Genomic DNA, 57,671 nt, shown 5'->3' on the forward strand with positions numbered 1-57,671 from the left:
AACTTCAATAAAAGACTACAAGTTCTAAATATCAATTATGCTAACCATTTATACGAGCTGGAAGGTTCTTTAAATGAAGATCAGGCCTATGAGTTAACAACGATGTTGCCCAATAATGAAATTAGATTCACTCTAGACGGCACTTTACCAGTGGCAACTTCTACAGTTTATGAAGGTCCCATCCCTTTTAAAGAAAACATGTCATTAAAAGCAGCGGTCTTTGAAAATGGTGAACAATTGAGCAGCTTATTCACTCAAGAGTTCCATTATCACAAAGGTGTAGGCGCAACCATTAGTATTAATAAAGAACCTCATAAATCCTATCCAGGTAGTGGCGCCGCAGGATTGATTAACGGAATTAAAGGAAGTGATTCTCGTTATGGTGATAGTGAGTGGTTAGGGTTTTGGGGTGATGATATTGAGATTGAAATCGAATTTGAAGAACCAATTGAGATCAATGAGATTGATTTACGATTTTATCATGCACCTAGTCAGTGGGTTTATGCGCCTGAGAAATATTATCTGCATTTAGAAACTGAAAAAGGCATAATATCCGACTTGATTACAATACCAAATCAAAACGAAAATCTAGTTATTTCAAATTATAATAGCGAACGGTTCAAGGGGTATGAAGACTTGAAGTTTTCTAAATTGCGACTTGTAATCCCTAACTACGGCACCATTCCAGACGGTAATCAAGGAGCAGGAAATAAAGCTTGGACTTTTATAGACGAAATCATAATTAACTGATACAGTGGTGTTAAAAGATTATTATTCTTAATAAAAACATAATTATTACTTATTTTTTTGTTAAAACAAATTGAATTATTGCAATTCTGAAATAAAATTTGCATGTCGTAATAACCTACGTTTGTTATTAAACAAAATAATTCAACATTAATATTTTTAAAAATGAAAAAATTAATTAAATCAAGTTTATTAGTTTTTGCCGTTGCAATTTTTATTGGGTGTTCTAATGATGAAAATGAATTAACAAATAATGATAATTCATTACTTACACAAAAATCAAGTGAAATAGCACCAGAAGTAGAGTATGAAGAAATTCTCTCTACAATTTATACTGAATATTCGGTAGGAGATTGGACCCAAATAGAGGATGAGGATGGGTATATCACTATGGTTAAAAAAGTGGAAAATAATTTAAATTCAATTGCATATCTAATAGCTGATCCAATAGATGGACATTATCTCTTCGCAGAACAAAATGAGGAACTTGAAACAATTTTTGTTCGTGATTATACAGCGGATATTCTCATCGATGGAGCTTATCTTGGGGAATCGCCTATTGCTATTGATATAAATCATCCTGATGCAGGAACGCAAACAAAAGGATGGATAAGAGGATTTACAAGGAGATTTTTCGGTGCAGGTAGAGAAACCGGTAATTGGGGTGGTTGTATCGGTGGAATACAATATAGAACTATTGTACATACCTTTTCGGTTCTTTTTATAGAATTTGAAAATGGTCAGACTGTTGAAAGTAGAGAATGTTAAAACCTATCAAATTGAATAGATTTTTTATTTTCCTATCAACTTTTTTAACATTCATACCAGCGTATGGACAGATTACTATAATGGCCGTTGATAATAATGGGAAGTCTATAAAAAATGAAAAAATTATTATCTCTCAAGATCAAATTGATCTTGAGAGATATAGTGATTCTACAGGCATGATAAGTTTTGATTCTGATATTTTTGATATCACAAAACCAATTAAAATAACGCCAAAAGGTTATAAAACTTTAGAGCAAATGCTAAATGGACGAATGTCAAATATAAGTTTTGCTGAAAATACTTACGAACTCGACCCTATCATTTTAAAAGGAAGAAAAACAAAAGAGATAACCTTTAAAAACTATAAAGAAAAAGAAAATCGATTTTCAAATTATTATATACGCACCGCAATTCGTTTAAATGCAGAGCATATAATCAACATAACAGAGTTTGCAAAAAATTCTGATTATGGAGCTATAAAATCAATCTCTTTTGACGTTAAAAATCGACAGCCTAACGATACAAGTTTTGTTTACTATCGTTTAAATTTATATAATAAAGAGAAAAATATCATTTACTCAAAAGATCAAAAGTTTCAAATAAATAAAATTGATAAAGACCTAGTATTTGAAATTTCCCCTGAAATCTTTTCAAGTCAGGTAGCTTACGTAGGAATCAGAAATGCTCAAGAAAACACGACAATACCCTATGAAAACTCGCCAATCTATCAGATACTATTTGAAAACAGGGAATTTCAAAGCGCTAAAGGTTATATTCAGTTTTATGATAAAGAAGAATCTGAGTGGCAATTAATTTCTTCTGATAATGATTCTTTAGAATATCACGTGAAACATACATTAACTGGTAATCCAAGTAAAAATCTTACTAATTACAATCTTAACATTGAAATAGTTTGTACTGAAAATAATTAATTGTTATCTATTCAAATAATTTAAATCCACCATTTTCTGTTTAGAATAAATGGTGGATTTTGTTTTATTAACTTGCAGATAGATAAATATCACTCAAATGCTCCTAGAAATCTGCGCATCAAACTACCAAAGTGCTCTCAATGCTCAAAAAGCTGGTGTACACCGTATAGAATTATGCAGCGAGCTGGGAACTGGCGGCATTACACCTAGTTATGGGATGCTTAAAAAAGTTATGGAAGAACTCACCATTCCGGTCATGGTTTTGATACGACCACGTTCTGGGAATTTTGTTTACAGCAACGCCGATATTGATATCATGAAACGTGACATTGAGTTGTGTAAAGAACTAGGTTGTGCTGGAATTGTTTCTGGTGTGTTGACTTCAGACTTTAAAATTGACATCAAACGAACGAGTGACTTGATCGAACTTTCTAGACCATTACCTTTTACTTTTCACAGGGCTTTTGATCATGTAGTGAATCCTGAACAAGCGGTTGTAGATTTGGTCAATCTAGGTGCAAAACGTATTCTTACTTCTGGTCAGCAACCTAAAGCGATAGACGGAATTAAAAACTTAAAACGTTATCAAGAAATTGCAGGTAATGAGTTGATCATTATGCCTGGTGGTGGTATAAACAGTGAGAATATTTCAAGCTTTTTAAATGCTAACAAACAGTTCGACAAGCTCACTGTGACATCTAAGCATGAAAATATTTTTCAAGAAATTCACGCCAGCGCCACAGAAATAATTGAGCAAACTAAAGAACAAAAAGTACCGATGAATTCGCCGAAATTTCTTCAAGAAAATATAGAAGTTATTTCCAGTAAAAACAACATCGCTGTCATCCTTAAAAATTTGAAAAATGAGAATTAGTTTATTTGTAATTTTAGCAATTCTCTTAAGCTCTTGTAAAGAAAAACGTCCTAATTTAGAGAACCAGTATTTAGAAAATAATTGGTTGCTTCACAAAGCCGTCGACTATAGTCTGATATCAGATTCGGTATCCATTCCTTCTACAGTTCATAATGAATTATTGCCATTTATCAAGCATCCATTTAAAGGAACTAATGAAGATAGTTTACAATGGATTACTGAAGAAAACTGGATATATGAAACAGTGTTTACGCTTGATGAAGAAACACTCGCCAAAGAACACATCACGCTCAACTTTGAAGGAATAGACACTTATGCTAGTATTGAACTCAACGGCAACGAAATTTTAGAAACCGATAATGCTTTTTTGACTTGGAAAAAAGATGTTAAGCCTTTTCTTGAAGAAGAGAACGAACTTGTTGTATCTATCAAATCGCCACTAGAAATTGAGGCACAAAAAGCAGCTGCAAATGCATATACCTTACCAGAAGGCAACCGAGTTTACACACGCAAAGCGCAATATCAATACGGTTGGGATTGGGGTCCTAAACTCAATACCATGGGAATCTGGAAACCGGTATATCTTGAGGCTTATGACGATTTTAAAATCGAGGATGTTTACATCAAACAGAATTTTGTAAAAGATGCTACCGCAAACCTTACGGCACAAATCAAGTTATCCCAACCTACTGAAGATCAACTTGACTATCAAATTAAAGTTAACGACAGCCTTTTCGCTTTCAAAATAACGGATTCTTTATCTGTCACAAAAGCTGGCGCTAGTCAAGAAATTCATTTTGAGATTCCGCAAGTGCAACTCTGGTGGCCGCACAACATAGGTGAACCTTATTTATATGACATTGAAGTTTTGGTTTCCAAAAATGATGAACTCATCGATTCTAAAAAACTCAAGACTGGAATTCGCACCATAGAATTAATCAACGAGCCAGACGAGCATGGAACCAGCTTTTTCTTCAAGGTAAACGACGTGCCTGTTTACATGAAAGGCGCTAACTATATCCCGCAAAATTCAATGCAGGATTTAGTTACTGATCAGCATTATGAAAACCTGCTCACCGATGTAAAAGAGGCAAACATGAACATGCTACGCGTTTGGGGTGGCGGGATTTATGAGAATGATATCTTCTATGAAAAATGTGATGAAAAAGGCATCCTTGTTTGGCAAGACTTTATGTTTGCTTGTGCTATGTATCCTGGTGATGCACGCTTTCGCGAAAGCGTAACTAAAGAAATTACTCAACAAATCACTAGATTGAGAAATCACAGTAGTATTGCGTTATGGTGTGGAAATAATGAAACCAGTGAGGCTTGGCATAATTGGGGCTGGCAAGAAGGACGATCCCAAGCGGAACGCGATAGTATTTGGGAAGATTATCGTGCCGTTTTTCAAATTGCGATGCCTAAATATGTGAGCGAACTCACCAAAGAGTCTTACTGGGAAAGCTCGCCAAAATACGGTCGTGGAAACCCAAAATATGAATTTGAAGGCGATGCGCATGACTGGCGTGTGTGGCACGATGCCTATCCGTTTGAACATTTTGAAGAACATGTTCCGAGATTTATGAGTGAGTTTGGTTTTCAATCCCATCCTTCTTATGAGGCGATACGATATATCAATGAAGATGGAACTATCAACATTAAGTCTGAAGATTATGCCTCGCATCAAAAACACGCTCGTGGGAATGAACTGATACGAGAATACATGGAACGCGATTTCCCAGTTCCTACTAGCGATGAAGATTATGTTTATGTAAGTCAGCTACTGCAAGCCTATGGAATGTCTAAAGGAATTCAAGCACATCGAAGAGCCAGACCGTATAACATGGGAACGCTATACTGGCAACTCAACGATTGCTGGCCTGTGGTGAGCTGGAGTAGTATCGATTATTTTGGCAACTGGAAAGCCTTACATTATCAAGTAAAACGTGATTTTGAAAATGTATTGATTAGTAATGTAGTGGAAAATGATACCTTGAAAACTTATGTGGTGAATGATGGAATGCAAGATATTACAAGTGGCTTCACCATGATTATAAGTGATTTTTATGGTAAAGAATTGTATCATGAATCATTTGTAGGAACTGCTGGAATGAATTCAAGTAATGAGTTTCATAAAGTCAATTTGAAAAAATTGGGCCTAAATCTTTCTAATGTCTATGTGTTAGTAGAATTTAATTCTAGCCAAATTACAGATGTTTTATTAAGACCCAAAGAATTGAATTTACCCAATGAAAACCTAGAATGGATTAGTGAAAAGACAGAACAAGGTTACCAGTTAACTATAACATCTGATGCGTTTACTAAAGATGTGTTTTTCTATTCCAATGTAGAAGGCCATTTTTCAGATAACTTCTTCAACCTAGAACCTCACGCTAAAAAGACTATCATTTTTGAAACCGATAGTGAAGAAGAACCTGAGTTTAAGTATAAGACGTTGAATGGATTATAAGAGAATTAAGCCAATGCTAAGTTCCTTCTTACGAAAGTGACATTACCAAAAACTTGTCATTCTGAACTTGTTTCAGAATCAGACGGTAATGAAAACCTAAGATTTGTATGAACTAATAGCCTTATACCGCTGTAATTAGGAGACGCTGAAATAAATTCAGCGTGACAGTTTTTAATTAAGGTACATTTTCAAATTCAATTTCTCACGCATTTCATCATCCTATAATTTCCATTCAAGTCCTTAAAAATTTCAGATTCAAAACCTAGCTCTGTTGCTAGCGCTTTCATCTCATCAGGTAAATATTGATTGATTTCAAAGTATAGTATTCCGTTAGGCTGTAAAGCGTTTTTAGACAGCTCCATTATTTTACGATAGAAAATTAATGCATTATCATCTTCTACAAAAAGCGCTAGATGTGGTTCATTTTCTAATACGTTATCATGTATCTCTTTCTTCTCTAAATTCCTCACATACGGCGGATTGCTCACGATGACATCATATTTCTCAGACAATTCATCTAAAGCCAAGACATCTTGCAGAATCGTTTTTACTGGAGTTTTTAAATGATTTGCATTTGATTGAGCAATGACTAAAGCATCATTTGATACATCCATAAGTGTAACGATGCTATCCGGCTTTGCTGCTTTAATAGACAATCCTATACAGCCAGTTCCTGTTCCTATGTCTAGAATATTCAAATAAGATTCTGCTTTATGATCTTTAATAATCATATCGACCAGTTCTTCTGTTTCCTGACGCGGAATCAACGTATGTTCATTGACAGTAAACTCGTGTCCGTAGAAATGAGCTTTTCCTGTAATGTATTGAACTGGTTTTGAAGTACGTAGTTCTCGTAAGGACTTTTGTAATATTTCTTCTTGAATATGACTCAGTTCTTCTCGATCTTTTATCATGAAATCAGAGCGCGACCAGTTCAATAAGTCTTCACAAACGATTTGTAGAATGCTGTGAATCTCATTTTCTGGATAAAGAGGTTTGAGCTGTTCTTGGTAAAGGGATTTTACTTGATTCAATGTCATTTTGTAAAGGTAATTATGATATCTGGTATTAAAACATGAATTCAATAATAAGAGCTTTGTTCATTTTTGTCATTACCGCAAAAACGAACCAAACCTGCCTGCCGGCAAGAAGGCTAGGCTTGAACTGACATCGAGGTTAATTAAGTCAGATTCCGCATCAGGTGCGGAATATCAAAATTTTAAAAGCATTTGAACAGGACATGAGAAATGACCTGTATCACCCAGTGGTCCATCGAGTAATTTAAAACCTACGTGCTTGTACAATCCTTGTGCATCGTACATATTATCCATAGTTTCTAGGTAAACGCTTTCAAATTTGAATTCTTTGGCACGTTCTAGGCAAGTCATCATCAATTTCTTACCATAACCTTTACCACGCACTTCTGGTTTAAAGTACATTTTTTGAAGTTCGCTCACATTACCGTTGTAATTATCAAGTGGTGCGATTCCTGCGCCACCGACCACTACTCCATCGACTTCAATTACATAGTAAGTTCTGCGAGGTTTTTGATATTGCTCATACATCGCTTGCGTTGCCGCATCGCTGTATGCAGTTCCTATTTTAGGAGCGCCATGTTCTAAAATTGAAGCTTGAATAATTTCCTTAACGGCTTTATTATCTTTAGGAAGTATTTTGCGAATTTTCATATAACAAATTTAGAAATATGAGACTAGAAATTACTATACGATAGAAATAATTGAGGTTAAAATCGACTTCGACAAGCTCAGTCCTACATCCATACTCTACGTCAGTTTATTTTTAATATTGGATTTACTTTTAGTTTTAATTAGGTCTTACCTTTGCTAGAGATGACTACTGAAGAAAAATACATGCAACGCTGCTTGCAACTGGCTCAAAATGGATTGGGAACAACGTATCCCAATCCTTTAGTGGGAAGTGTAATTGTGAGCGAGAATGACCAAATCATAGGTGAAGGATGGCATCTCAAATCTGGAGAACCGCATGCTGAGGTTAACGCTGTACGTGATGCAGAAAAAAAGGGTTATGATGGAGACGCTTTCGCGAAAGCGACATTATACGTCAATCTAGAACCATGTTCCCACACAGGTAAGACGCCACCTTGTGCAACCATGATTGTGCAAAAAGGCTTTAAAAAAGTAGTCGTAGGAACACTAGATCCACACGATAAAGTGGCAGGAAAAGGTGTTGCTTTATTAATAGAAGCTGGAATTGAAGTCATAGTAGGTGTCTTAGAAAATGAATGTAATGACCTCAACAAAAGATTCTTTACATTTCACAGTAAACAACGTCCTTATGTCATTTTAAAATGGGCCGAAACTTCTGATGGATTTATTGCACCAGAAACTAAGAACGAGCAGAAACCGGTATGGATTACTAATCCATATTCTAGACAAGTATCGCATCAACTGAGAGCGCAAGAAAATGCAATTCTAGTAGGTTCAAAAACAGTTATCGATGACAACCCATCACTTACTAGTCGCGACTGGTCTGGTGATCATCCTACACGTGTAGTACTGGATTCTAGAAACAGCATCACATCTAATTATAAAGTAATGGATGATGCTGCGGTAACTTTAAAACTTGAACTCAGTACTTCTAACATCTTAGAAATTGTAAACGAGCTTTATAAAAATAATATTCAGTCAGTAATTATTGAAGGAGGAACCACTACCATTCAATCTTTTATTGATGCAGGTTTATGGGATGAAGCGTTTCAATTTATGGGAACTGATGTTCTCTTTCATCAAGGTTTAAAAGCACCTGTTTTAAGTGGTGATTATACGTTGATTTCTAGAAAAATGATAGCAAACGATGTGCTTAAAATTTATAGAAAAAAATGATTTGGCTCGTTTTAAGCATTACCACATCTAGTTTTCTATATGTGATTTTTAAATACTTTGAACTATTTAAAATCAACACATTACACGCTATTATCATTAATTACATAGTAGCTTGTATTACTGGTTTTGTATCTTATGGCAGGATGCCTAATGTAGAGCAAATTACAACGGCAAATTGGTTGTACTATGCAATATTTCTGGGCGCGCTGTTTATATTTATTTTTAATATTATGGCGCTTACTAGTCAAAAAAATGGCCTTTCAGTCGCGGCTGTGGCTGGTAAAATGTCACTGGTAATTCCTGTTATTGCAGGTATATGGCTCTATAATGAGTCTATGGGCTGGATGAAAATAGTCGGGATTTTACTAGCACTAGTCTCTGTTTACTTGACATCTGTAAAAACAAAGGAAGGCATACAACTAGATAAACGATTGCTTATTTTTCCGATTGTTTTATTCTTAGGTAGTGGTATAATAGATACTACGTTGAAATATGCCGAAAAGATGCACGTGCCTGATGGTGAAGAACCACTTTTTAGTGCGATGTGTTTTGCAATGGCTTTTCTTATAGGAATAGTCGTTTTAATCTATGAGGCTACTCAAAAAAGGTTATTGACTTTGCGCAGTATAATGGGAGGAATTGCTTTAGGAATACCTAATTATTTTTCTATCTATTTTATTATTAAAACACTTAAAAACGGAATGGAAAGTAGCGTGGTTTACCCTATTAATCACGTAGGAACCGTTCTTTTAACCTGTCTATTAGGTATTATACTGTTTAAGGAACGATTAATTTCTAAAAACTACATAGGTATTGCAGTTGCCATTATGGCTATTGTGATGATCGCTTTCGCGAAAGCGTAAAAAAAAAACTTCTCATTTCTGAGAAGCTTTTAAAAGCAAAAAAATGATATTGCTTATTGTCTTTGAAAATCAGCAAATCCATCTATCAGAATTTCTATGGACGCTCCACCAGTGGTTTGCGTTGATAATCCATTAACATCGATTGATAAATCTGTAGCATTTAAAGTACTTATAGTTAGTGTAGTTGTGTCATCAAAAGGTGTAACATTATTAGGTGAAGCGCTATTAAATCTTAATATATCACCTGTTACAGTATAGGTACCTGCGTCGTTAAAGGTATTAGTCTGATTACCTTGAGAGACACCTTGATTGATTACTTCAAATTCTAGGTCACCTGTTATGGCATAGGTTCCATCTGCATTAAAGGTCATTATAGCATTTGAACTAACATATTCTACAGATGCCGTAATAGATACTGGTGTACCAGAAACCGTAGTTGTAGTTGTAGTATTAGTTTCTACATCTGTATATAACCAGTTACCTACTAGTAATGTTGCATCAACATTACCACCACCTGTTCCACCAGTAGTAGGATTTAATCCTGGATCTAGAGCTTCAGTTTCACAACTAGTTATAGCTAAAACAGTAATTAATATGATAAATAACTTTTTCATTTTTTGGTTTTTGGGTTACATTGCAAATGAAATAGATTATCACGATAAAACTTTCATTCACCAATTCTTTACCAAAACTTTAACATTGACAGATTCTTACAAAACCATTATCAAACCAACAGAAGAAATTCTTTATAAGGAAAAGGGTAGTAAGTTTTATGGATATGCTTTTCCCTTAAAAAACGATCAAGAGGTTAATGAATTAATAGCACCATTGCGCAATCGACATCCTAAGGCTGGACATCATTGTTATGCATGGAAACTGGGAGCTGATGAGCACAACTATAGGGCAAATGATGATGGAGAACCTAGTCATAGTGCAGGTGACCCTATATTAGGACAGATCAATTCTTATGAGCTGAGCGATATATTAGTGGTGGTCTCAAGGATTTTTGGTGGTACAAAGTTAGGTGTAGGTGGATTGATAAGTGCTTATAGGGAAACTGCAAAATTAACCTTGGATACTGCAGATATAAGATTAAGAACCATAACGGCTGCTATAGAAATTAGCTTTGAATATCCACAAATGAGTCAAGTTATGCGATTTATTGACGAAGGTAATTTCTCTATGATTTCTCAAAATTTAACTGCTAGTTGTATCATAACGATTGCAGTACCTCAATCACAACAAGAATCTATTACCGCATCAATTAACCAGATGTACCCGATTAAGGCCAAAGCACTAGACTAGGGAACCAGCCACTGTCCTTTCCAGTCGTTATGTTTAAAAAAGATTGCTCTTAAATGATGTGGTCTTTTGAGTTTTAAAGCTTCCCACTGATCTGGAACAAATTTTAGTGCGAGAAAATGATTCTGACTACGTTCTCCATAATCAACATGATCGGGAGTTGCGATAGGTGTACCAGGAGATGATAAGGTTGTGTAGTCTTTAAGCGCTTTTTCACCTACCTTTTGAAATAATCTTTTAATTTCTACAGGATCCTCGATTGGGTATAATTTACCATTGAGTTTAAGTTGTAAAAGTTTTTTGGGATGATAAGCAAGAATACAAGCATGGCAATTGTTCTCGATCTGTTTAACCTTATCTGTACGAGAGTCTGTAAAAATGATACAATCTAGATTGTCATTGACCTCTCTTAGAACGACCATTCTGGACTGTGGTCTCAAGTCTTTATCAATTGTTGATAAAGTCATGTATTTAAAAGGGTGCTTATTTTTTGACAAACAACTTTTAAACTCTACAACCAGTTCTTTAAAAAAATTATCTAGCATTTTATTGAGTTAAGTAATATAATACACAAAGGTTACCATTGAAAACAACTTGATTAATCATTAAACAATGACTGACAAGCTTTGAGGAAATCAGGAAGAGGTTTCATAGGTCTAAAATTAGTAGCATTTGTGAATACTAGAGTTAAATCTGCGGTAGCACAAATCACACCATCTTGATTAACAATTTCATACTCAAATTCAACCCTTGTTGTAGGAAGACTCTTAAGGGTAGTTTTAATTGTAATTTGGTCACCAAACTTCATCGGATTTTTGTACTTGATATCGATTTGATAGACAGGTAACAGCACTTTTTTTTCTTCCATAAGCCTATAGGAGAACCCTAGATGATCTAGCCAGTCTAGCCTTGCTTGCTCCATGTAAATCAAATAGTTAGAATGATGAATAATTCCCATTTGATCTGTTTCTACATATCTTGTTGTAATTTTTGTAAGTGTACTCTTCATTCTACTAATTAAATTATTTGTATATTAACTGGGTTGAATAAATGATGATTTACTTGCAACAATATTTTAGATAAATCAAACACTTTTCTAGTTTTTTTAAGGTTTTTTATTCACATATTTGTCATCGATTAGAAAGAAGTATTTTGTCCTCATTTTCCACTTTTTTAATCCCAACAATCTTAATCTTTAAAAGTAATTTATTTTATGGCATCGACGGCAGCATCGGTATGGGAAAATTGCCTACTATTTATAAAAGATAATATAAATCCTCAAGCCTACAAAACGTGGTTTGAACCTATAAAACCTGTTAAATTAACTGAGACTGCTTTAAGTATACAAGTACCTAGTCGTTTTTTCTATGAATGGTTAGAAGAACATTATATTAAATTATTAAAAACAGCTCTTACACGCGAGCTAGGTGAAGGTGCAAAATTAATTTATGCCATTAAGATGGAGAATACCTTAAAGGGTATGGAGCCATTTACTGAAAAAATACCTAGTAGCAACCGTTCTATACAGTCATCCCAATCTGTTGACGCACCGGTAAGAAGTAAAAGCCCTGAATTAAAAAACCCATTTATTATTCCAGGAATAAGAAATGTAAAAATAGAATCTCAATTAAATCCATCTTACAATTTTGATAGTTTCTTAGAAGGTGACTCCAATAGACTTGCACGTAGTGCTGGAATGGCGGTAGCAAATAAGCCTGGAGGAACTTCTTTCAATCCATTACTTATTTTTGGTGGTGTGGGATTGGGTAAAACTCACCTTGCTCACGCAATAGGTGTAGGAATTAAAGAAAATTATCCTGATAAGACAGCACTATATATCAGTGCTGAAAAGTTTACTCAACAATACATTGAATCGGTACGTAAGAATAATAGAAACGATTTTATACATTTCTACCAGATTGTAGATGTGCTTATCGTTGACGATATTCAATTTTTTGCTGGTAAAGCAAGTACACAAGATGTATTCTTCCATATTTTCAACCATTTACATCAAAATGGTAAACAAGTTATTCTAACAAGTGATAAGAAGCCTGTAGACATGCAGGATATTGAGCAACGATTACTTTCTCGTTTCAAATGGGGACTTAGTGCAGAGCTTAATCATCCAGATTATGAAACAAGAGTTTCTATCATCAAGAATAAATTATATCGCGATGGTGTAGAAATGGATGATGATATCATACATTACCTAGCTGACAATATTAAAACCAACATACGTGAATTAGAAGGTGCAATTATTTCATTAATTGCTCACTCTTCTTTTAACCGTAAAGACATTACTATAGACCTTGCACGTAAGATAGTAGAGAACTATGTTAAGAATACGAAACGCGAGATTTCTATAGACCAAATACAGCAAGTCGTAAGTGATTATTTCCAAATGGATGTTGAAACGTTGCAGTCTAAAACACGTAAACGTCATATCGTTCAGGCAAGACAACTAGCTATGTATTTCTCTAAGAAAATGACCAAAGCGTCTCTTGCGAGTATAGGTTCTCAGATAGGTAAACGTGATCACGCCACAGTTTTACATGCTTGTAAAACTGTAGATAACCTTGCTTCTACTGATAAACAATTCAACAAATATGTTGAAGATTTAAGTAAAAAACTGACGAATTAAGAATAAGTGATGAGTAAGACGTCCATTTTAATGGTATGCTTGGGTAACATTTGCCGTTCTCCGCTGGCAGAAGGTATCATGCGTTCTAAACTTAATTTTACTAAGTTCAATATTGATAGCGCAGGAACTAGTGGTAGCCATCGTGGACAAGCTCCGGATAAAAGATCTATAACCGTTGCAAAAAAGAATGGACTAGATATCTCTAGCCAAGCCAGTCGCAAGTTAGTTCCTGAAGATTTAGTTAAATTTGATTACATCTTTGTAATGGATAATTCTAACTATAGAGATGTAATTGCTCTTGCGCAAAATGATGAGCAACGAGCTAAAGTTCATAAAATAATGGATTGGGCCTTTCCAGATGAAGATCTCGATATTCCTGATCCTTATTATGGTGGCGACAGTGGCTTTGAAAACGTGTACCGAATGCTAGATCATGTGACTGATGTAGTGGCTAAAAAGCTTCAATCTTAGCTTACAAGTTTACTTCCTAAACAAACGCTCTAACGTCGATCGCTTATCTACTTTTTTAGTATGCGTTTCTTCAAAAGAGTTGATAAAATAGACCTCTTTAGGTATTTCATATTTATCTAAGACTTTAAAGGCTTGTTGTGTATCAGACTCCTTACCTTCTACTATCAATATGACTTTTTCACCTAGGTCTTCATCATTCATTCCTGTAATAAAAAAGCGTTGTGCGATTTGTGCGGCAAGCTTCTGCTCTACTTGGTCTGGATGAATTTTAATTCCACCAGTATTGATGACATCATCAATACGGCCTAGTATTTTAAATCTATACTCATCAATCAATTCAACAATATCATTAGTAACTAAATTATTAGTTCCTAACGATGGTGCATTAATGACTAGACAATCCCTTTTATCTTTTGAAAAACTAATATCACCAACTGCGGTATATTCATTCTCAAACTTTGGATACAACTGTTTAATAGCTACATGTGAAGCTGTTTCTGTCATTCCATAAGAGTGAAATGCTTTAGTATGTTTGTGCTGTAAGTCTTCAATAAGTTGAGATCTTATTGCTGCTCCACCTATTAAAACCATTTTAGTCTTATGGATATTTTTCAAAGATTTTGTAACCTGCATAGGTGTCATCGCAGTAAAATCATAACGTTTCTCTGCCTTTTTCAGTGGCCTTGAATTGGGTTTCACTAAATCTATATCCCAGCCCAGAATTAATGCGCGAACCATCATCATTTTACCTGCGATATAACTTAACGGCAAACAACATAAGGCCTCAGTTTCTGGACCTAAATCAAAATGTTTACCAGTCATTAAAGCACTATTAATCATGTGCTGTTTGTTCAACTTATATTGTCTAGGTGAACCTGTAGAACCACTTGTATAAACAGTCATCACATCAAAATCATCTAGCCAGTTTAGTAAAAAATCGCCTACTTCTTTCTCCCATTCTGTGCCTTCTTTTACATAAGAATAAGCGACAATCATAACTCCTTGATGATCAAGATGACGACCATTAAGCTTAAAAGTAGGATGTATTTTAGGAATCATTTATGATGCGTTTAAGTTATCAAATTCTTCTTTAGAAAGCACTTTACCAAAAAGCTTTTCTTTCCAATTAGACCATTTATAAATCTTAGCTAAAATCAACAAAATTATTGGATAACCTACAACTATAGGTAACATATCTACAAGACCAAAACTAGGTTGTGAAACATCTAAAAAAACAGAGTCTGTCTGTATGGCTGTCCAGGTAGACGTTACCATAAGCGCCGCGGTAATATTATTTGCCGCATGAAAACCTAAGGCAAGCTCAAGACCTTCATCTAATAAGGTCATCGCTCCTAATAGTAATCCAGTCCCTATATAATAGACCATTATTTCCATCCCTAATTTTTCTACCTCTGGATTTGCAGCATGCATAACACCAAATAGTACAGAGGTAAGAAAAAACGGCACCCATCTTGTTTTTGTAAGAATACCTAATCCCTGTAATAACTGACCACGGAATAAATACTCTTCAAAACTAGTTTGAAATGGAAATAGTAAAAACGACACCACAACTAATGGTATAAACTTTGACCAATTTAAATTGTACTCAAAATTCTCTGGCGAACTATAAACACTCAATAACATTGTTGCGGCAGAGATACTTGCCCAAAAAATGAACATAAAGCCAATACGTTTCCAGTCTATTTTTCTTCTGCTAGTTGTTAATGAAGTGATTGATTGTTGATGTATATATTTTACCCAGACAAATATGGAGGCGAGACCAACCACAAATACTAGTAAATTCACGATAAGAAAAGGCATCTTCCCCATCATCTCTATCATTTGTGCCATGATTTCTTCTACAGATTGCCCTTGCTCTTCTACCAGCATTAAAGTCGAGAAGTAATTAAAAACCATAAATAGCATGAAACCTACTGGAATCAAAAAGAAATTCCATACTCCTAAATTACCCTTATATCCTTGTTCTATATACATCTTTATAAATTTAAACTCTTAGTATCCCAAATTGAGATATCGTTACATTTTAAGGTACCTTTCTTAATTTCTAATGGAGCTTCAATATTATTAGTATACAATCCTCCAGTCCCTAATCCTTGCGGCATCATATTGCCCAGCGTGTAGGTAAATTGCGCAATTGCGTTAAGACCTACATTAGATTCCAGCGCACTAGTCATCCACCAGCCGATATTATTATTTCCAGCAATATTAATCCATTCTCTACAGCTTTGAAAACCACCTACCAATGCTGGTTTTAAAATGATATACTGTGGTTTAATCGTTTCTAGACAACGTTGTTTTTCTTCTAACTCATATATCCCTATAAGCTCCTCATCTAGCGCTATATCCACAGGTGATTGCTCACAAAGAGATGCCATCTCATGCCATTGTCCTTGCTTTATAGGCTGTTCTATACTATGCACTTTAAATTTAGCAAGCGCCTCTAATTTTTCCATCGCATTTTGTGGTGTAAAAGCGCCATTTGCATCAACTCTTATTGTTATCTCGCTTTCGCGAAAGCGAGACCGTACAGCTTCTAGCAATTCTAATTCCTTATTAAAATCAATTGCACCTATCTTGAATTTAATACAGTTAAAACCGCTAGCCAACTTTTCTTCAAGCTGTTGCATCATAAAATCTTGATCACCCATCCATACTAATCCATTGATATTGATCGCATCCATACCTTCAGTAAATAGCGACGGGAAAAGGGTAAATACATCTGACGATTGTAGAGACTTAAGCGCCATTTCATAACCAAAAAGAATAGACGGCCATTGTTTTAACGCTGTAAATAAAACTGCTGGTTTTAAATGAATATTATCGCATAACCATTGCAACTTATCTTCATAGTCTGGTCTATCATCAATGGATAGACCTTTAAATAAATTACATTCTCCTATACCCTTTTTATCACCATTAGAGAGGTATAAAAAATAGGTTTCTTTAACGTCTAGAACACCTCTCGAGGTACCAGCTGGACGCTTAAATTCTAAAGTATACTTTTTAAATTGAGCTTGCATTCTTGCAATATAAACATCAAACTATTGAGTTGCCTATTGCTTTTATAAATTTTAATACTGTGATTTAGCAATTTAATTACGCAACCTATCTAAACAAAGTGCATCTATTTGATAACCAATCAAAAAAGCCATGATCAAAAAACTACTCTTCATTTTAATAGGATGTATTGCCAACAGTGTATTTGCCCAATGCCCTACTAGTTTAATTGTTTTAGAAACACAGGCAGATGTAGATGCTTTTCAATCCACATACCCTAACTGCACTCAAATATTAAATGGCTTGCAAATAGGTCCTGCGACTGGAAGTTCAGATATTAATAATCTTAATAATTTACAAGGATTAGTGCAACTAGATGGTGGATTAAACATCTTAAACAATCCGTTACTAAATGATCTTACTGCTTTTTCAACACTTACACAACTAGAAGATATTTACTTATTTAATAATCCAGGCATCACAAGCTTTAACGGCTTTCAAGGAATAACGAGTGTTAATGATATTAAACTAGAACAATCTTTTGTAACAGATTTTAGTGGTTTATCAAATATTGATGACGTTCATAAACTATGGATTGTTGATGATACGGTTCTCAACGATCTATCTGGATTAAATCAATTAGTTATTCTTAATTTTCTTGAATTAGATAACACTCGTTTAACTAGTATCAACTCCTTTGACCTAGTGGATCAAGTAGAATGGATGATTATTAAAGATAATGACTTCCTGACTTCTATAGACGGTTTTGGCACAATGACAATGGTTGATAATCTATCCATATTACGTAATTCGCAACTATCAACGATATCACAATCTTTTCAATCATTAAGGCATATTCAAAATAACTTGATTATTAAAGGTAACACCAATCTAAGTGATATAAGTGGCTTTAGTTCTATTCAGACTGTTGATACCATTCAATTAGACCAAATGATAGGATCTCAAGATTTATCATTTTTCAACACCATCATACAATTAAGAATATTGCGTGTGACTCGAGTAGACTCTATCACTAGTCTAAATGGATTACAAAACGCTCTCACCTTGACCTACATCAGTATTGAAAACAATCCATTATTATCTGATATTAACGCTATAGGTGGTAGTGATGCTAATTTTTTAACAGGCATGCGTATTATAGGAAATCCGTTGCTAGCCATTTGTGATATTCCAGTTGTCTGTAATTATTTGAGTGGATCTGCTTCTACTGCAACTATTAATGGAAATGCTACTGGATGTGCTTCAGAACAAGAAATAGCAAATGAATGCGAACTTAATGTAATAAGTGGTACTATCTACTATGACACTAATGGTAGTGGTGATTATTCACCAGCTACAGATGCAGTAGTTCCATATTATAAAGTATTTAGCACACACAGTACAGGAACTAGCACTACCTTTTCTAAAGCCTATGGCGATTATTCAAACTATGTAGGTACTGGTAATATCAATACAGATGTAGAAGACTTAGCCATGTTTGCATTTACACCTGCAAATGGTTTTAATAACAACTTTACAGGTTACGGCAATGTAGCTAGTGGCGATTTTGAAGCACAAACTACCAATACCGTTCAAGATGTCTCTATAGATCTTATAGCAACTATTGCTACCAGACCTGGATTTACAGCTGGTTACAAGCTAATTGCGATTAATAAAGGATCTGTACCTGTGTCTGGAACTATTGAATTACCATATAACAGTAATCTTTTCACTTATCAAACTAGTGTACCAGCAGCTAGTACAGTATCTACCGGTATGTTGAACTGGTCGTATAATTTAGGCCCATTTGAAAGATTACGTATAGATGTAGAATTTCTAGTAGCTCAACCACCTGTTTTAATAGGTGGAGAAACAGAAACATGGACAGCGACAATTAACCCAATACCTGGTGACGCAAATCCACAAGACAATGTTTTCTATTATAATAACAATATTGTTAACTCTTATGACCCTAACGATAAAACCGTTTTTGAAGGCGCAGAAATACTACCTACAGAGTTAGATAAATATCTACATTATAGAATTCGTTTTCAAAACACAGGTACTGCTAGTGCGATAAATGTTACCGTTAAAGATACCTTATCTGATAACCTAGACTGGGATACCTTTGAACCTATAGACATGAGTCATGATGTAGGAGAGATTCATATTAAGAACAAGAGATTCATCGACTTTGATTTTCCTAATATCAACTTACAAGATAGTACTACTAATGAGCCATTAAGTCACGGATATATTTATTACCGCATTAAGCCTAAACAAAATTTAGTCATTGGTGATTTTATAGATAACACTGCTTATATATATTTTGATTTTAATGAAGCTATTATAACCAATACAGCTACAACGACCATTGTACAAACACTTTCGAATAGCGATGATAAACTATTGAAAATTAGTCTATATCCTAATCCGGTAGCAGACATAGTTCAATTACAAACGTCAGAAAAAATTGATTTTGCTGTCATTATGAATCTTCAGGGACAGTCATTAATTGAAACTACTGATAAAGATATTAATGTAAGTAACTTAGATACTGGAGTATATTTTATTAGAGTTACTTCTGATAATAAATCTCAAGTTTTAAAATTCATTAAAAAGTAATTACTCCTATACTTTAACTACTTTAAACCTGCCTTACCATTTAATAAGATTAAAATATCTAACTTAAATAATGTGAGACAGGTTTAATTATGCCTTCTTTTTAACAGTCCATTCAAATCTGAACTGGCTTACCTCTACTCCATCTTGATTCACACCACGTGATTCCATCCATACGGTTTGTCCTTCACCAGTGGCTACCGTTTTCTCTATCGCTTGTTGAATAGCTTTACCATCATGACAAGTGAAGGTGATAATACCGGTTGCTTTTTTAGTAAAAACAGCCTCATTACGAGCCACTAGCATTGAAACTCTAGCATCGCTTTTTTGTATAAATGACATCACTAACGCTCCTGTAGAAAGCTCGGCAGCCATCGCTTGTGTGGCAAAATACATACTCTTAAATGGATTCTGGTTGAACCATTTATGGCGCACTTTTACCGTACAAGATTCCTCACTTATAGTCTTACATCTGACACCTGCCCACCATGCACTAGGTAGTTTTAAGAAGGTAAATGCATTTATTTTCTTTGGAGTGATCATTTTTAACATTTTGTACAAATGTAATCAAAAGGCGCGTTGTTGTTACGCTTTCGCGAAAGCGAAATATAAAATATCAAACAATTTTAAAAATATATGGTACTTTGTATTGCATAATACTATCTTTTAGATATATATTTGCATAAGAAAATAATATGCCATGGAGAATACTTTACAAAATAACCATCGAAACTTAGCGACTTGTTTACACTTGTTGAGCTTTGGCAAATGGTTGTTTCCTTTAGGGAATTTCATTTTACCCATTTTATTATGGATGATGAATTCAAAAAAATCTGACTTTGTAGATCATCACGGGAAACAGGTCATCAACTTTCAATTAAGCATGACGCTTTATTCAATAGCTCTAGCTGTTATTGCAGCTATCATACTAGTAGTTGCGTTTGCATCTGGCGGAATTGAATTTTTAGAAGGTCTAGATAGAATGGATGGCGATGAATGGATGCATGGTGAACATATGGGGATTTTTGCTACTATGATAGGTGTAGGAATCCTTTTTGGTGGCGCACTTTTACTCATCGCTATTGTAGACTTAGTCTATACTATTAAAGGAGCGATGCAAGCAAATGATGGGGTGCTTTTTAAATACCCTTTAACGATTCCGTTTTTAAGCACAAAAACAGAATCTAATAACACAACAACATGAAGATAGAAAACACAAAAGCGCAAATGCGTAAAGGAGTACTCGAGTACTGCATTCTATCCATTCTTAAGGAAGAAGATGCCTATGTAGCAGAGATTCTCGATACTCTTAAGGATGCAAAGTTACTAGTGGTAGAAGGAACAATCTATCCATTATTAACCCGATTAAAAAATGCAGGTTTACTTAATTATAGATGGGAAGAAAGTACCAGTGGTCCACCACGTAAATATTATGGACTGACTGAAACTGGAAAGATTTTCCTTAAAGAATTATCCAGTACCTGGGATGATCTTAAAAACGCCGTTAACCTGGTAACCACCACAAAAACAAAGAAATCATGAACAAGACCATAAATATAAACCTCGCAGGGCTGTTCTTCCACATCGATGAAGATGCCTATAATAAATTACAAAAATACCTTGCCGCTGTACGTCGCTCTTTTAGTGGTATGCAAGGATCTGAAGAGATCATGGCAGATATTGAATCTCGTGTTGCAGAACTTTTTCTAGAAAAAAGAGCTAATGAACAACAAGTCATTTCCATCACTCATGTCGAAGATGTAATTTCCATAATGGGACAGCCAGAAGATTATGAGGTAGATGAAGAAATCTTTGAAGGTGAGAGAAGATCAACTGCTCAAGAGATGAAATCACGTTTCAGCAGACCATTGTTTAGAGATACCTTAAACGGTTATATAGGTGGTGTTTGTGCTGGTCTAGGTCATTTTCTGGGTATAGACGCTATATGGGTACGCATCTTTTTTGTGGTAGTATCCTTTGTATCATTCCCATTTAATGTACTGGCTTACATCATCTTCTGGATCGTTGCTAAAGATGCTGTTACAACAAACCAACGTCTAGCGATGATGGGTAAAGAAGTAAATATCTCAAACATAGGTGAAAACTTTAAGTCGGGTTTTGATGATGTAGTCGATGGGCAGACCGACGCCGACTACCGAATTGTAGGTCAAAAAGGAAAGCGTGGAACCGTACGTTTCTTTAGTTTTTTAGGACGATTTATTAAAGGTATTTTTAAAGCTATAGCTAAAATCATAGGACTGTTTATGTTCCTACTAGGTGCTACAGGTTTAATTGCATTATTCTTTAGTTTGATAGGTATAGGTACAGCACAATTACAAAGTGATGATTTTATGTTACTTATGAATATGAGCATACCTTCTAACCTGTCTACATGGTGGATTTATTTAACTGCCTTTTTCTTAATAGGAATTCCATTCTTTATTATTGCTGTTTTAGGATTGCGATTGTTAGTATCTAATCTAGCTTCCATAGGTCGAACGGCCAAGGTAATTATAGGATTACTTTGGGTAGCATCTGTAATTGGATTGTGTGTGATTATCGCTACCATAGGAACATCTCAAGCTTTTGATGGGAACGTAAACAGCTTAGAAAAATTCCCTGTAAATAAAGAGAAAGTATTCCAACTTAACATGGAAGATAGCACTCTAGAAGGCTACGATAATATCTATGTGAATGGTTCTCATTTTAGTATAGGAGAATTTGATGGTGCTAAAGAAATACGTTTAATGGGTATTAAAACGGCGATTGCTGCTACTACTGATAGCGTTGCATCTATAAACGTTAGATTTAAGGCTAAAGGTTCATCTATTCAAGAGGCTAAAGAAAAAGCTTCACAAATAGAATATAATTATGTGATTACAGATTCTATCATTACACTAGATGATTTCTTTAAAATTAACAGTGGTAGTCTTAATAACCACAAGATTGAAATCATTGTAAATCTTCCCGAAGGAACTAAAGCTAGAATGAATGATGAGTTTGCAAACCATTATAGAGATTACATTAGTAATGATGCTTTCTCTCTAGGTAGTAATGACTCTTACACTTATCAAGTAAAAGATGGCAAAGCAGTATGCCTAGACTGTCCTGTTGTAGAAGAAAGAAAAGATGACGTTGAAAAAGATGAAATCAATTCTTCATCTAACTCAACAGATGATAATGAGTGGAAATATGAAGAGGACGAAGACGAGGAAAATGAAAGAGCTGAAACCACTACTATTAAAACATCGATAGACTTAGGACCTATAGAAATAGAAACAGAAGAAAGTTTCTAATATAAAGATTCATGTGATGTCAACTGTATTTTAAGAGATTCTTGTTGACTAGAAAACCGCTTCATTCATTTGGAGCGGTTTTTGTTTTACCTTTGTTAAACAAATTATTTAAATAATGAAAAAATTATTACTAGCAATCATGATTCTTACAGCCGCTGTTTCTCAAGCACAAGAAAAGGTAAAAGGAAATCGCGAACCTAGCACTGTTATTACAGATGTTGATCCATTTACTATTATTGAAATAGGTGGTGATTATGAAGTAGCAATCGTAGAAGGTGTGGTACCTCAAGTAGAAATTACCACAGATTCAAATTTACATCAGTTTTTAGAAGTTGCTGTAGTTGATGGTAATTTAAGTATTAGCTCTACCGCAAACATACGTTCTAAAAAAGAGATGACGATACGCTTAATTTATCCTGCTGGACTAACTAAAATCGTTGCTAAAGAAAAGGCAGAGATAAGCGCTATCACTGAACTAAAAATGGACAAGTTAGAAATTGAAGTACGTGATGATGCAAAATTATTTCTAACCGCAAACATTAGTAATTTAACTCTCAATCTAAAAGGAGACTCTAGATCTGAGTTGAATTTAAGAGGTAACGATGCTAAAATTAATTTTGACGATAAGGCTAATGTAAAGGCATTGCTAAAATTCCAAGATTTAAACCTAACGATGAAAGGTCGCACTGTAGCAAAATTAGAAGGTGATGTAAAATCAGGAACCTTATTATTAGAAAACAAGGCGAGCTTTCAAGGCGACAACCTAGTATTTAACAACTTAAATATGAAAGCCTCTCAAAATACCAATTGTGAGGTAAATGTAAAAGATGAATTAACTCTAGCTGCCAGCGATAGTTCTAAAGTAGAACTATTCAATTCACCTAAAGTCATTTTAGAAAAATTTACAGGAAAAACGCAATTGATAAAAAAATAAACGTTGATTGCATTTGTTGGCCTGAATAGTCAACATCTCAATTCTAATTAAATAAAAAAAGCCTCGCGATGCGAGGCTTTTTTATGATTTTGACGTACAAAAAGACTTAGTCTTGAATTGATACAGAAAATGTTATAGGATTATTATCGTCTATATCATAAAACCTAATATAATAAGTATCATTTGGATTTAAATTTAAATTAACGTCTTCAACACCATTGGAAGCATTATTAATAGTATAAATTGGAGATCCTGAACAACTAGAAAATATTTGAAATCCAGCATTACCGTTAGTTGTTGCACCTGCAAAAGTAATTACTGTTATTCTATAAGTAGTGTTGGAGTTGGTATCAAATTGATACCACATTCCTCGATTACCGTCAGAACCGTAGCTTATGATGTTATTTAAATTCCAATTAGCCTTAGCATACTGAGTATTTAAATCCAAATTATATACACTACTCGAACCAGTCGCAGAACAACTATCTCTTGGGGTATTATTCCCTACATCCACAAGAGGTAAAGCACCACCGCCAGAGCCTACAATATCAAAAGTAAACGTATCATTCCAAGTTCCTTCATTTGAAGTTATTGTAACTGTGCAATTAACCGTTTGAGAAGAAGCATTTGGGTCTACATCAAAATCTAATGCACCAGAATTCCATTCAAAACTACCTGAATTAATGTCTGGAACAGATCGGTCTGCATCAATAATATTTATATCTGGATTATTAGTGTTCCATACAACGTCTACATTCGTAGCGGTAGCATTACCGAAATTTTCAACTTCTAGATCAAAATCGATATCCTCGCCTGCATTAATGATACCATCGCTATTATCATCTCCTGTCACTCTAAATCCTGAAATTCTTAGATTTGGAATATTGTTTTGATTATTAATTCCGTTACCGCTTACCTGAATTCTACTGTTAGTAGCGTTCATGTTATCTGCATCATTATTAAACTCTATGAAACCACTATAACTTTGAACACTAGTTGGTGAAAAGGTAATATCATAAGTTCTGGATTGTCCACCACCTAAATTAGTTGAGGAATTTGGACTGATACTAAATCCATTAGGTACTGAGATACTATTAATATTAAAACTACTATTACCTGTATTTAAAACGGTAACTGACTGAACGTTGGAATTAGTTCCTACATCAACATTACCAAAAGACAGCGAATTGTTATTAATAGATATGGCAGATTGATTACTTTGATTAGTCGTCCCAATTCCACTCACTTGCACTCTACTATTTACTGTAGTCGCATTATCAGCATTATTTGTAAAAACTATGTTGCCGCTATAATTCTGAGTAGCCGATGGAGAAAATGTCACTTGGTAAGTTTTACTTTGACCAGCATTTATAGTAGTAGAAGAACTAGGAGAAATAGAAAAACCATTAGGAACACTAATATTACTTATATTAAAACTACTTCCACCCGTATTAGACACAATAATAGATTGTGAATTTGAAGTTGAACCTACTGTTTGATTTCCAAAGGACAAGGAACTATTATTGATTGAAATTGCAGATTGATTTGATTGATTAGCCACACCATTTCCAATGGCTTGAATACGACTGTTATTACTATTAGCATTATCTGCATCATTATTAACTTCTATGAAAGCTTGGAAAGAAGCTACAGCAGATGGCGCAAATACCACATTAAAAGTCCTACTTCCCATAGCTGGAACGGTGATACCACTCGCACCGTTAGTTATTCTAAATTCATTAGTATCTATTAAACTCTGTATTGAGAAAGATGCATCTCCTAAATTCTCTACCGTAAATGTTCTTGGCGCAGATTGAGAACCATTTTGAGTATCTGGAAAATTAAGATCTCCTGTTATTTGTATTTGGCTTGTATTGGAACTTCCATTGCATGTATTAAGATTTTTTTGACTTCTAGCTGAGAAAGCCATTCTAATTAACTGTTCTGTGGTAAAATCTGTTCTACATCCATGTGCTGCGTAGGACATTATATTATCTGGCAATGTAGTTCCATTAGGAGATAGGCAATCTGGAAAATTAACTAAATCATTCAGATTTGGATCGAAAGGAGTATCACAAATTGCGTCACCAGTGAAAAGACAACCAGATCCATTTACTCCTACAGAAGCAATGTTTCCAGATTGGTGAGTATGAAATAACGAAAAGAAATGACCGATTTCATGTTCTAGAGTACTACTATAAAAACCGGCTCTTGTCACATAAATCCTATCATTTCCTTCAAATGGGAAAAAGGCATATCCACCAATAAATTTTTCATTACCTTGAGAATCAAAAGTTTTTATTTTACGATTAACATATATATTTAAGGTGTTTGCCACATCTCTAGAATCAGCATACTGTTCATTATTCTTTGTGTGATTATAAAAGTTATTGTCGTCGATGTAATCTATATTTGAATTACATAAAGAAAATATAATTTTAGCTCCAAAAAATTTAGTATTTAGTTCTTGAATTTTATTAGTTAATTGACTTAAGTCCAAACCACCGTTACCGTTATTATCTCTAGCTATGTGTAAAGTAATTGGAACCTCCATAAACCCGACACTATTAATATCAAAACTTGATAGACCATTTAAAATCGATTGATTCAAAGTTGATAAATTTGCGGCGGAAATTTCATTGTCAGAATCATCAAATAATTCACTTGATATTTCTTTTTCCAATTGTATTGATAATTCATTGTTAGCTAAATTGGGATCATTTAAAACATTCAAAAATTCTGGTTTTAATTGTATTGAAACATCAACCCTAGTGCTATCATTATTAAAAAAGAAAACTTTATTAACTTGATTTTCTATTGCATTACCTAGATTATAAGATAATGATTCATTTAACTTTTGATTTAAGTCATTTGAATTTAGCCAAATAATAAATTCAGCACTAGTAGCGACTGAAATATCTGTATTTAAGATCTCAACCTCATCATCATTCTCCTTAGTACAACCATTCAACAATAGGATAAAAAATAAAAACTTTAATAAATAACTCTTTTTCATAAATAACTGATTTTTAAGCAATATTAAGATAATTTAACATTGCATGTAGGATATTACTTTAACTATTAGCTGTATAAGTAATTAAATTCGACAAAGTGTAACTTACTTAGATTCAGCTAACAAAAAAAGCCTCGCGATGCGAGGCTTTTTTTATCAACTTAAAAGTAGGTATACTTAATAACTACCACCTATTACTTCTTCTACAATACCTACCTCAGCAAGATAGCGTTCTGCATCTAGTGCTGCCATACAGCCTGTACCGGCAGCGGTAATCGCCTGTCTATATATTTTATCTTGAACATCTCCACTAGCAAATACACCTGGCATGTTTGTATAAGTAGATCCAGCTTTAGTTTTTAAATAACCAGCGTCATCCATATCTAGTTGACCTTTAAAAATATCAGTATTAGGCTTGTGCCCTATCGCGATAAACAATCCTGTGATTTCAATATCGTGCTTTTCATTAGTCTGATTATTTACTATTCGTAAACCTTCAACCACTTGTTCTCCTAGCACTTCTTCAACTTCGCTATTAAACAGTACTTCTATATTCTTAGTTTGCGCTACACGATGTTGCATTGCTTTAGACGCACGCATTTCTCCTTTACGCACCAGCATAGTAACTTTAGTACAAATATTAGATAGATAAGTAGCCTCTTCTGCAGCCGTATCTCCTGCACCTACAATAGCGACATCTTGTCCACGATAGAAGAATCCATCACAAACAGCACAAGCACTTACTCCACCACCACGCAATCTTTGCTCACTAGGTAATCCTAGATATTTTGCTGTTGCACCTGTAGAAATGATAATTGTATTTGCTTCAATTTTAGTTTTCCCATCTACAATTGCTGTGTGAATACCGCCTTTTTCACTGGCAAAATTTACTTCAGTAACCATACCTATACGCACTTCTGTACCAAAACGCTCTGCCTGTTTCTGTAAATCTACCATCATAGCTGGTCCATCAATACCTTCTGGATAACCTGGGAAGTTATCAACTTCTGTAGTGGTTGTTAATTGTCCGCCTGGTTCCATACCTGTGTAAAGTAGTGGCTTCATATCTGCACGTGCGGCATATATAGCTGCTGTATATCCTGCTGGTCCTGATCCTATGATCAAACACTTTACTCTTTCTATTTGTTCTGACATTGTGTAAACTTTGGATTGTAAAAATAATGATTCTCTTCACTTGAAATCAAATCTAGTTATCACTATTTATTATCACTTTATTAAGGTTATCCATGTCATCCTGTTTTACTTTTACATTTAATGACTAGAACCTACATCAATCCTATCACAAAAGAACGCGCTACCATTCTTAAAACTAGCGCACAAACTAATGGATCATACACTTACATAGAAGTAGAATTGCAGCCTGGTGGCGGTAATCCTATCCATTATCATCAACATTTTACAGAACAGTTTGAACCTATTGACGGTACCTTAGGCGTTCATTATTTAGGTAAAGAAATAAGCTTAAAACCTGGTCAAATATTTAAAGTACCCGTAATAGATAATCATCGTTTTTATAATCCAGGTGATCGGCCTATTATCTTTAGAGCAAAACTGGAACCTGGCCAGCCCGGATTTGAAAATTTCATGGCAGCACTTTTTGGATTGGTTAGTGATGGTAAAACTTTTGGAAAAAACCAGATTCCGTTCAATCCATTTTATGCTATAATTTTACTTAAATGGGGCGATACTCAAGTAGATAGCTTATTCTTCAGGTTATTTAAACCTGTTTTGATATTACTGTATACGCTTTCGCGAAAGCTGGGATACGAAAAGAAATTGCTACACAAATATGTCATAGGTTAAGGCAGTACTTGCAAACGCGTTTTCAAAATCGTAACATTACACTCAATAATCCCTATACATGGAAAGTCAAAATATCAACCAAGAGGACGAAAAAATAATCATTAATCAAGAATTAAACATTTGGGAAGCGCTTATTCCTGTAATAGCGTTAGTTGGGCTACTGGCTTATAATGTGTTTGTTTTTGGTGATAGCGCTTTAGGTGGTTCTAACCAATTTATATTAATTATAGGTGCAGCTATTGCAGCTATCGTAGGCTTTAAAAACAAAGTTTCTTATAAATCCATGGTGGAGGAAGTTGCTCAAAATTTAAAATCTACTACCGGTGCTATTCTTATACTTTTAATGGTAGGCGCGCTTGCTGGGACCTGGCTGGTTAGTGGTATTATACCTACCATGATTTATTATGGACTTGATATTTTAAACCCAACTATTTTTCTGGCTGCATGTGTTATTATTTGTGCTGTGATTTCTGTCGCAACTGGTAGTAGCTGGACTACTAGTGCAACAGTAGGTATCGCACTTATAGGTATTGCAGGCGCATTAGGGATAAGTCCAGGAATGACTGCTGGTGCGGTGTTGAGTGGTGCCTATTTTGGTGATAAATTAAGTCCGCTGAGTGATACGACTAACCTTGCTCCTGCTATGGCTGGTACTGATTTATTTACTCATATTAGATACATGACCTACACAACAGTACCAACTATCATAGTAACACTATTATTCTTTATTATTCTAGGATTTACTAATGATACGACCGGTGCTGCAGACGTATCTCAATATCAAGGTGCTATAGATGCCACTTTTAATACTTCTCCTTGGTTATTTCTAGTACCCATTGCTGTAATAGCTATGATTGTTAAAAAGATATCGCCTTTAATCGCTTTACTGGCTGGTACGTTACTAGCAGCTGTATTTGCATTGATTTTTCAACCCGATCTTGTACTAGCTGTTTCTGGAATGAAAGAATGGAGTTTTGAAGCTGGTTATAAAGGAATCATGAATGCTATCACTGTAAAAACCACTGTTAATCCTGTGTCTGACAATCCTAAAATTGTTGAAGAACTAGCAGGACTATTTGAAGGAAAAGGAATGGAATCTATGTTAGGTACTATATGGTTGATTATTTGTGCCATGGTCTTTGGTGGTGTCATGGATGCTATAGGTGCATTGAGCAGAATTTCAAAAAGTTTGCTGAATTTATTCAGTAGTGTTTTTGGATTATTCTTTAGTACGGTAGCTAGTTGTATCGCGATTAATTTTACTGCAAGTGATCAATACCTAGCACTGGTAGTACCAGGAAAAATGTATGAGAAAGCTTATCGTGAAAAAGGACTCGCGCCAGAGAATTTATCGAGAACACTAGAAGACTCAGGAACAGTTACATCTGTTTTAATACCTTGGAATACCTGTGGTGCTTACCACAGTGGTACTTTAGGTGTAAGTGTATTGGATTATGCTATCTATGCTATGTTTAGCTGGTTGTCTCCTATCATGACGCTCATTTTTGCAGCGTTTAGCATTAAGATTAAACAATTAGTTACTAAAACACCTACTCTAGATACAATAGGTGAAGAATAATATCAACACATTAACAATGAAAAATTTATTATCTGTATTTGCACTTTTAAGTATTCTTAATGCTGGTGCACAAGACCGATTTGCAAAAGTTCAAATAACATCTATTGAGGTAAGCGAAAACACTTTCATGCTTACTGGAGCTGGCGGTAATATCATGATTGCCATTGACAAAGAAAAGGTAGTGATGATAGACGATCAATTTGCACCATTAAGTGATAAAATTAAAGATGCCATTGAAGGCATTACAGACTATCCCATTGCTTATTTAATCAATACACACCACCATGGAGATCATACAGGTGGTAATGGAAATTTTAACTCTAAAGAAACAACAATTGTTGCTCACGTGAACGTAAAAGAACGATTGATTTCTGAAGGAAAAGAAGAGAATTTTATACCTGAAATGACGCTGGAAGAAGAGCTTGAATTACAATTACCTACTCAAACTTGTTTATTAATCCACGTTCACAACGCACATACGGACGGTGATACATTTATCTTTTTTGTTCAGGAAAATGTGGTACATATGGGTGATGTATTCTTTAATGCAAAATATCCATATATCGATCTAAAATCCGGCGGATCTATAGATGGGTATATCGCGGCTCAAGAAAGAGTCCTATCTACTATTAATGAAGAGACTAAGATCATACCAGGTCATGGGACATTAGCCAGTTATGAGGATTTAAGAAATAACATTGAAATGTTAGTAGATATTAAAGAAAACATCGCTTCAAAAATTAAGAAAGGTGTTTCTAAAGAAGATATTATCGCAGACACTACTATAACAGCAGCATATGATGCAAAAGGTTATGGAGATGGCTTTATTAATGCAGAGCGTTTTAGAACTACCGTTTACGAAAGCATCACAGGTCAATAAATAGTTTTACAATTTAAACAATGAGAGCATTAGTCATATCTGGCGGTGGTAGTAAAGGTGCATTTGCCGGTGGCGTTGCTCAATACCTCATTGAAGAAAAAAAACTAGACTATGATATTTATATAGGGACATCTACAGGCAGTCTTCTTATTTCGCATCTAGCACTTCATAAAATAGAAAAGATTAAAGAGGTCTATACCAATGTAAATCAAAAGTCAATATTCAGCAATTGCCCATTTATAATTAAGAGAAGTAAATATGGTGTTGAGGAAATAAAAATCAATCACTGGAATGTTCTACGCAATTTTTTAAATGGTAATAAAACCTTTGGTGAAAGCAAAAACCTCAGGAAACTAATCAAAAAGATTTTTACCATTGAAGAATTTAATGAGTTAAAGGCGACGCAAAAAGAAGTCATCGTTACCGTATCTAATCTTTCACTCAATGAAACCGAATATAAATCGATTCAAGAAGTGAGCTATGAGGACTTTTGTGACTGGATATGGATTTCTTGCAACTATATCCCTTTTATGAGCATGGTAAAGAAGGATAATTGCGAGTATGCAGATGGTGGCTATGGTAGTATGGTACCTATTAAAGAGGCTATAGAGCGTGGTGCAACAACAGTCGATGTTATCGTATTAGAGACAGAAGCTACTTACTATAATAGCTTGCCATCAACTAATGTTTTTTCACTACTTACAAGCCTTCATGGTTTTATGATGGATCGTATTGAAAAACAGAATATTGCGATAGGAAAGTTTACAGCAAACCATCACGATGCTATTCTTAACTTCTATTATACACCTACGGTATTAACGACCAATTCGCTCATTTTTAATAAATCAAAAATGACTAATTGGTGGAATAGCGGATTTAAATATGCCGCAAGCACTACAGAAAAAACAAGCGAAATCAAGCCTCAAGAAGAGTAAAGCAAATTACTTCCTTACTCTACTACTCCATCTTTTATAAAATGCACTTTATTTATCTATCCAATTACTGGATTGCATTAGCATGATTAAAACGAATACAACACAAATAACTGTAGACTATTACAAGTTTTACATACTATAATCATAACCTATAACACTATTGTGTTATAAGATTGTAAATCACATTTAAAAACGGCCATTCTAAACTATTTTTGCACTCTGAAAAACAACACAATTTAAAACTAACAACAATGGCAATAGTAGGAAGACAGTTTCCAAGTATCGATGTAGATGCAATGAACGAAATGGGAGATACGTTTAAATTAAACGTTCTTGAAGAAGCAAAAAATAAGAATAAGAAAGTATTACTTTTTTGGTATCCTAAAGATTTCACTTTTGTATGCCCTACTGAGTTACATGCTTTTCAAACTGCTTTAGGTGAATTTGAAAAGAGAAATACTATCGTAATAGGTGCATCATGTGATACTCCAGAAGTACACTTTGCATGGTTAAATACTGCAAAAGACGATGGTGGAATTGAAGGTGTAACTTACCCAATTCTTGCAGACTCTAACCGTAATCTTGCAAACATGCTAGATATACTAGATGTAGAAGAAGAGTACAATGATGATTTAGAAGGATATATCCTTAAAGGTGATAATGTAACCTTCCGTGCTACATACCTTATTGATGAAGAAGGTACGGTATTTCATGAAGGTGTGAACCACATGCCAGTAGGTCGTAACGTAAATGAATTCTTAAGAATGATTGATGCTTACACTCACGTACAAAAGAATGGTGAGGTTTGTCCTGCAAACTGGGAAGAAGGAAAAGATGCAATGAGTGCTGACCGTAAAAGTACAGCTGCATACCTATCTCAAAACTAATTTATCAATAATATAGAAACACAACAAGTGGTTTCTTAAACTTACTTGTTGTGTTTTTTTATACCATAGTATCATATGCAAACTTTAGAACAAGATAACCTACAGGAAATCGTTGCAAACAACGATACTGTAATAGTACAATATATGGCTAGCTGGTGCGGAAACTGCCGCCTAATGAAGCCTAAGTTTAAAAAACTAGCTGCCGAAAATGAGAATACGACATTCTTAATAGTAGACGCAGAAAAGTTCCCAGAATCACGTAAAATGGCAACTGTAGATAACCTACCTACGTTTGCAACATTTAAAGGCGGCTCTTTTGTAAATCAAGTACAAACTAACAAGTTTGAAAACCTTAAAGAATTAGTACATGAAGTTACCAATAATTAGACATCTACAAAAAGGTACTACTCCAGATCAATTAGAGGCTACTCTAGAGGTTTTAGAGCATTTCTCTGAACATAGATCTGTAACTGATGAAGAAATGGATGTTGTAGGTGAATTAATCACTAACATCTGTGGTGCCTTAGAAGTACACGCTAATGTAGCACAAGGCATGAGTGGCATAGAAGCGGCAAATGCTTTTGCTCAAAAAGTTATGGGCTCAATAGACCAGTAACGTTTAACAATCTTATTAAAACACCTCAAAACACTTAACACTTTGAGGTGTTTTTATTCATTATATTATCGATTAAGCAATAATTTGATAATAAAAATGAATTTTTCATTATTTCTAGTTTCTGTTTTAATATTTTTGATTTTAACATATCCCTATTTATATGAAAAATCAATTAACTTTTATGGTTGCTCTTCTAGGATTAAGCATAGCAACGGCACAAAACTACTTAGACATTGCCCGTATTAATGTCTCTAACACAACACTAGAAGATTTAGAACAAACTCACGAGACTAACATTACTAATGTAAATCTCGAGTTTCTTCTCCCTACTCCTATTAATGATAAAACAATTTTAATAACAGGCCTGACAGCTGAGAATTCGAGTCTTGTATTAAGCAATGGACTATCTAGAGAAAATTTAATAATGACGAGATTAAATTTAGGAGCTAAGGTCTATCATTCTAAAAAATGGACTGGAACCTATTTATTATTACCTAAGATTGCTTCTAATCTTAATGAAGTTGCAAGTCAAGATTTTCAAATAGGTGCTATCGCTTTATTAGAGTATCGTCACAAAAACAGATTTAGAACAAAGTACGGTTTGTACAGTTCATCAGAAGAGTTTGGTACCATCATTACACCCTTATTAGGAGTTTACTATAGAACACCAAATAATAAATTTTACATAGATGCCGCATTTCCTATACGCATGGAAGCTAACTACAATCTCACCAAAAAATTAAGTTTAGGAGCAGATTTGCGTACATCTGTAAAATCATACAATCTAGGATTAACTGATCGTTATGTACAAGAAGAATCCATACGCGGTGGTTTATATGCCTCTTACTCTTTAATGGATGATAAACTCATATTGAGAGCCAAGGCAGGCCTAGACACTACAGATTATGGCCTTTATAATTCTGGTGACAGGATAGGCGCACAAATCTTAACAATACAAGTTAATGGAGATGATCGAGCACGTCTAAATAATGAATTTGATAGCAGTGTATATTTTGGCTTTGATGCGATATATAGACTTAATCTATAAATTAATATACACCGTATAATTTAAACACCTTATACTTCAAAAGTTAAGGTGTTTTTATTTTAATATTTTTCTATCAGGTCTTTGGTCACTTCTTCTTAAGTAAACTGCTGTTACCACTTCTGCATCATCTATAGCTTCATCTTCCATAAGCATGGTTGTATGTGAATGACCTTGCGCTATTAATAAATCTGCATTTGCGTCATTTCCTAAAATGGTCTTCTTACTTTGGATTGAAGTCAGAAAAATTAAAGTAAAGAAGTGGCTTCCTTTTCTTATTGTAAAAAATTTATCCTTTGGCCTTCCAGTAAGCGTCATCTTATCTATTAAAAAATCATCTTGATAAAGCTCAGCCGTTATTTCATTTCCTTCAATATAGGATAAAAAGACTTGATTTCCCTCAGCGATATTTTGCTTTTTATCTTTGTTATGAAGACACAAGTCGTTCCACAGACTATTTTGATCATCTCCTTCTATTCTATTTTCATAAAGTCCAGTTAGCGCGCTAGGTGTTAAAACCATAGGGTTTTCTTGAATTCTGCTTGCTAGGCTTTTTGAGGTATAACAGCTACTTAATAAAATAGTTATTAATAGAAGTGTAAAACATTGTTTCATAACATCATTTTTTGGTTGTTTATCTGTTATCAAAAAGCATGCTAAACTATTTAGAGATAAAAATCATGTTGCTCATCATATATTTTATCTTTGTAAAAAATACGTAAATGAAAAAAATCATAATCCTTCTAACCATTGCAATTAGTTTTAATAGCTGTGGCAGCCTTAATGAAATAGTTAATAGTATACCATCAAGTAGTGGCGGTGTTCTATCTCAAGCAGATATAGGTAATGGACTTAGACAAGCTCTCGATCAAGGAATTGACAAGGAAGTTTCTAAACTTATGGCTACTGATGGTTTTTATAGAAATGAACTGGTTAAGATTTTATTACCTGAAGAATTACAAAAGGTAGATGATGGTTTACGTAAAATAGGCCTATCAAGTGTTGCAGATGAAGGACTTAAACTTCTTAATCGCGCTGCCGAGGATGCTACAAAAGAAGCTCTTCCTATCTTTGTAGATGCTGTTAAAGGGATTTCTTTTAATGACGCAAAACAAATATTGCTAGGTGATCAACGTGCTGCCACTTCTTATCTTGAAAATGCAACACAACAAGCGTTGTATGCAAAATTCAGTCCTATTATTAATAATAAATTAGGTGAAGTAGGTGCCACAGAACTGTGGTCTGGTGCAATTAATAAATATAATTCTTTACCATTAACTAGTGATGTAAATCCAGACCTTACAGATTATGTAACACAAAAAGCACTAGAAGGTGTTTACAAAATGATTGCTCAAGAAGAGATAGAAATACGTAATAAGGTGTCTTCAAGAGGTACAGATTTATTACAACGTGTATTTGCTCTACAAGATTAAATGTAACAGACTTTTTACAATCAGTTAACCTCTGAAGAAATAATATTATAGAATTTTGCCCTGCTGTTAAAGCGTTATTATGGGTTAGTTAGTAAAGGAAACCGTCTATAGAGATGGTTTCTTTTTTTTATATCAATTCTCACGCAACCATTTAAGATATATGACGTCTAGTAAATGTATGTTTCGACATCAATAAGGGGATTTTAAAAAAGGTTGTTTCAATTGAAGCAGCCTTTTTTTTGAAACTAAGCTGTTTGTGAACAAAATCACAATTGGTATATTGTTAACCGTTATTAACTTTAAATGGGGAAAACAATAGACATACTAGTTTTAATTTTGTTATCTAAATGACAAAGTAAAATGAGTGATCGTACTTTAGATCTATATAAAAAAGAACGTTTATATTGTTCTATGATTAGAAAATCTTTTGATGTTGCATTAAAAGATAGAGATCGTAGTCAGGCGATTCTTAAAAAAGCAGAATTGCTTAAAGCCGAAATTATTCAGCTTAAGCAAGCACTATTTATTTAGACCTCAACTCTCTAATATAGTCGACCGTATTTTTTAAGCGGCTACCATACCAAGAAAAATAAGTTCCGTCTACATGAAGTAATTGTGGACTTTTTAATCCTGCTTTCGCGAAAGCGTCTTCAAATTCCTTCTTATCTAAATCATTAAAAGCATAAGGCTCTGATGAGAGCATAATGACTTGAGGATTTAAATTAACAATGTTTTGAAGTGTCAATTCTGGATAGCGACTTGCACCATCCATCATGTTTTTATAACCACCACGTTCCATGATATCGTGAATAAAGGTATCACTACCAACCGTCATATATGGATCTTTCCATATCAAATAGAGTGCATTTATAGCGCTATGCGACTCTTTTTCAAAATGATTGAAGTTGATTTTGATTCTATTCACTAACGATTTAGCTTTAAAACTAGTTCCTGTCATTTTCCCTAAATCTGTAATCATTTCCATAGCATCATCTAGATTAGCTATATCTGACACGTATGTAGGTGCGATTTCTTGACAAGCTAGAACAATTTCTTGTGTGTTCTCTTCTTTATTACAAATGATAAGATCTGGTTTCACTTCCCAAATACGTGAAGCAATCACCTTTTTTGTACCACCTACCACTTTTATCTTATCAATTAATCCAGCAGGATATTCACAAAATCTAGTGATACCAACTAGATGATCTTCTAGACCTAAATCTACCAAAAGCTCTGTTTGTGAAGGTACTAAAGATACAATACGTAAAGGTCGTTGTGGCAGTTCAACAATGCGATAACATTGGTCAGTGATTGATATAAACATTAGTCAAGTGCGTTTTTAGTAACCCATAATCTATAACCGAAGATCATCATTTGCCATTTACTGGCCTTGCTTAAATCTAATCGACGTTTTGTAAAGCTGGGTAAAATGGCTTTATTAACACGGGCTAATATTTTAAAGAGCTTTTTTCTCATACTGCAAAGGTATCTTATTATCGATAAGTTCAATTCTTTAAATATAAAAAAGCCTGTCTTAATGAAAGACAGGCTTTTTAGGGCTAATTATAATTTTGATTATTGATAGGTGATCATACCATCTCTATTATTAATATGAATTATAATTTCTTCAATACCATCGCTATCGCTCACTTTATAATTGCGACCATTCATATTAAAGCTCAATTTATAAAGTTGACCTATCGAATTTCTTTTTACTGTTTTGAATTCAAAATCGATCCCTAATTTTTTCATTCTGTTCTCATAAGCTTTTAATTGAGAGTCTGGTGTATCGACATTAATATGTATTCGATCATAATAATCAATAGATAATTCTTCTGACTCCTTTCCTGGTATAGTATATAGAATCTTTACTGCATCCAATGAATGGTACTTAACCCTATTCATAATTTTATATTCACCATTGTATTTTGGCTTTGAGGCAAATCTAAACTCTCTTATTTCACTATTGCGACGGTTGTTAATTTCTTGTCTCTTTTCATCTCTGCGTTGTAATAGTTCTTGTCTTCTAGATTCCATTTGCTCTCTGTTAATGGACCTTAAAGAATCTGTTTTTATTGCTCTTCCTTGCATGATTTCTTGTCTCCTTTGTTCGACTTCCATTCTTCTATTACTGCGCACAGAATCCATTTCAACTCGTCTTTGTGTCATTAAATGACTTCTCTCTCTTACACGAGATATTTTTTTAAGATCTTTTCCATCTTTAGTAGTAATAAGTATGACACCTTCTTCACCCTTTAGGCCATATGAATCAGTTGCATCTTTACCTTTTAAAATATTCATAGAGGCAACATTGCTCATGTCCATTTCACCGTTAAAAATGGTCTGGTCAGACTCTTTACCGTTAACAATTACCAATGGTTTCACACCATGGGAATTATTCATAACGATGTAGCTACCAGAGCTTAAATTACTGTTAGGCATTTCAAACCGTGAGTAATCAATATCATCTAAGTCATTTAAATCTGGTAACTCCTGAAAATAATTACCTATAGAATCTGAATTGATATAGATTAGGGATTTTTGAATGTGTGATTCTATAGAGTCAAAATTGATATTCATAAGCTGTAAATCAATTTGACTCTGTAATGAGTCCAAATCGATGCTACTCAACTTTATAGTTTGCATGATGCTATCCACATTAATTTGCGCCAGTTGATGATACTCATCAGGTGATAGGTTCATATACTTAACATCTCCTAATTGATAAGTAGTTTGAGGTGCGTCCTCGCAATTGTTGAGTTTCCAGTTTTTATGATCTCCTTTTATAGAACCGTTAATACATATATGAGGTATTGCGGTATCATTCTTATAGGCTTGTGATATTCTGGTTCCGTCATTATCATCTAGTTCTATTTTAATAGATACCAGCTGTCCTTCTTTATATCTAAGCTTACTATATTTAAAATCAACATTATAAGATTCTTTTAAAAACTTTTTATGCTCTTCTAGAGATTCCTTTGTAGATGAAGGTGTGATTTTAATAAAAATCTTTACATCTTTAGCGTTTACTTCTCTCCATTGAAGGTTTTCATCTTGCTCTATATTTAAATCACCATAAGTCCAATCGTCACCCATTTCAACATGAACTCCATCTTTATTTACGTATAGAGTTTCACTAGAACTATCATCATTTACCCATAGCTTTTCTTTACTAGCTTTAATAAGTAAGATCTTGAAAGGCTCAGTCCCTATAGTCATGTTCTTATCCCATTTTTTACCAGGAAACTTTGTAGATATACTTAGACGTTTTAATCTATTTCTTTCATCACGTTCTTGATCACTAAATTTTACTTGATAATTTGCGTGGTCATTGATTTGTGATGCATACATTTCTAAATCTTCATCAGTAGTCTGTGCTGTGATGTCATAGATAAGCTCCTCAAAATTTTGAACAATAGAATCTGGTTTAGAATTCTTTACCTCATTGATCATATTTAGATCACTGTATTCTTTTAATGAATTTTGAACCTCTAGAGTGGGATCATTTTCTACTTCTAGATACTCTACTTCAGTAACAACGTTAAAGCTGTATAGAAAAACGACAATTACTGGTAATATTAATGCATACTTATATGCGTTCCAGCGTGCACTGGCTTCTTTTTGTAACATCATAATACGTTTTTTAATGAAAGGTGTAAAAAAATTATTGGCTAGTGATGGTTGTAAGTGAAATGCAGCACTACTTAACAAGGTACGTTCATAGCTTATACCTTTTTTGGTTTGAGTTTTCGCTTCGGCATCTGCAATGAATTCTAGGTTCTCTCCTATTTGCTTTTTCAACCACCACGCTAGCGGATTGATCCAAAAAATGGCTCTATATAAATGGCTTACTAGTACGTCAATACTATGCCATTGTCTAGCATGAACTCTCTCGTGATCTAATATGATATCTAATGCAGCACTGGGCTCTTCTTTTTCACTATAGCATATATAATGGAAGAAGCTGAATGGTGTTAGCTTTCGCGAAAGCGTGACCATTACAAATTTCCCACTCTTAACTGACTTACCTGAACGTATTAAACGATACAGCGAGTTGAGCTCTATAATCATTTTACCAATAAAAAAGGCGACAACAGCCAAGTATAGAAAACCAAATAATCGCCAGTAATCAAAAGGTTCTTGTGCCTCAACCAAAGGCTGTTCTAGCATTATTGCCATGGGCGTTGCTACCTGCCGTGGTACATATGAATATTGTTGAATGGGTTGTTCTATATAAACAGTTTGAGTGATCTCTATTAAAGGGAATAAAACAGATGCTACAATACCAGCAAATAGAAACCAACGATTTGCTTGAAAAAAAGTCAACCGACGCAATAAAAAATGATATGTAAGAACAAATATGCTCAGTGCACCAGCACATTTTAGTAAATATTCTATAATAGCTTCCATGTTATTTTTCTTTAGATTCTATCATTTCTAAAATCTCACGTAAATCTGATGCAGATATCTTTTCTTCTTTAGCAAAGAAGGAAACCATATTCTTATAACTATCATTAAAATAACGCGTCATAGCATTATTAACAAAGGTGTTGCGATAAGTCTCTTTATCAATTACAGGATAATAACGATGTGTTTTCCCAAAAGCCTCATAAGCAACATAACCTTTCTCCTCTAGTTTACGTACAATAGTAGAAACTGTGTTGTAATGATTAGTGCCCGATAATTGTGGTACGATTTCTTTAACAAACGCTTTCTTCAACTGCCAAAGCGCTTGCATGATTTCTTCTTCTTTTTGTGTGAGTTTTTCCATAATTACATTTTTATAGTACCATCGCTAAATGATATTCAAACATATAACTATTTTTATAGTTATCAAACTATAAACGTAGTTATTCAACTATTATTATAGTTTATCGCAAAAAAAATCCCGTACTATTCAACAGTACGGGATATAATAAAAAATTTTGTGAATTAGTAAGCTGTCTGCACTCTAGCTCTTTGATGTATTTCATCAATTTGAATTAATAGGACAGGTATTCCATCTTCTCCTCCAAAACTGTATAATTTATCATTAATTTTAAAAGAAATATTAGTGATAATATTTTCAGTATTACTAATGTTTTCAAGAGTCGTAAAATTAAAATTTCTACTTTCCATTTCTAGAAGAATACCTTGTACATCTATTGCTTTAGAATTTTTAGTAATCACAAATTCTTTAGTTAATTGAAAACTGACTACTGCTACCTCACTATCAAATGAGGCTGATGGGTTAAGTAAATTTCCGTCTTTATTAATAAGCATACCGTTACTGTTTTTTAAAACCAACGATAGACCATCAAATTCAAAATTAAAAACCTCGCCCTTAAGAGTGGTCGTTCCTTTTTCTGGAATATCTGACAACGATTTATTTAAAATCATAATTGTCTTACCTAAAGAATCATAGATAAAAGTTTTATCTGCAAAGGCCTTATAGGTACATTGTTCTCCAGAGAAGAACAGTGTATGATCACCTACAATGTCCTCTACACCAGTAGCATTTTGTTGCATGGCTTTTAAAACATAATCCGTGTTTTGTTTATCCTCTTCTATATAATTTTGTGAGTGATTAAAAGGTGCTTCTACTTGTGTAGTATTTTTTTCATTCTTAACAGACTCTGAAACAACTATCACAACAGGTTTTTTAGCACTATCTAATGGTGTAAATTGAGTATTTAATAAAGCCCTAGCTCTTTTAAGAGAATCTTTTCTGTGTTTCGTTTGTTGTGCAATTTCTTCTGCCTTTAACCTTTCTGCTTCTAGTTTTTCTTCTTTAATTCTTTTTAAAGAATCTTTACGTTCATTATAATCCTTATTTACTGCTTGAGAAAGTGTTGAATAGCCACCACTAGATTGATTAAGTCTTGCGCGTCTAGAATTTTCACGGGCTTTTTGAGCAGCTTGCTTTTGAGTATCTGCAACATCATCATACTCTACAGTGATATCTTCTTTTTCAAAAATATCTTTAATGCGCTGTTTGTATTGCTTCAATTTTTCTACACGAGCATTATAAATTTTTTTCTCTTTAGCTTCTTGAACAGGATCACGATATAAGATAGACGGACTATCTTCATCACAAGAACCTGCATAGCTTACTATTTTAGTAACATTATTAATGACGATACATAAATCGTCAATTTCAGAATTAGACTTAATTACAAATTTTGTAGAACGTTGCGTTTTTTCTTGAAAAGCAATTCCTAATGTCATTACCTTTCCATTACGTGCCTTATAAGAAATTAACTGTGCATTGATTTCAAAAGATTCTTTTAAAGTGTCAAAAAATAAAAAGAGATCTTCTTTACTACTACTACTATCTAATTTAAATATGGTTTGATTTACACCTTCCACATCGTCAATAGACATTGAACTAGCGTGTGCATAATTACTTGAAAATAAAACAACTGTAAAAACAGTCATTATTAATCTAGAGAACATTTTTATATTTATTAATTCAGTTTGCAAAAATACATAGTAAAAGATATTAATGATTATTCCCACGATATAGTTACTGTTAAATCCATTAAATACATAACTTTTAAGTTGAACGGTAACTATTCTTTACTCTCTGTTACATTTACTCGATTATTTCTTTCATCTATATCAATTAAAACAAACGTAACAGACTCTAATACATTGAAAACAAATGTCTCATCGTCAATTCTAAAAACCAGATCAGTCAATTGACCGCGATCATTATGTTTTAATTCTAGTAACTCTGTGTCAAACTGATATTGCTTAATTTTAATAAGAATATCTTCAACCTCATTCTTATTAAAAGAGGTTGGTATCTTAAAACTATGAGTAGGCTTAAACTCTTTATTATTAATATCTTCACTATCAACTCCAGCACCTACTACCTTACCTTTCTCGTCAATAAGTTCTCCTTGTAAATTTTTAATAATGAGTAAATTTTCTGTAAATTCATAAATAGCCTCAACACTATTAACAATGACTTTACCTTTTTGTGGTGCGTCTATGAGCTCATCTTCTATGGTTAAAATTTTATTCCCGAAAGCATCATATATAAATGTGCGTCCCATATAGACTTTAAAGCTACACTGCTCTGCATTAAAAATTAAAAACCTTGTTCAATTATTCTATTCTCAATAGCTATGTAACCTTGTTGATTTGCATTAATCATTAGTTGTTTGCGAGAAGTTGTTTGATCTAAATCTTCTCTATATCTTTCTCTCTCATCAATTAGCTCCTGTTCTGCTTTCAACAGCGCCGCTCTTCTCTTTTCTTCTTCAATGAGACGTTCTTTCTCTAATTGTGCATTAAGTTCATCTTGTAAAGCTTGTCGCTCTAGGGCGAGTCTATCTAATTCGATCTGTCTTTCTAACCGTTTTAATTCTAGAGCCTCTTTTTCTTTCTTTACTCGTTCATTTTCCGCCTTAACTTGCTCTAATCGTTCGGCTTCCAGTCTTTTACGTACTCTTATTACTTCTCTAGCACGTTCTTTTTCTTCTTCCTTTAAGCGCAGTGCTTCTTTTTTATCTTGTTCTTCTTGCAGACGTCGTTGCTCTAGTCGTTGTTGAGCAGCAAGCCGTTCCTTTTCTAATGTTTCTAACTGAAGTCGTTCTTCTTGCGCAAGAGTTTCTAGTCTAGCCGTTTCAATAGCTATTTGCTTCTTTTCCTCTTCTAGTTTTGCAATTCGCGCTGCTTCTTCTTCTTGTCTTCTAGCTAGTTGCCGTTCACTAACTTCTTTTAATTGCTGTTCTCTTTTTAATGCCCTTTCTGCTATTAATTGCTCGTTTTGAATACGTCTTTCCTCTTGTTGCGCTTCTAGTTTTGCTTTTCTAGCTAATACATCAATACGTCGTTGTTCTTGCTGTTGTTTCACTCTCAATCTGGCTGCCTCTATATCTTTCTCCGTTTTTGCCTTACGAGCTGCTATTACAGATTGAGCAGCCTGACGAGCATCAACCTCTTTTTGCTCTTCTTGTTTTTGATTTTCTTTTACTTCAACCTCAGTAGAGTCTGCTGGTTTTTGATTTGAAAATGATTCATATTGTGCAGCACTTATAGGTGTGACTGCCTTTAAAGCCACTTCACACGGCGCAAACTCAATGATGTCATTTAAAGCAGGATTGAGAGTTAAGCAAATAGTATCGATACCATTCTCATTTTGAATATGTAAAGGAAATACGGTGCCATTTTTATCTGTCAAAGTAAGATCTAGTAAAGTAATAACTCCACCATGGCGCTTATATCCATTTAATTTTGCCTTAATGCTATGATTTAAAAACAGCTCTTTAAAAAGCTCAAAGATTTCTGTTCTAGTCGAACTTTTTTCAATGCTAAAGGTTGCAATTTCTGTATTGGAGTAGATAGTATGTGCAATGGTTGCTGGTGTTTCCGCTTTCGCGAAAGCGTAGAACCCAACAAATAGCACGATCACTAACAACTTCCATTTCCCTACAAATGAAGTCATCGTCGTTTAATTTATGACTCCTAAAGTAAACAAATAATCAAAAGCAACCTTAATACTATTTTTAATTTAGAAGAATCAACAAAAATAGGCGCTAAATGACATCAAAATAATATTGCCATTTCTATAAAGCGATTAACTTTGCAAGTTCATATTTTGTAGTTATGATTAAAATTACTTTGCCAGACGGCAGTATAAAAGAAATGGAAAACGGCACCACACCTATGGATGTCGCGATGAGCATATCACAAGGACTTGCTCGCAATGTAATAAGCGCTAGTTTTAACGGCACTAAAGTAGAAACTAAAACACCTCTTACTGAAGATGGAAGTTTAGTCCTATACACCTTTAGTAATCCTGAAGGTAAAGAAGCTTTCTGGCACTCTACTTCTCACATTATGGCACAAGCTATTGAAGAGTTGTTTCCTGGTGTAAGCTTAACGATAGGTCCTGCAATAGATAATGGTTTTTACTATGATATAGATTTTAAAGAACATTCAATATCTGAAAGTGATATACCTAAAATAGAGGCTCGCATGCTAGAAATCGCACGTGGTAAACATGAGTTTACCATGCGTAGTGTTTCAAAAGCAGATGCTCTTCAATTTTACAAAGATCAAAATAACCCTTATAAGGTAGAACTGATTGAAAATCTGACAGATGGTGAGATCACTTTTTGTGATCACGATACATTTACTGATTTATGTCGTGGTGGTCATATCCCTAACACTGGAATTATAAAGGCCGTAAAAATTATGAGTATTGCTGGTGCATACTGGCGTGGAGATGAAAATAATCCACAATTAACACGTATGTACGGTACTTCTTTTCCTAAACAAAAAGATCTTAAAGAATATCTAGAATTACTAGAAGAAGCAAAAAAACGAGATCATAGAAAATTAGGTAAAGAATTACAATTATTTACCTTTTCTCAACGTGTAGGTCAAGGTTTACCATTGTGGTTACCTAAAGGTGCTGCATTGCGTGAACGATTAGAGGACTTTTTAAAGAAAGCACAAAAAAAGGCTGGATATGAAATGGTAGTGAGTCCTCATATAGGTTCTAAAGAACTCTATGTTACATCTGGTCACTATGCTAAGTATGGTGAAGACTCTTTTCAACCTATTAAGACGCCTAATGATGACGAAGAGTTTTTATTAAAACCTATGAACTGTCCACATCACTGTGAGATTTATAAAAGTTCACAATGGTCTTATAGAGATTTACCTAAACGATTTGCAGAATTCGGTACTGTATACAGATATGAACAAAGTGGTGAATTACACGGACTTACTCGAGTAAGAGGTTTTACTCAAGATGATGCGCACATTTTCTGTATGCCAGAGCAACTTGACAAAGAGTTTAAAGCAGTTATAGATTTAGTGTTATATGTATTTGGCTCTTTAGGATTTGAGAATTTTACAGCACAAGTAAGTATACGCGATCCTAAGAAACCAGAAAAATATATAGGTGACACTAAAAACTGGGAAATTGCAGAAAACGCGATTATCAGTGCAGCAAAAGATAAAGGTCTTAATTATGTAATTGAAGAAGGTGAAGCTGCCTTTTATGGTCCTAAATTAGACTTTATGGTGAAAGATGCCCTAGGTCGCAGCTGGCAATTAGGTACTATTCAAGTAGATTACAATTTACCAGAACGTTTTGACTTATGGTATAAAGGAGCTGACAATGAGTCACATAGGCCAGTAATGATCCATAGAGCACCATTTGGTAGTATGGAACGTTTTATAGCTATTTTATTAGAACACACCGGCGGAAACTTCCCATTATGGTTGATGCCAGAGCAGTGTACTATTCTGTCTCTCAGTGAGAAATATGAAAATTATGCTAAACAAGTGGCAAATTCGCTAGAAAATAACGAAATTCGCACAACGGTTGATAATCGTGCCGAGACCATGGGTAAAAAAATCCGTGAGGCTGAGATGAACAAGTTACCCTACATGTTGATTGTAGGAGAACAAGAAGAAAAAGACGGCACAATTTCTGTACGTAAACATGGAGGAGACGATTTAGGAAGTATGAGTGTTGAAACATTCAGCCAACTTATAAAAGACGAGATTGCCTCGACAATAAAAACATTTGAAGTTTAATTAAAATTATTTAGCCATAGCAATAAGAAGACGCAGAAGCCGCGGACCGGCTCGTATTATCAAAGAAGACAAGCACGCGATTAATGAGAAAATCCGCGCTAGAAAAGTACGCCTTGTAGGTGAAGGAGTTGAACCACAAGTAATCGACACACGAGATGCGCTTGCAAAAGCACGTGAAATGGAGTTAGATCTTGTAGAAATTTCACCTAACGCAGATCCGCCGGTAGCAAAAATCATGGACTACAAAAAGTTTGTCTATGAACAGAAGAAACGTGAAAAGGTGATGAAGGCCAATGCCTCTAAAGTAGTCATCAAGGAAATCCGTTTTGGACCTAATACAGATGACCACGATTACGAGTTTAAAAGAAAACACGCTGAAAAGTTCCTTAAAGAAGGCGCTAAATTGAAAGCTTATGTCTTTTTTAAAGGTCGTTCTATTATCTACAAAGATCAAGGAGAAATTCTATTATTAAGACTTGCCCGTGACTTAGAAGAACTAGGTAAAGTGGAGCAAATGCCTAAACTAGAAGGGAAACGTATGAATATGTTTCTTGCACCTAAGAAAAAGTAGGTAGATATCAATAAAAATACTATTTTTGCAGTCCTCAAAATGAGGGCTGTTTTATTTCAACGGCTTTCGTGCTGAGAATGCGAGAATTTAAAAAGGAAATTATGCCTAAAATGAAAACTAAATCTAGTGCTAAGAAGCGTTTTAAGCTTACAGGTACTGGTAAAATCAAAAGAAAACACGCTTTTAAGAGTCACATCCTTACTAAAAAAAGTAAGAAGCGTAAACTAGCTTTAACGCACGATGGACTTGTGCACAAAGCAGATGAAGACAATATCAAGTTACAATTACGTCTTAAGTAAGACCTTATTGTAAACCTTGATGGTTTATTAATTAATAACAAACCCAGTAGAAAGGCTTATCAAGAATTCTTTATGAATCGCCTCCTATTAAAAAATTAAAATTATGCCTAGAGCTAAAAACAGAGTAGCGAGCAGAGCTCGCAGAAAAAGAGTGCTTAAACAAGCCAAAGGTTACTTCGGACGTCGTAAAAACGTATGGACAGTAGCAAAAAACGCAGTAGAGAAGGCAATGTCTTACTCTTACCGTGATAGAAGAAATAAGAAAAGAACTTTCCGTGCCTTATGGATCACGCGTATCAACGCTGGTGCACGTATGCATGGAATGAGCTACTCACAGTTTATGGGAGCTGTTAAGAAGAATGATATCGAGTTAAATCGTAAAGTTCTTGCTGACTTAGCAATGAATCACCCAGAAGCTTTTGAAGCTGTAGTAAACAAAGTAAAATAAATTAGGTTTAACAACCTCTCGCAAATAAAAAATCCCATCAGCAATGATGGGATTTTTTTATTTACAATTATAGATCTTAATAACTATTATTTTTCTTCAGATATATGTTCTAGCTCTTTTATTTCTTTATTATATTTTTCTTGAGCTTTTTCATAATTACCTTTTTCTAATTGATCTTTACGCTCTTCATTTGCTGATTCTAAAGCTCCAATGTATTCCATAGTAACTTCTTTAAGTTCTTCACGCAAGTCCTCATATTTCTCAGTCAATTCTTCTAGATCTTCCATATACTCTTCACGATCTGTCTTGTAAGCAATAAGCTCTTTATATTCTTTCTGAACATCAGCAACATCTTCTCTAACTTCCTCAGTATTTACCCAAGATGGCATGGTATCATCTAACATCATAATATTAGTTCCCATTTTTGAAACTAATACTTTAGTTTGCTCTAAGCTTGCTCCTTCTAATAAATACATATGATTAGAAAGGGTATTGAAACTGGTCCAATCGCCTACTCCTACAACACCTTCGTCTTTTAAATCATCTGCGATACCGTTAACATTGGTAATTGTCCCTTTATTAACGCCCGGTAATGGCTCATAGGTTTGAGCATTTACCGCATTTAATGATAACAATCCTGCTACAGCTATTGTACTTAAAATTCTCTTCTTCATTGGTCTAAATCTTTATATTAGTTATACTTAATTATTATAACACAAAGATAAATTTGACTATGTAACCAATGAAAACTATTAAATTAAGATTTATACAAAAAAAACGTTGCTTTTAACAAAATGAGCTACAATATTAACGTAATCAACCTCTTTTACTACAAAAAACTTAAAATAAGCTGTCTTTTTTAAAAAATCGTTTAATTAATATGATAAATACCACCTATATTTAAATTGATGAAATTACCTGCACTTAATTGAGAACTCAAATCCCAATTATTAAAATGATAAGTAGCACCTACATCCACTTTGTAGCTATCTTGTGTTTCACTTAAAACCTCTAGCACTTGATTTAAAGTTTGCAGAAAAATGCCATCGTCTCCACTTAACTCATAATCTATCCAGCTACGATTATAAGCAACACCTGAACTAAAAGTCCAGTCCTTATAATTTTTACTTGCTATTATCTGAAATAATATAGCATGTGCGTCAACTAAAGACCCATCGATAACTGCTAGCGGCGGAAAATTATCATCAGATCGTAATTCATATGGATTGAATGATAGATTTAAGTCAAATAAAGAATAACTGGTTAAAAACGCCAACTCAACAGGACGATCACCCTTGAAAAAATATTGTGATAAATTATGTTTTACTCCAATTCCATAAATTGCATAATCAGATTTATCTATCTTTATATTAGGTGAATATCTTAATAGAAGCTCTGTTTCCTGCCACAACCCTACTCCTACTTGTAAAAATGGGTAGGCTAGAAATCCTGTATCGATACCTTCAAAAGCCTGAAATTCGTACTCTTCACCATCAATTGTAAAATCAAAAAAGGTACGTTGTTCACCTCCTAACGTAGTAGGTATGGTAGTAGACTCATCACCTCGTATCGTTAAATTTAATAAGTCATCGTTATTGATATCAAAATTCTTTTTGCTTGATGGAAAGACTAAAGCATTAGCATGTAATGCAATGGTGACCTTATACTTATCTAAAGAATTTGCACTATGATACCAACCAGCACTAGATTGCATCACAGAAGCTTCAGCCGCTGGCTGAACATACCGGTCAGAAATTAGAAGCAAATCGGTAAGTACGTTTCCCAAATCCTCATTTTGAGATTTAGAAAATTCCGCTTTCGCGAAAGCGAAAACACAACAAAGAATAGTAACTTTAAAATTCATAAGGCTGGCAATAAGTCGGTGAAAATAAATAAAAACAAATTATGATAGTTTCAACAACTGATTTTATACCAGGAAAAGAAATAGAAGCCATTCTAGGAGTTGCTAGAGGCAGCACTGTTAGAGCAAGAAATGTAGGGAGCGATATTTTTGCGGGTTTAAAAAATCTAGTAGGAGGAGAAATTGATGAGTATACAAAATTACAAGCACATAGTAGAGATCAAGCCATGCAACGTATGGTAGACGATGCTAGAAGACTGGGCGCAGACGCTATTATTAACGTAAGACTTACTTCTTCAATGGTAATGCAAGGTGCAAGCGAAATCCTAGCCTACGGGACCGCGGTTAAAATAAAATAAGATGACAGCACTACTTATTATGTTAGTTTATTTAATAGGAATAGCAGCCTGTGCAGGAATTGTTATTTATTTAATCATTAAGCGAATTGAAAAGAAAGGAAATGAAGGTTTTGAAGAACGTGACTGGTAAATTATAATAGTATAGAGAGCTATCATTTAATAAACCTATTTTTGCATTTTAAAACTTGCAATCGTGCGCATAGATATCGTTACCGTTTTACCAGAATTAATTAAAAGTCCATTTGAAGCTTCTATTCTTAAAAGAGCTATTGAAAAAGGACTTGTAGAAGTGCATATGCACGATTTAAGAAAGTATGGTCTCAATAAATACAATCAGGTTGATGATTACCAATATGGTGGTGGCGCAGGTATGGTGATGATGATTGAGCCATTAGATAAAATAATTACAGATTTAAAAAGTGAACGTGAATATGATGAAATTATATACATGACACCTGATGGTGAAACTCTTAATCAAGGAATAGCAAATCACATATCACTTAAAGAAAATTTGATGATCATTTGCGGTCATTATAAAGGTATAGACCAGAGAGTGCGAGATATGTTTATCACTAAGGAGATTTCAATAGGTGATTATGTATTAAGTGGAGGCGAATTAGGTGCTGCAGTTTTATGTGATTCTATCATCAGATTAATTCCTGGCGTGATTAGTGATGAGACTAGTGCATTAACAGATAGTTTTCAAGATGGCCTTCTTGCTCCACCAGTATACACACGACCGGCAGAATATAAAGGCCATAAAGTTCCTGAAATTTTATTGAGTGGAAATTTACCAGCTATAGATCAATGGAGAGAAGACCAAGCTATACAACGCACCAAGGATAGACGACCAGATCTTTTAAGCGATCTTTAACGTTTATAATTGATTGAAATGTTGTAACTTTACTTTAATATGTAGACAAACATGAAACAATTTTTACTTTTTTTACTTTTAATAATCTTTACTAGTCCTGCTTTAACAGCAGCGACTCCGGTAGAAGATATTGTTGTTTCAAATACATTTAATATTGATATTGAAGATGAGTTTACACTTTTAACTAACCCGATTAAAAATGGCGTTCTTAAATTAAGAGTAAATCGCACTAGCACTAAAAGTGTAGGTATAACAATCATTAATTCTTTAGGAGAGCAAGTTTACAATGCAAAGAGTGGCTTGAATAAATCTGTTATTGATTTTGATGTATCTAAGCTAGCAGCCGGTATCTATTTCTTACGCATACAAAGTGATACTTATAGCACTGTAAAGAAACTTATCATTCAATAATTCAACAATTCTATCAAGACTTATTATTTTTCTTTAAAAACATTTGTTACAGTTAAAGAAGTTTGTATTTTTGCGGCTCGTAAAAATTAACCTCTGACGATATTCGTGAATGTTAGTCTTTACTTAAACAAATTAATTCCCATTCAACATGGAACATTTAGTAAAATTCGTACAAGACGAATTCATTGAAAAGAAAGATTTCCCTAAGTTTGGTGCTGGTGATACAATCACTGTGTACTACGAGATTAAAGAAGGTGAAAAAAGCCGTACACAGTTTTTCCGTGGAGTTGTTATCCAGGTGAGAGGAACAGGTGCTACAAAAACTTTTACAATAAGAAAAATGAGTGGTAACATAGGTGTAGAGCGTATCTTCCCTATCAACCTTCCAGCAATTCAGAAAATTGAATTGAACAAAGCCGGAGCTGTACGTAGAAAGCGTATCTACTATTTCCGTGAACTTACTGGTAAGAAAGCACGTATCAAAGAAGCTCGTAGAAAATAGTCTACTAGATCTTATTTATATTAAAAAAAGCTGTCCAATGGGCAGCTTTTTTTTGTTAGTCTTAATCAATACTGTATACTTCATCTTTTATCCATATTGAGTGATGCTTAAAAAATCTCTTGACTTAGTGATGAAAAAGAAATATTTAACAACTAAGCTTATGATAATAAGGTTTTAAATAAGCTTGCTAAATATTATATTTGCGAGACTACTCAATTAAGATAATTTGAGAAAATAATACTAATTAAAAATCATAATAAATGTCCAAGACTCCTACTATAATTTACACTAAAACTGATGAGGCACCAGCACTTGCTACCGCTTCCTTTTTACCTATTGTAAAAAAATTCATTGCACCCGCTGGAATTAACATAGAGACTAAGGACATTTCTCTAGCTGCACGTATTCTAGCAGTTTTTTCAGATCGATTAGATACTAATCAACAAGAAGAAAATGCTCTTGCAGAATTAGGAGAATTAGTTAAAAACCCAGAGGCAAACGTTATCAAATTACCTAACATAAGCGCCTCAGTGCCACAACTTAATGATGCTATTGAAGAGTTGCAGGCAAAAGGTTATAACTTACCTGATTATCCAGAGGATCCTCAAACCGATGAGGAAAAGGATTACAAACAACGTTATGATAAAATAAAAGGTAGTGCTGTTAATCCAGTTTTAAGAGAAGGAAACTCTGATCGTAGAGCTCCTAAACCTGTTAAAATGTATGCACGCAATAATCCACATAGCATGGGTGCATGGAGTAAAGATTCAAAATCGCATGTAGCCACAATGGATCATGGTGACTTTGCTCATAACGAGAAAAGTTTTACTGCTACTAAAGACACTTCAGTAACTATTCAACTTATTGATAAAGCTGATAGAACTCATATACTTAAAAAAGACCTTGCCTTATTAAAAGGTGAAATCCTAGATGCAACTTACATGAGTAAGACAGCATTACTAGAATTTTTAGAAGAGCAAATTGATGATGCTTTAGAGAAAGATGTATTATTCTCTTTACACATGAAGGCGACAATGATGAAAGTTTCTGACCCAATTATTTTCGGGCATGCCGTAGAAGTATTCTTCAAACCTCTTTTTGAAAAGTATTCTACAGTTTTCAATAAACTAGGTGTTGATGTAAATAATGGTTTTGGTGATTTACTAAGTAAATTACATGAGTTACCAGAATTAGAAAGAGAAGAGATCCAAGATGAAATACGCAACGTATTAGAATACAGACCATCACTAGCAATGGTGAATAGTGATCATGGCATTACTAATTTACATGTACCTAGTGATGTGATTATCGATGCCTCTATGCCAGCTATGATTAGAAATTCTGGCCAGATGTGGAATAAAGATGGAGAATCTCAAGACACTAAAGCTGTAATACCTGATAGCTCTTATGCAGGAATATATGCTGCTACAATAGATTTCTGTAAGGAAAATGGTGCATTTGATCCTAAAACAATGGGAACCGTCCCAAATGTAGGTCTTATGGCTCAAAAGGCTGAAGAATATGGGTCACACGATAAAACTTTTGAAATTGCATATGGTGGAACAGTTCAGGTTGTCGATGCAGATGGAACTGTTTATCTAGAACATGAAGTGGAAGCTGGAGATATATGGAGAGCCTGTCAGACTAAAGATGCTCCTATCCAGGATTGGGTAAAACTAGCTGTAACTCGTGCACGAGCTAGTCAGACACCAGCTATTTTCTGGCTAGATAAAAATCGCGCTCATGACGCACAGATCATAGAAAAAGTAAATCTTTATCTAAAAGATCATGACACTACCGGATTAGATATCACTATCGCATCACCAGTAGAAGCGACAGAACGCACCCTACGTCGCATGAAAGATGGAAAAGACACTATATCTGTTACAGGTAATGTATTGCGTGATTATAATACTGACCTCTTCCCTATTCTAGAAGTAGGAACTAGTGCTAAAATGTTATCAATCGTTCCTTTAATGAATGGCGGCGGATTATTTGAAACTGGCGCAGGTGGATCTGCCCCAAAGCACGTTCAACAATTTGAACAAGAAAATCACTTAAGATGGGATTCTTTAGGAGAGTTTCTTGCCCTTGCGGTATCTCTTGAGCATTTTGCTGTAAAGTATGATAATAAAAAAGCCCAAGTTATCGCAGATGCCCTAGACGCTGCTACTGAGAAATTCTTATTAAATCGCAAATCTCCATCACGTAAGGTGAATGAATTGGATAACCGTGGTTCTCATTACTATCTAGCATTATACTGGGCACAAGAGCTTGCTGCACAATCTACTGATGCCGAATTAGCTGCTGAGTTTGCTACAATAGCAACTTCACTTTCAGATAATGAAGCTAAAATTAATGAGGAATTAATAGCTGTTCAAGGTCAACCTATGGATATAGGTGGATATTATAAGGCAGATCCTGTAAAGGAAGAAAAGGCGATGCGCCCTAGCGCAACTTTAAATTCTATAATAGGATAAAAGAACTTTTTTCAAATTCAAAGCCCTGATTGACAAACAATCAGGGCTTTTTTTATACTTTATATTTACAGTTGAGTCTATTACTTTTACAGTTGAGCACTTTATATAATTAAACTTTTAACATGACCATCTATATTTAAAGAAAACAACACATGTTACTATACAGCAACTCCTATTATTTTTTAATGTATTTACATCTGGTCACTGTTGTACCATGTATATTTCTAGGAGCGTACTTACTTTTTTTTAGAAAAGGAAATGCTTTACACAAAGTTTTAGGGAAGATCTATATGCTTATGATGTTAATCACAGCGATTGTTTCCTTGTTTTTACCGGCGCTAGTAGGTCCTCAATTCTTAAATCACTTTGGGTGGATTCATCTATTCAGTCTGTTAACACTTTACTCTATTCCCACAGCTTTTACGGCTATACGACGAGGAAATGTGCGTAAGCATAAAATCAAAATGGTAATGCTTTACGTTGGCGCTATAATGATTGCAGGAGGCTTTACATTAGTTCCTGGTAGGTATCTGCATGGTGTGTTTTTTGGATAATTATATTATAACACGCTTTCGCGAAAGCGGAATTAAAAATATTGACCTATTCCAAAAACGAATCCATGTGTAGAACCAGGTGTAATACCTACTCCATAATCAATACGTAATATCGCATTAAAAATACGTTTATGCATGAAACGCACTCCTAATCCTGGATAAACTCGTACATTATCTGAATTAGTAAAGTCAGAAAATGAACCGCCAGGATTGCGCCACGTACCGGCATCTATAAACGCATTTCCCTGCAGTACAAACCATTCCTTATCGATGATACTGTGTCTGTACTCTGTGTTGATGACTACAGATCCTGTACCACGATCTATTAAATTTCCTACTCCACGTACATTTAAATTATTATCAACAGCAAATGGTGCAAATGGAGACTCATCATTTGTTGCTAGACCTAATGTTAATCTTGTAGCCCAGTTCCCTCGTTTTTTTATTCTTTTAAAATAAGTTAAATCATTTCTGACGATTAAAAAACTGGGTAGTGCCCTATTAGTACTTTCTACATATTGAGCATTGAACATATTTCTAAAACCTTCACTATACTGATAGTAGAAATCGATCCCATTGTATTCATAGATAAACTTTACTAAATGTTTATCGACATCAAGGTTTAATGGCGCTTGATTACTAATGGTACCTGATTTATATTCATATTTTTCTGTAAATAAACTAAAACCTAATTCTACTCTATTTTTAAGATTGAACTGGTAAAGTCCAGACAATTCAATAGAGTTGTTATTATACCTATAAAGAGCCGTGCCTTCATTAAAAAATACGGGTTCTTCTGTAGTTAGATTTTGATAGTTAACAGCGACACCTATATGTTTATTGAATAGATAAGGCGCCCGTATACCGGCACCATAAGAATCATAGATATCTCTTAAGTAATGTCCTCCTATAGAAATACCTCGACCTAAGGCATTAAATTCTGCGAGACCAAGACGATAAGCTATCTCATCGTCATTAGTAGTATAAAAATTGAAAGAAGGAATGATGGTAAAGTTTTCTTCAACACCATAGACAATTTTATAACCTTGGTCAGTTTGATGAACTTGATAATATGCATGGGCAATTCCCGCTTCTCGTTTTAGACGCAAAACATCACTTTTAAGTGTCAGACTATCTAATGATTGCCCTACCTTAAGGTCAATGAGAGAGGTTATATAACCTGTTTTAGTCCTTTTATTATCTTGTATAATAATCTCTGTGACTACCTGTGACAAGGCATACGGCGATATGAAAAGAATTAAAAATAAGGTGGTTAGTTGCGTTCTCATATTATTTTACAAATCGTAGACCTATGTTAAAGGTTTGTCCTAGTCCTGTATCATTACCTCTTATAAAATTGGTGTATAAGGATTCTATATTAAGCTCATCAGTAAGTTGGTATTTTACACCTGTCCCTATGGCTGTAAAGTCTTGTGTGAAATTATTCCCTAAATCGATACGTTGTGAATGTTGCGCAAGTGCAAGCACTGTAAACTTTGAAGATGGGAAGTAACTAAGAAACACTCCAGGAGTAAGATTTAAACTGTTATTTGCAAAGCTCTTATCTTCATCACCAAAGTTAAATTCTGAATTAAGTTCTCCAAAAATTTGCCATTTATCTCCATCAAAGGTGTAGTCATAGAAAAATCTGTTTTGCCATGTGAATCCATTTTGATCTAAAAAGACACCGTTGTTATTATTAATAGGAGCAAAATCTTCTGATTCATTATCTACAAGCGGTATGAAAAGAGAACTTTGAATAGAAAAATTATTAACTCTTGAGAAAGGTACAAATTTTACTGATGGTGCTATAGAGGTAAGACCTGATCGAGCAGTACCATACTCTCCATCAAATGAGAAAACGTCTAAAGCTGACCTGTCTGCAACGACATTACTACGCGCTTCTAGAATAAGCCCTACATTCCACCTCTTATCATTACCTATACCGGTATAAGCCTCTATGGTTGATGTAAAGAAAGTTTGTCGGTCTTCTCTTCCATTTGAAAATGTACTTCTAGTTTGGGTATATAAGTTATTGAACCACTTGATATCGTATTGACCTTTACCTATTAATTTTGAAGGTGTTAATGTTTGAATAACTGAACCTTTAGGCTCATCATTCATAATTTCTTGTGCTGTAGTCGCTAAACCCGTTATAAGGGCAAGAAGAACTAAAAATAGACGGGTTGATTTCATTGATATAGGTGTGTTTATGTTTAAATTAATTATTGTTTATTTACTTTCCAGTTATAGGTATAAAAAGACAGTTTGGCATTTTCTGGAAGAGCTTGCTTTCTATATTTTGATATGAATTCTAGTATGCTTTTTCCTGAAGCTATAAAGTCTTCTTGATACCATTCAAAGATTTGTGATACTGCTACTCTATTTTTCTTGACTTGTATAAATTCATTATTATTTAAAGCCTTAATAGTTTGTTGCTCTAGTTGCTTTTCTAATGTTACTGGACTATATACTTGATTGATTAAAGGTGGACAACCTAACGCACCACATACTAAAACAAAATGAAATCGAGCATCATGAAATGTGGCTCTAAGTTTTTTATTTTCAATATCATTTAAAGTCAGTGACTCTCCAGCTACTTTTCGCTTTATTGAATCAAAAAAACCTTTTTTATCTAATGGAGACGATAATTTATCATCTACAATACCTTTGATAACATATAAATTATATGCATTGATATAAAAGGCTTGATAATCTTGAGAGTTTGATGAATCGACTTGTGCGTTTATAATCAT

60 protein-coding genes (2 of these 60 running past the window's edge) are annotated in these 57,671 nt (G+C 34.2%); 36 read left to right on the top strand and 24 right to left on the bottom strand.

The window, feature by feature from the left end; genetic code table 11:
* The 5 genes from BST92_RS00485 to BST92_RS00505 form a co-directional block, all read left to right on the top strand.
* A protein-coding gene (locus BST92_RS00485; protein ID WP_105069696.1) for a beta-N-acetylhexosaminidase crosses the window boundary here: on the top strand, window positions 1–750 show its final stretch. It extends 1,539 nt beyond the left edge of the window; the window shows 750 of its 2,289 coding nt (coding positions 1,540–2,289); the start codon falls outside the window, past its left edge; the stop codon is at window positions 748–750.
* 162 nt (window positions 751–912) lie between these two features.
* Window positions 913–1,515: a hypothetical protein gene (locus tag BST92_RS00490; RefSeq protein ID WP_105069697.1), complete on the top strand. Its 603-nt coding sequence runs from the start codon at window positions 913–915 to the stop codon at window positions 1,513–1,515.
* Between the two features lie 11 nt (window positions 1,516–1,526).
* Window positions 1,527–2,447, top strand: coding sequence for a hypothetical protein (locus tag BST92_RS00495; protein ID WP_146105070.1), 921 nt, complete (start codon window positions 1,527–1,529; stop codon window positions 2,445–2,447).
* Between the two features lie 97 nt (window positions 2,448–2,544).
* Window positions 2,545–3,321, top strand: a complete 777-nt coding sequence (locus BST92_RS00500; RefSeq protein ID WP_105069699.1) for a copper homeostasis protein CutC — start codon at window positions 2,545–2,547, stop codon at window positions 3,319–3,321.
* Entirely contained in the window at window positions 3,311–5,791 is a 2,481-nt protein-coding gene (locus BST92_RS00505; protein WP_105069700.1) for a beta-mannosidase, read from the top strand. The genes BST92_RS00500 and BST92_RS00505 overlap by 11 nt, the downstream gene beginning before the upstream one ends.
* Window positions 5,792–5,985: 194 nt before the next feature.
* Here the strand turns inward: BST92_RS00505 and prmC are convergent, their stop codons facing one another.
* Together prmC and BST92_RS00515 are read right to left on the bottom strand one after the other, a co-directional pair.
* The gene (prmC, locus tag BST92_RS00510) at window positions 5,986–6,831 is read right to left on the bottom strand and encodes a peptide chain release factor N(5)-glutamine methyltransferase (protein WP_105069701.1); all 846 of its coding nucleotides are present in this window, start codon (window positions 6,829–6,831) and stop codon (window positions 5,986–5,988) included.
* 171 nt (window positions 6,832–7,002) lie between these two features.
* A complete protein-coding gene (locus tag BST92_RS00515; RefSeq protein ID WP_105069702.1) occupies window positions 7,003–7,479 on the bottom strand; it encodes a GNAT family N-acetyltransferase in 477 nt (158 codons plus the stop codon).
* 162 nt (window positions 7,480–7,641) lie between these two features.
* Here BST92_RS00515 and ribD point away from each other — a divergent pair, with 162 nt between their 5' ends.
* The gene (gene ribD, locus BST92_RS00520; RefSeq protein ID WP_105069703.1) at window positions 7,642–8,655 is read left to right on the top strand and encodes a bifunctional diaminohydroxyphosphoribosylaminopyrimidine deaminase/5-amino-6-(5-phosphoribosylamino)uracil reductase RibD; all 1,014 of its coding nucleotides are present in this window, start codon (window positions 7,642–7,644) and stop codon (window positions 8,653–8,655) included.
* The gene (locus BST92_RS00525) at window positions 8,652–9,518 is read left to right on the top strand and encodes an EamA family transporter (protein WP_105069704.1); all 867 of its coding nucleotides are present in this window, start codon (window positions 8,652–8,654) and stop codon (window positions 9,516–9,518) included. Before ribD ends, BST92_RS00525 begins: the two co-directional genes overlap by 4 nt.
* Before the next feature lie 53 nt (window positions 9,519–9,571).
* On the opposite strand, the gene BST92_RS00530 is transcribed toward BST92_RS00525, so the two are convergent.
* Window positions 9,572–10,132, bottom strand: coding sequence for a hypothetical protein (locus BST92_RS00530; RefSeq protein ID WP_105069705.1), 561 nt, complete (start codon window positions 10,130–10,132; stop codon window positions 9,572–9,574).
* 85 nt (window positions 10,133–10,217) lie between these two features.
* Here BST92_RS00530 and BST92_RS00535 point away from each other — a divergent pair, with 85 nt between their 5' ends.
* Window positions 10,218–10,823: an IMPACT family protein gene (locus tag BST92_RS00535; RefSeq protein ID WP_105072154.1), complete on the top strand. Its 606-nt coding sequence runs from the start codon at window positions 10,218–10,220 to the stop codon at window positions 10,821–10,823.
* On the opposite strand, the gene BST92_RS00540 is transcribed toward BST92_RS00535, so the two are convergent.
* The gene (locus BST92_RS00540) at window positions 10,820–11,365 is read right to left on the bottom strand and encodes a pyridoxamine 5'-phosphate oxidase family protein (protein ID WP_105069706.1); all 546 of its coding nucleotides are present in this window, start codon (window positions 11,363–11,365) and stop codon (window positions 10,820–10,822) included. The two genes, BST92_RS00535 and BST92_RS00540, sit on opposite strands and share 4 nt — an antisense overlap.
* A 53-nt stretch (window positions 11,366–11,418) precedes the next feature.
* Window positions 11,419–11,829 (bottom strand): acyl-CoA thioesterase, encoded by a 411-nt coding sequence (locus BST92_RS00545; RefSeq protein ID WP_105069707.1) that lies wholly within the window; start codon window positions 11,827–11,829, stop codon window positions 11,419–11,421.
* 204 nt (window positions 11,830–12,033) lie between these two features.
* On the opposite strand from BST92_RS00545, the gene dnaA reads away from it, so the two are divergent.
* The gene (gene dnaA, locus BST92_RS00550) at window positions 12,034–13,461 is read left to right on the top strand and encodes a chromosomal replication initiator protein DnaA (RefSeq protein ID WP_006795565.1); all 1,428 of its coding nucleotides are present in this window, start codon (window positions 12,034–12,036) and stop codon (window positions 13,459–13,461) included.
* Window positions 13,462–13,470: 9 nt separating this feature from the next.
* Window positions 13,471–13,932 (top strand): low molecular weight protein-tyrosine-phosphatase, encoded by a 462-nt coding sequence (locus BST92_RS00555; RefSeq protein ID WP_105069708.1) that lies wholly within the window; start codon window positions 13,471–13,473, stop codon window positions 13,930–13,932.
* A 9-nt stretch (window positions 13,933–13,941) separates the two neighbouring features.
* Here BST92_RS00555 and BST92_RS00560 read toward each other — a convergent pair whose 3' ends face one another.
* From BST92_RS00560 to BST92_RS00570, 3 genes are read right to left on the bottom strand one after another with little or no spacing between them, the layout of a single operon-like run.
* The gene (locus BST92_RS00560; RefSeq protein ID WP_105069709.1) at window positions 13,942–14,991 is read right to left on the bottom strand and encodes an AMP-binding protein; all 1,050 of its coding nucleotides are present in this window, start codon (window positions 14,989–14,991) and stop codon (window positions 13,942–13,944) included.
* Window positions 14,992–15,927 carry a CPBP family intramembrane glutamic endopeptidase gene (locus tag BST92_RS00565; RefSeq protein WP_105069710.1) on the bottom strand — a complete coding sequence of 312 codons (936 nt, stop codon included), beginning with the start codon at window positions 15,925–15,927 and terminating at the stop codon, window positions 14,992–14,994.
* Window positions 15,928–15,929: 2 nt separating this feature from the next.
* Complete coding sequence (locus BST92_RS00570; RefSeq protein ID WP_105069711.1) at window positions 15,930–16,973, bottom strand: o-succinylbenzoate synthase; 1,044 nt, start codon at window positions 16,971–16,973, stop codon at window positions 15,930–15,932.
* A gap of 130 nt (window positions 16,974–17,103) precedes the next feature.
* Here BST92_RS00570 and BST92_RS00575 point away from each other — a divergent pair, with 130 nt between their 5' ends.
* Window positions 17,104–19,575: a T9SS type A sorting domain-containing protein gene (locus tag BST92_RS00575; protein ID WP_105069712.1), complete on the top strand. Its 2,472-nt coding sequence runs from the start codon at window positions 17,104–17,106 to the stop codon at window positions 19,573–19,575.
* A gap of 87 nt (window positions 19,576–19,662) precedes the next feature.
* Here BST92_RS00575 and BST92_RS00580 read toward each other — a convergent pair whose 3' ends face one another.
* Window positions 19,663–20,115, bottom strand: a complete 453-nt coding sequence (locus BST92_RS00580; RefSeq protein ID WP_105072155.1) for a DUF4442 domain-containing protein — start codon at window positions 20,113–20,115, stop codon at window positions 19,663–19,665.
* Between the two features lie 157 nt (window positions 20,116–20,272).
* Between BST92_RS00580 and BST92_RS00585 the strand changes: the two genes are divergently transcribed.
* From BST92_RS00585 to BST92_RS00600, 4 genes are all read left to right on the top strand, one after another.
* Complete coding sequence (locus tag BST92_RS00585; RefSeq protein ID WP_105069713.1) at window positions 20,273–20,776, top strand: DUF4870 domain-containing protein; 504 nt, start codon at window positions 20,273–20,275, stop codon at window positions 20,774–20,776.
* Window positions 20,773–21,114, top strand: coding sequence for a PadR family transcriptional regulator (locus BST92_RS00590; RefSeq protein WP_006795574.1), 342 nt, complete (start codon window positions 20,773–20,775; stop codon window positions 21,112–21,114). The genes BST92_RS00585 and BST92_RS00590 overlap by 4 nt, the downstream gene beginning before the upstream one ends.
* The gene (locus tag BST92_RS00595) at window positions 21,111–22,868 is read left to right on the top strand and encodes a PspC domain-containing protein (protein ID WP_105069714.1); all 1,758 of its coding nucleotides are present in this window, start codon (window positions 21,111–21,113) and stop codon (window positions 22,866–22,868) included. Before BST92_RS00590 ends, BST92_RS00595 begins: the two co-directional genes overlap by 4 nt.
* A gap of 115 nt (window positions 22,869–22,983) precedes the next feature.
* The gene (locus tag BST92_RS00600) at window positions 22,984–23,802 is read left to right on the top strand and encodes a GIN domain-containing protein (RefSeq protein WP_105069715.1); all 819 of its coding nucleotides are present in this window, start codon (window positions 22,984–22,986) and stop codon (window positions 23,800–23,802) included.
* A 106-nt stretch (window positions 23,803–23,908) separates the two neighbouring features.
* Here BST92_RS00600 and BST92_RS00605 read toward each other — a convergent pair whose 3' ends face one another.
* Together BST92_RS00605 and trxB are read right to left on the bottom strand one after the other, a co-directional pair.
* Window positions 23,909–26,818 carry a choice-of-anchor D domain-containing protein gene (locus BST92_RS00605; protein ID WP_105069716.1) on the bottom strand — a complete coding sequence of 970 codons (2,910 nt, stop codon included), beginning with the start codon at window positions 26,816–26,818 and terminating at the stop codon, window positions 23,909–23,911.
* A 174-nt stretch (window positions 26,819–26,992) separates the two neighbouring features.
* Window positions 26,993–27,970 (bottom strand): thioredoxin-disulfide reductase, encoded by a 978-nt coding sequence (gene trxB / locus BST92_RS00610; protein WP_105069717.1) that lies wholly within the window; start codon window positions 27,968–27,970, stop codon window positions 26,993–26,995.
* Between the two features lie 120 nt (window positions 27,971–28,090).
* On the opposite strand from trxB, the gene BST92_RS00615 reads away from it, so the two are divergent.
* The 8 genes from BST92_RS00615 to BST92_RS00650 all read left to right on the top strand — a co-directional run bounded on the left by BST92_RS00615 (window position 28,091) and on the right by BST92_RS00650 (window position 34,584).
* Window positions 28,091–28,639 carry a cupin domain-containing protein gene (locus tag BST92_RS00615; RefSeq protein ID WP_105069718.1) on the top strand — a complete coding sequence of 183 codons (549 nt, stop codon included), beginning with the start codon at window positions 28,091–28,093 and terminating at the stop codon, window positions 28,637–28,639.
* A gap of 58 nt (window positions 28,640–28,697) precedes the next feature.
* Complete coding sequence (gene nhaC, locus BST92_RS00620) at window positions 28,698–30,218, top strand: Na+/H+ antiporter NhaC (RefSeq protein WP_042289579.1); 1,521 nt, start codon at window positions 28,698–28,700, stop codon at window positions 30,216–30,218.
* Window positions 30,219–30,234: 16 nt separating this feature from the next.
* Complete coding sequence (locus BST92_RS00625) at window positions 30,235–31,098, top strand: MBL fold metallo-hydrolase (RefSeq protein WP_211292407.1); 864 nt, start codon at window positions 30,235–30,237, stop codon at window positions 31,096–31,098.
* A gap of 20 nt (window positions 31,099–31,118) precedes the next feature.
* A complete protein-coding gene (locus BST92_RS00630) occupies window positions 31,119–32,033 on the top strand; it encodes a patatin-like phospholipase family protein (protein ID WP_105069720.1) in 915 nt (304 codons plus the stop codon).
* 251 nt (window positions 32,034–32,284) lie between these two features.
* A complete protein-coding gene (locus BST92_RS00635; protein WP_105069721.1) occupies window positions 32,285–32,920 on the top strand; it encodes a peroxiredoxin in 636 nt (211 codons plus the stop codon).
* A gap of 75 nt (window positions 32,921–32,995) precedes the next feature.
* Entirely contained in the window at window positions 32,996–33,307 is a 312-nt protein-coding gene (locus BST92_RS00640) for a thioredoxin family protein (protein WP_105069722.1), read from the top strand.
* Window positions 33,288–33,536 (top strand): DUF6952 family protein, encoded by a 249-nt coding sequence (locus BST92_RS00645; RefSeq protein ID WP_105069723.1) that lies wholly within the window; start codon window positions 33,288–33,290, stop codon window positions 33,534–33,536. The genes BST92_RS00640 and BST92_RS00645 overlap by 20 nt, the downstream gene beginning before the upstream one ends.
* A 160-nt stretch (window positions 33,537–33,696) precedes the next feature.
* Entirely contained in the window at window positions 33,697–34,584 is an 888-nt protein-coding gene (locus tag BST92_RS00650; RefSeq protein ID WP_105069724.1) for a DUF6268 family outer membrane beta-barrel protein, read from the top strand.
* Window positions 34,585–34,638: 54 nt separating this feature from the next.
* Here BST92_RS00650 and BST92_RS00655 read toward each other — a convergent pair whose 3' ends face one another.
* Window positions 34,639–35,196: a hypothetical protein gene (locus tag BST92_RS00655; RefSeq protein WP_245910823.1), complete on the bottom strand. Its 558-nt coding sequence runs from the start codon at window positions 35,194–35,196 to the stop codon at window positions 34,639–34,641.
* 107 nt (window positions 35,197–35,303) lie between these two features.
* Here BST92_RS00655 and BST92_RS00660 point away from each other — a divergent pair, with 107 nt between their 5' ends.
* Both BST92_RS00660 and BST92_RS14955 read left to right on the top strand, forming a co-directional pair.
* Window positions 35,304–36,014, top strand: coding sequence for a DUF4197 domain-containing protein (locus BST92_RS00660; RefSeq protein ID WP_105069725.1), 711 nt, complete (start codon window positions 35,304–35,306; stop codon window positions 36,012–36,014).
* 360 nt (window positions 36,015–36,374) lie between these two features.
* Window positions 36,375–36,545, top strand: coding sequence for a hypothetical protein (locus tag BST92_RS14955; RefSeq protein ID WP_170061684.1), 171 nt, complete (start codon window positions 36,375–36,377; stop codon window positions 36,543–36,545).
* Here the strand turns inward: BST92_RS14955 and BST92_RS00665 are convergent.
* The 7 genes from BST92_RS00665 to BST92_RS00695 form a co-directional block, all read right to left on the bottom strand.
* Window positions 36,538–37,338 (bottom strand): helical backbone metal receptor, encoded by an 801-nt coding sequence (locus tag BST92_RS00665; protein ID WP_105069726.1) that lies wholly within the window; start codon window positions 37,336–37,338, stop codon window positions 36,538–36,540. The two genes, BST92_RS14955 and BST92_RS00665, sit on opposite strands and share 8 nt — an antisense overlap.
* Entirely contained in the window at window positions 37,338–37,490 is a 153-nt protein-coding gene (locus BST92_RS00670) for an SsrA-binding protein (protein ID WP_105069727.1), read from the bottom strand. Before BST92_RS00670 ends, BST92_RS00665 begins: the two co-directional genes overlap by 1 nt.
* A 99-nt stretch (window positions 37,491–37,589) precedes the next feature.
* Window positions 37,590–40,424, bottom strand: a complete 2,835-nt coding sequence (locus tag BST92_RS00675; protein WP_105069728.1) for a M56 family metallopeptidase — start codon at window positions 40,422–40,424, stop codon at window positions 37,590–37,592.
* 1 nt (window position 40,425) lies between these two features.
* Window positions 40,426–40,785 carry a BlaI/MecI/CopY family transcriptional regulator gene (locus BST92_RS00680; protein WP_105069729.1) on the bottom strand — a complete coding sequence of 120 codons (360 nt, stop codon included), beginning with the start codon at window positions 40,783–40,785 and terminating at the stop codon, window positions 40,426–40,428.
* Window positions 40,786–40,946: 161 nt separating this feature from the next.
* Window positions 40,947–42,449 (bottom strand): hypothetical protein, encoded by a 1,503-nt coding sequence (locus BST92_RS00685; RefSeq protein WP_105069730.1) that lies wholly within the window; start codon window positions 42,447–42,449, stop codon window positions 40,947–40,949.
* A gap of 116 nt (window positions 42,450–42,565) precedes the next feature.
* On the bottom strand, window positions 42,566–43,054 hold the full coding sequence (locus BST92_RS00690) for a hypothetical protein (protein ID WP_105069731.1): 489 nt from the start codon (window positions 43,052–43,054) through the stop codon (window positions 42,566–42,568).
* A 35-nt stretch (window positions 43,055–43,089) separates the two neighbouring features.
* Window positions 43,090–44,448, bottom strand: a complete 1,359-nt coding sequence (locus BST92_RS00695; protein WP_105069732.1) for a coiled-coil domain-containing protein — start codon at window positions 44,446–44,448, stop codon at window positions 43,090–43,092.
* 161 nt (window positions 44,449–44,609) lie between these two features.
* Here BST92_RS00695 and thrS point away from each other — a divergent pair, with 161 nt between their 5' ends.
* From thrS to rplT, 4 genes are all read left to right on the top strand, one after another.
* Complete coding sequence (gene thrS / locus BST92_RS00700) at window positions 44,610–46,556, top strand: threonine--tRNA ligase (RefSeq protein ID WP_105069733.1); 1,947 nt, start codon at window positions 44,610–44,612, stop codon at window positions 46,554–46,556.
* A gap of 58 nt (window positions 46,557–46,614) precedes the next feature.
* Window positions 46,615–47,127: a translation initiation factor IF-3 gene (gene infC, locus BST92_RS00705; RefSeq protein ID WP_281257029.1), complete on the top strand. Its 513-nt coding sequence runs from the start codon at window positions 46,615–46,617 to the stop codon at window positions 47,125–47,127.
* Window positions 47,128–47,228: 101 nt separating this feature from the next.
* Entirely contained in the window at window positions 47,229–47,426 is a 198-nt protein-coding gene (rpmI, locus tag BST92_RS00710; RefSeq protein WP_040003310.1) for a 50S ribosomal protein L35, read from the top strand.
* A 103-nt stretch (window positions 47,427–47,529) separates the two neighbouring features.
* On the top strand, window positions 47,530–47,874 hold the full coding sequence (gene rplT, locus BST92_RS00715; protein WP_006795594.1) for a 50S ribosomal protein L20: 345 nt from the start codon (window positions 47,530–47,532) through the stop codon (window positions 47,872–47,874).
* 86 nt (window positions 47,875–47,960) lie between these two features.
* Here rplT and BST92_RS00720 read toward each other — a convergent pair whose 3' ends face one another.
* Both BST92_RS00720 and BST92_RS00725 read right to left on the bottom strand, forming a co-directional pair.
* Window positions 47,961–48,548 (bottom strand): hypothetical protein, encoded by a 588-nt coding sequence (locus tag BST92_RS00720; protein ID WP_105069735.1) that lies wholly within the window; start codon window positions 48,546–48,548, stop codon window positions 47,961–47,963.
* A 197-nt stretch (window positions 48,549–48,745) separates the two neighbouring features.
* The gene (locus tag BST92_RS00725) at window positions 48,746–49,738 is read right to left on the bottom strand and encodes a DUF6588 family protein (protein ID WP_105069736.1); all 993 of its coding nucleotides are present in this window, start codon (window positions 49,736–49,738) and stop codon (window positions 48,746–48,748) included.
* A gap of 41 nt (window positions 49,739–49,779) precedes the next feature.
* Between BST92_RS00725 and BST92_RS00730 the strand changes: the two genes are divergently transcribed.
* The 7 genes from BST92_RS00730 (at window position 49,780) to BST92_RS00755 (ending at window position 54,915) form a co-directional block, all read left to right on the top strand.
* Window positions 49,780–50,094, top strand: coding sequence for a YbjQ family protein (locus BST92_RS00730; protein ID WP_105069737.1), 315 nt, complete (start codon window positions 49,780–49,782; stop codon window positions 50,092–50,094).
* 1 nt (window position 50,095) lies between these two features.
* Window positions 50,096–50,224 carry a hypothetical protein gene (locus tag BST92_RS15325; protein WP_281256964.1) on the top strand — a complete coding sequence of 43 codons (129 nt, stop codon included), beginning with the start codon at window positions 50,096–50,098 and terminating at the stop codon, window positions 50,222–50,224.
* A 63-nt stretch (window positions 50,225–50,287) separates the two neighbouring features.
* Window positions 50,288–50,968: a tRNA (guanosine(37)-N1)-methyltransferase TrmD gene (gene trmD, locus BST92_RS00735; RefSeq protein ID WP_105069738.1), complete on the top strand. Its 681-nt coding sequence runs from the start codon at window positions 50,288–50,290 to the stop codon at window positions 50,966–50,968.
* A gap of 51 nt (window positions 50,969–51,019) precedes the next feature.
* The gene (locus BST92_RS00740; protein ID WP_105069739.1) at window positions 51,020–51,379 is read left to right on the top strand and encodes a T9SS type A sorting domain-containing protein; all 360 of its coding nucleotides are present in this window, start codon (window positions 51,020–51,022) and stop codon (window positions 51,377–51,379) included.
* A 148-nt stretch (window positions 51,380–51,527) separates the two neighbouring features.
* Window positions 51,528–51,881, top strand: a complete 354-nt coding sequence (gene rplS, locus BST92_RS00745) for a 50S ribosomal protein L19 (protein ID WP_105069740.1) — start codon at window positions 51,528–51,530, stop codon at window positions 51,879–51,881.
* A 260-nt stretch (window positions 51,882–52,141) separates the two neighbouring features.
* Window positions 52,142–54,361, top strand: coding sequence for an NADP-dependent isocitrate dehydrogenase (locus BST92_RS00750; protein WP_105069741.1), 2,220 nt, complete (start codon window positions 52,142–52,144; stop codon window positions 54,359–54,361).
* A 185-nt stretch (window positions 54,362–54,546) separates the two neighbouring features.
* The gene (locus tag BST92_RS00755) at window positions 54,547–54,915 is read left to right on the top strand and encodes a DUF2306 domain-containing protein (RefSeq protein ID WP_245910825.1); all 369 of its coding nucleotides are present in this window, start codon (window positions 54,547–54,549) and stop codon (window positions 54,913–54,915) included.
* Between the two features lie 32 nt (window positions 54,916–54,947).
* On the opposite strand, the gene BST92_RS00760 is transcribed toward BST92_RS00755, so the two are convergent.
* The 3 genes in view from BST92_RS00760 to BST92_RS00770 are tightly spaced (at most 29 nt apart) and all read right to left on the bottom strand, a layout consistent with a single transcriptional unit that may run on beyond the window.
* A complete protein-coding gene (locus BST92_RS00760) occupies window positions 54,948–56,204 on the bottom strand; it encodes a BamA/TamA family outer membrane protein (protein WP_105069743.1) in 1,257 nt (418 codons plus the stop codon).
* Window position 56,205: 1 nt separating this feature from the next.
* Complete coding sequence (locus BST92_RS00765; RefSeq protein WP_105069744.1) at window positions 56,206–57,111, bottom strand: hypothetical protein; 906 nt, start codon at window positions 57,109–57,111, stop codon at window positions 56,206–56,208.
* A 29-nt stretch (window positions 57,112–57,140) separates the two neighbouring features.
* On the bottom strand, window positions 57,141–57,671 hold the 3' portion of the coding sequence (locus tag BST92_RS00770; RefSeq protein ID WP_105069745.1) for a DUF547 domain-containing protein. 177 nt of this gene lie beyond the right edge of the window; the window shows 531 of its 708 coding nt (coding positions 178–708); its start codon lies beyond the right edge, outside the window — the gene reads right to left on this strand; the stop codon is at window positions 57,141–57,143.

Origin of the sequence: Nonlabens arenilitoris (genome assembly GCF_002954765.1) — a bacterium.
Taxonomy (GTDB): domain Bacteria; phylum Bacteroidota; class Bacteroidia; order Flavobacteriales; family Flavobacteriaceae; genus Nonlabens; species Nonlabens arenilitoris.

Excerpts from the sequence above, each read along its gene's own strand:
- BST92_RS00660 (WP_105069725.1), top strand. The coding sequence starts at position 35,304 with ATGAAAAAAATCATAATCCTTCTAACCATTGCAATTAGTTTTAATAGC.
- BST92_RS00570 (WP_105069711.1), bottom strand. The coding sequence starts at position 16,973 with ATGCAAGCTCAATTTAAAAAGTATACTTTAGAATTTAAGCGTCCAGCT.
- dnaA (WP_006795565.1), top strand. The coding sequence starts at position 12,034 with ATGGCATCGACGGCAGCATCGGTATGGGAAAATTGCCTACTATTTATA.
- rplS (WP_105069740.1), top strand. The coding sequence starts at position 51,528 with ATGGAACATTTAGTAAAATTCGTACAAGACGAATTCATTGAAAAGAAA.
- BST92_RS00515 (WP_105069702.1), bottom strand. The coding sequence starts at position 7,479 with ATGAAAATTCGCAAAATACTTCCTAAAGATAATAAAGCCGTTAAGGAA.
- BST92_RS00670 (WP_105069727.1), bottom strand. The coding sequence starts at position 37,490 with ATGAGAAAAAAGCTCTTTAAAATATTAGCCCGTGTTAATAAAGCCATT.
- BST92_RS00565 (WP_105069710.1), bottom strand. The coding sequence starts at position 15,927 with ATGTATATAGAACAAGGATATAAGGGTAATTTAGGAGTATGGAATTTC.
- BST92_RS00625 (WP_211292407.1), top strand. The coding sequence starts at position 30,235 with ATGAAAAATTTATTATCTGTATTTGCACTTTTAAGTATTCTTAATGCT.
- BST92_RS00655 (WP_245910823.1), bottom strand. The coding sequence starts at position 35,196 with ATGAAACAATGTTTTACACTTCTATTAATAACTATTTTATTAAGTAGC.
- BST92_RS00555 (WP_105069708.1), top strand. The coding sequence starts at position 13,471 with ATGAGTAAGACGTCCATTTTAATGGTATGCTTGGGTAACATTTGCCGT.
- BST92_RS00640 (WP_105069722.1), top strand. The coding sequence starts at position 32,996 with ATGCAAACTTTAGAACAAGATAACCTACAGGAAATCGTTGCAAACAAC.
- BST92_RS00540 (WP_105069706.1), bottom strand. The coding sequence starts at position 11,365 with ATGCTAGATAATTTTTTTAAAGAACTGGTTGTAGAGTTTAAAAGTTGT.
- BST92_RS00725 (WP_105069736.1), bottom strand. The coding sequence starts at position 49,738 with ATGAATTTTAAAGTTACTATTCTTTGTTGTGTTTTCGCTTTCGCGAAA.
- BST92_RS00685 (WP_105069730.1), bottom strand. The coding sequence starts at position 42,449 with ATGTTCTCTAGATTAATAATGACTGTTTTTACAGTTGTTTTATTTTCA.
- BST92_RS00680 (WP_105069729.1), bottom strand. The coding sequence starts at position 40,785 with ATGGAAAAACTCACACAAAAAGAAGAAGAAATCATGCAAGCGCTTTGG.
- rpmI (WP_040003310.1), top strand. The coding sequence starts at position 47,229 with ATGCCTAAAATGAAAACTAAATCTAGTGCTAAGAAGCGTTTTAAGCTT.
- BST92_RS15325 (WP_281256964.1), top strand. The coding sequence starts at position 50,096 with ATGACAGCACTACTTATTATGTTAGTTTATTTAATAGGAATAGCAGCC.
- BST92_RS00730 (WP_105069737.1), top strand. The coding sequence starts at position 49,780 with ATGATAGTTTCAACAACTGATTTTATACCAGGAAAAGAAATAGAAGCC.
- BST92_RS00500 (WP_105069699.1), top strand. The coding sequence starts at position 2,545 with ATGCTCCTAGAAATCTGCGCATCAAACTACCAAAGTGCTCTCAATGCT.
- BST92_RS00750 (WP_105069741.1), top strand. The coding sequence starts at position 52,142 with ATGTCCAAGACTCCTACTATAATTTACACTAAAACTGATGAGGCACCA.
- BST92_RS00600 (WP_105069715.1), top strand. The coding sequence starts at position 22,984 with ATGAAAAAATTATTACTAGCAATCATGATTCTTACAGCCGCTGTTTCT.
- thrS (WP_105069733.1), top strand. The coding sequence starts at position 44,610 with ATGATTAAAATTACTTTGCCAGACGGCAGTATAAAAGAAATGGAAAAC.
- BST92_RS00595 (WP_105069714.1), top strand. The coding sequence starts at position 21,111 with ATGAACAAGACCATAAATATAAACCTCGCAGGGCTGTTCTTCCACATC.
- trxB (WP_105069717.1), bottom strand. The coding sequence starts at position 27,970 with ATGTCAGAACAAATAGAAAGAGTAAAGTGTTTGATCATAGGATCAGGA.
- BST92_RS00505 (WP_105069700.1), top strand. The coding sequence starts at position 3,311 with ATGAGAATTAGTTTATTTGTAATTTTAGCAATTCTCTTAAGCTCTTGT.
- BST92_RS00720 (WP_105069735.1), bottom strand. The coding sequence starts at position 48,548 with ATGAAGAAGAGAATTTTAAGTACAATAGCTGTAGCAGGATTGTTATCA.
- BST92_RS00740 (WP_105069739.1), top strand. The coding sequence starts at position 51,020 with ATGAAACAATTTTTACTTTTTTTACTTTTAATAATCTTTACTAGTCCT.
- BST92_RS00580 (WP_105072155.1), bottom strand. The coding sequence starts at position 20,115 with ATGATCACTCCAAAGAAAATAAATGCATTTACCTTCTTAAAACTACCT.
- BST92_RS00630 (WP_105069720.1), top strand. The coding sequence starts at position 31,119 with ATGAGAGCATTAGTCATATCTGGCGGTGGTAGTAAAGGTGCATTTGCC.
- BST92_RS00760 (WP_105069743.1), bottom strand. The coding sequence starts at position 56,204 with ATGAGAACGCAACTAACCACCTTATTTTTAATTCTTTTCATATCGCCG.
- BST92_RS00605 (WP_105069716.1), bottom strand. The coding sequence starts at position 26,818 with ATGAAAAAGAGTTATTTATTAAAGTTTTTATTTTTTATCCTATTGTTG.
- BST92_RS00635 (WP_105069721.1), top strand. The coding sequence starts at position 32,285 with ATGGCAATAGTAGGAAGACAGTTTCCAAGTATCGATGTAGATGCAATG.
- BST92_RS00650 (WP_105069724.1), top strand. The coding sequence starts at position 33,697 with ATGAAAAATCAATTAACTTTTATGGTTGCTCTTCTAGGATTAAGCATA.
- nhaC (WP_042289579.1), top strand. The coding sequence starts at position 28,698 with ATGGAAAGTCAAAATATCAACCAAGAGGACGAAAAAATAATCATTAAT.
- BST92_RS00590 (WP_006795574.1), top strand. The coding sequence starts at position 20,773 with ATGAAGATAGAAAACACAAAAGCGCAAATGCGTAAAGGAGTACTCGAG.
- BST92_RS00755 (WP_245910825.1), top strand. The coding sequence starts at position 54,547 with ATGTATTTACATCTGGTCACTGTTGTACCATGTATATTTCTAGGAGCG.
- BST92_RS00765 (WP_105069744.1), bottom strand. The coding sequence starts at position 57,111 with ATGAAATCAACCCGTCTATTTTTAGTTCTTCTTGCCCTTATAACGGGT.
- BST92_RS14955 (WP_170061684.1), top strand. The coding sequence starts at position 36,375 with ATGAGTGATCGTACTTTAGATCTATATAAAAAAGAACGTTTATATTGT.
- BST92_RS00615 (WP_105069718.1), top strand. The coding sequence starts at position 28,091 with ATGACTAGAACCTACATCAATCCTATCACAAAAGAACGCGCTACCATT.
- BST92_RS00695 (WP_105069732.1), bottom strand. The coding sequence starts at position 44,448 with ATGACTTCATTTGTAGGGAAATGGAAGTTGTTAGTGATCGTGCTATTT.
- BST92_RS00530 (WP_105069705.1), bottom strand. The coding sequence starts at position 10,132 with ATGAAAAAGTTATTTATCATATTAATTACTGTTTTAGCTATAACTAGT.
- BST92_RS00575 (WP_105069712.1), top strand. The coding sequence starts at position 17,104 with ATGATCAAAAAACTACTCTTCATTTTAATAGGATGTATTGCCAACAGT.
- BST92_RS00665 (WP_105069726.1), bottom strand. The coding sequence starts at position 37,338 with ATGTTTATATCAATCACTGACCAATGTTATCGCATTGTTGAACTGCCA.
- BST92_RS00645 (WP_105069723.1), top strand. The coding sequence starts at position 33,288 with ATGAAGTTACCAATAATTAGACATCTACAAAAAGGTACTACTCCAGAT.
- BST92_RS00560 (WP_105069709.1), bottom strand. The coding sequence starts at position 14,991 with ATGATTCCTAAAATACATCCTACTTTTAAGCTTAATGGTCGTCATCTT.
- rplT (WP_006795594.1), top strand. The coding sequence starts at position 47,530 with ATGCCTAGAGCTAAAAACAGAGTAGCGAGCAGAGCTCGCAGAAAAAGA.
- BST92_RS00675 (WP_105069728.1), bottom strand. The coding sequence starts at position 40,424 with ATGGAAGCTATTATAGAATATTTACTAAAATGTGCTGGTGCACTGAGC.
- BST92_RS00490 (WP_105069697.1), top strand. The coding sequence starts at position 913 with ATGAAAAAATTAATTAAATCAAGTTTATTAGTTTTTGCCGTTGCAATT.
- prmC (WP_105069701.1), bottom strand. The coding sequence starts at position 6,831 with ATGACATTGAATCAAGTAAAATCCCTTTACCAAGAACAGCTCAAACCT.
- BST92_RS00585 (WP_105069713.1), top strand. The coding sequence starts at position 20,273 with ATGGAGAATACTTTACAAAATAACCATCGAAACTTAGCGACTTGTTTA.
- ribD (WP_105069703.1), top strand. The coding sequence starts at position 7,642 with ATGACTACTGAAGAAAAATACATGCAACGCTGCTTGCAACTGGCTCAA.
- BST92_RS00690 (WP_105069731.1), bottom strand. The coding sequence starts at position 43,054 with ATGGGACGCACATTTATATATGATGCTTTCGGGAATAAAATTTTAACC.
- BST92_RS00545 (WP_105069707.1), bottom strand. The coding sequence starts at position 11,829 with ATGAAGAGTACACTTACAAAAATTACAACAAGATATGTAGAAACAGAT.
- BST92_RS00525 (WP_105069704.1), top strand. The coding sequence starts at position 8,652 with ATGATTTGGCTCGTTTTAAGCATTACCACATCTAGTTTTCTATATGTG.